Annotated in this window: 55 protein-coding genes and 4 tRNA genes (2 of these 59 only partly in view); 26 read left to right on the forward strand and 33 right to left on the reverse strand. The window is 61.5% G+C overall.

The features are described 5' to 3' along the window. The 8 genes from HOP59_RS16790 to HOP59_RS16825 form a co-directional block, all read right to left on the reverse strand. Positions 1-1561 carry the 5' portion of a flagellin N-terminal helical domain-containing protein gene (locus HOP59_RS16790; protein WP_234254736.1) on the reverse strand. 203 nt of this gene lie to the left of the window's left edge, so the window shows 1561 of its 1764 coding nt (coding positions 1-1561); its start codon is at positions 1559-1561; the stop codon falls past the left edge of the window. A gap of 217 nt (positions 1562-1778) precedes the next feature. After that, the gene (locus HOP59_RS16795) at positions 1779-2240 is read right to left on the reverse strand and encodes a hypothetical protein (RefSeq protein WP_234254737.1); all 462 of its coding nucleotides are present in this window, start codon (positions 2238-2240) and stop codon (positions 1779-1781) included. 73 nt (positions 2241-2313) lie between these two features. Beyond that, on the reverse strand, positions 2314-3009 hold the full coding sequence (locus HOP59_RS16800) for a hypothetical protein (RefSeq protein WP_234254738.1): 696 nt from the start codon (positions 3007-3009) through the stop codon (positions 2314-2316). 184 nt (positions 3010-3193) lie between these two features. Continuing rightward, on the reverse strand, positions 3194-4021 hold the full coding sequence (locus HOP59_RS16805) for a flagellin N-terminal helical domain-containing protein (protein WP_338073347.1): 828 nt from the start codon (positions 4019-4021) through the stop codon (positions 3194-3196). Positions 4022-4267: 246 nt separating this feature from the next. Then, a complete protein-coding gene (gene fliD / locus HOP59_RS16810) occupies positions 4268-5662 on the reverse strand; it encodes a flagellar filament capping protein FliD (RefSeq protein WP_234254739.1) in 1395 nt (464 codons plus the stop codon). 89 nt (positions 5663-5751) lie between these two features. Continuing rightward, complete coding sequence (locus HOP59_RS16815) at positions 5752-6801, reverse strand: OmpA family protein (RefSeq protein ID WP_234254740.1); 1050 nt, start codon at positions 6799-6801, stop codon at positions 5752-5754. Between the two features lie 101 nt (positions 6802-6902). Beyond that, positions 6903-9425: an EAL domain-containing protein gene (locus tag HOP59_RS16820; RefSeq protein WP_234254741.1), complete on the reverse strand. Its 2523-nt coding sequence runs from the start codon at positions 9423-9425 to the stop codon at positions 6903-6905. A 142-nt stretch (positions 9426-9567) separates the two neighbouring features. Beyond that, on the reverse strand, positions 9568-11250 hold the full coding sequence (locus HOP59_RS16825; RefSeq protein ID WP_234254742.1) for a methyl-accepting chemotaxis protein: 1683 nt from the start codon (positions 11248-11250) through the stop codon (positions 9568-9570). Positions 11251-11613: 363 nt separating this feature from the next. Between HOP59_RS16825 and HOP59_RS16830 the strand changes: the two genes are divergently transcribed. Beyond that, on the forward strand, positions 11614-11979 hold the full coding sequence (locus tag HOP59_RS16830) for a flagellar protein FlaG (RefSeq protein ID WP_010628965.1): 366 nt from the start codon (positions 11614-11616) through the stop codon (positions 11977-11979). Positions 11980-11991: 12 nt separating this feature from the next. Here the strand turns inward: HOP59_RS16830 and fliE are convergent, their stop codons facing one another. Further along, positions 11992-12321 (reverse strand): flagellar hook-basal body complex protein FliE, encoded by a 330-nt coding sequence (fliE, locus tag HOP59_RS16835; protein WP_234254743.1) that lies wholly within the window; start codon positions 12319-12321, stop codon positions 11992-11994. Positions 12322-12619: 298 nt separating this feature from the next. On the opposite strand from fliE, the gene fliF reads away from it, so the two are divergent. The 13 genes from fliF (at position 12620) to fliR (ending at position 23741) form a co-directional block, all read left to right on the forward strand. Further along, entirely contained in the window at positions 12620-14353 is a 1734-nt protein-coding gene (gene fliF, locus HOP59_RS16840) for a flagellar basal-body MS-ring/collar protein FliF (protein ID WP_234254744.1), read from the forward strand. Continuing rightward, complete coding sequence (gene fliG, locus HOP59_RS16845; protein ID WP_026038186.1) at positions 14346-15350, forward strand: flagellar motor switch protein FliG; 1005 nt, start codon at positions 14346-14348, stop codon at positions 15348-15350. The genes fliF and fliG overlap by 8 nt, the downstream gene beginning before the upstream one ends. After that, the gene (locus HOP59_RS16850) at positions 15343-16089 is read left to right on the forward strand and encodes a flagellar assembly protein FliH (protein ID WP_010628969.1); all 747 of its coding nucleotides are present in this window, start codon (positions 15343-15345) and stop codon (positions 16087-16089) included. The genes fliG and HOP59_RS16850 overlap by 8 nt, the downstream gene beginning before the upstream one ends. Before the next feature lie 10 nt (positions 16090-16099). After that, positions 16100-17494, forward strand: a complete 1395-nt coding sequence (gene fliI / locus HOP59_RS16855; protein ID WP_010628970.1) for a flagellar protein export ATPase FliI — start codon at positions 16100-16102, stop codon at positions 17492-17494. Further along, the gene (gene fliJ, locus HOP59_RS16860; RefSeq protein ID WP_010628971.1) at positions 17494-17949 is read left to right on the forward strand and encodes a flagellar export protein FliJ; all 456 of its coding nucleotides are present in this window, start codon (positions 17494-17496) and stop codon (positions 17947-17949) included. Before fliI ends, fliJ begins: the two co-directional genes overlap by 1 nt. An 18-nt stretch (positions 17950-17967) precedes the next feature. After that, on the forward strand, positions 17968-19218 hold the full coding sequence (locus tag HOP59_RS16865; protein ID WP_010628972.1) for a flagellar hook-length control protein FliK: 1251 nt from the start codon (positions 17968-17970) through the stop codon (positions 19216-19218). Between the two features lie 120 nt (positions 19219-19338). Continuing rightward, entirely contained in the window at positions 19339-19803 is a 465-nt protein-coding gene (fliL, locus tag HOP59_RS16870) for a flagellar basal body-associated protein FliL (protein ID WP_010628973.1), read from the forward strand. Between the two features lie 19 nt (positions 19804-19822). Next, on the forward strand, positions 19823-20869 hold the full coding sequence (fliM, locus tag HOP59_RS16875) for a flagellar motor switch protein FliM (RefSeq protein ID WP_010628974.1): 1047 nt from the start codon (positions 19823-19825) through the stop codon (positions 20867-20869). Beyond that, a complete protein-coding gene (gene fliN / locus HOP59_RS16880; RefSeq protein ID WP_010628975.1) occupies positions 20862-21434 on the forward strand; it encodes a flagellar motor switch protein FliN in 573 nt (190 codons plus the stop codon). Before fliM ends, fliN begins: the two co-directional genes overlap by 8 nt. Then, positions 21431-21868: a flagellar biosynthetic protein FliO gene (gene fliO, locus HOP59_RS16885; RefSeq protein ID WP_010628976.1), complete on the forward strand. Its 438-nt coding sequence runs from the start codon at positions 21431-21433 to the stop codon at positions 21866-21868. Before fliN ends, fliO begins: the two co-directional genes overlap by 4 nt. Beyond that, positions 21865-22608, forward strand: a complete 744-nt coding sequence (gene fliP / locus HOP59_RS16890) for a flagellar type III secretion system pore protein FliP (protein WP_010628977.1) — start codon at positions 21865-21867, stop codon at positions 22606-22608. Before fliO ends, fliP begins: the two co-directional genes overlap by 4 nt. A gap of 46 nt (positions 22609-22654) precedes the next feature. After that, positions 22655-22924, forward strand: coding sequence for a flagellar biosynthesis protein FliQ (fliQ, locus tag HOP59_RS16895; protein WP_010628978.1), 270 nt, complete (start codon positions 22655-22657; stop codon positions 22922-22924). Between the two features lie 25 nt (positions 22925-22949). Continuing rightward, positions 22950-23741, forward strand: coding sequence for a flagellar biosynthetic protein FliR (gene fliR / locus HOP59_RS16900; protein WP_010628979.1), 792 nt, complete (start codon positions 22950-22952; stop codon positions 23739-23741). A gap of 163 nt (positions 23742-23904) precedes the next feature. Here the strand turns inward: fliR and flgL are convergent, their stop codons facing one another. The 11 genes from flgL to flgB form a co-directional block, all read right to left on the reverse strand. Then, the gene (gene flgL, locus HOP59_RS16905; protein WP_010628980.1) at positions 23905-25200 is read right to left on the reverse strand and encodes a flagellar hook-associated protein FlgL; all 1296 of its coding nucleotides are present in this window, start codon (positions 25198-25200) and stop codon (positions 23905-23907) included. A gap of 20 nt (positions 25201-25220) precedes the next feature. After that, positions 25221-27167 carry a flagellar hook-associated protein FlgK gene (flgK, locus tag HOP59_RS16910; protein WP_234254745.1) on the reverse strand — a complete coding sequence of 649 codons (1947 nt, stop codon included), beginning with the start codon at positions 27165-27167 and terminating at the stop codon, positions 25221-25223. Between the two features lie 60 nt (positions 27168-27227). Next, complete coding sequence (gene flgJ, locus HOP59_RS16915) at positions 27228-28355, reverse strand: flagellar assembly peptidoglycan hydrolase FlgJ (protein WP_234254746.1); 1128 nt, start codon at positions 28353-28355, stop codon at positions 27228-27230. Further along, positions 28355-29479 carry a flagellar basal body P-ring protein FlgI gene (locus HOP59_RS16920; protein ID WP_234254825.1) on the reverse strand — a complete coding sequence of 375 codons (1125 nt, stop codon included), beginning with the start codon at positions 29477-29479 and terminating at the stop codon, positions 28355-28357. Before HOP59_RS16920 ends, flgJ begins: the two co-directional genes overlap by 1 nt. 30 nt (positions 29480-29509) lie before the next feature. After that, positions 29510-30202, reverse strand: coding sequence for a flagellar basal body L-ring protein FlgH (locus HOP59_RS16925; RefSeq protein ID WP_370542924.1), 693 nt, complete (start codon positions 30200-30202; stop codon positions 29510-29512). A gap of 64 nt (positions 30203-30266) precedes the next feature. Further along, the gene (flgG, locus tag HOP59_RS16930) at positions 30267-31049 is read right to left on the reverse strand and encodes a flagellar basal-body rod protein FlgG (protein WP_010628985.1); all 783 of its coding nucleotides are present in this window, start codon (positions 31047-31049) and stop codon (positions 30267-30269) included. Between the two features lie 45 nt (positions 31050-31094). Further along, the gene (locus HOP59_RS16935) at positions 31095-31850 is read right to left on the reverse strand and encodes a flagellar basal body rod protein FlgF (protein ID WP_234254747.1); all 756 of its coding nucleotides are present in this window, start codon (positions 31848-31850) and stop codon (positions 31095-31097) included. Between the two features lie 35 nt (positions 31851-31885). Then, on the reverse strand, positions 31886-33166 hold the full coding sequence (gene flgE / locus HOP59_RS16940; protein WP_234254748.1) for a flagellar hook protein FlgE: 1281 nt from the start codon (positions 33164-33166) through the stop codon (positions 31886-31888). 220 nt (positions 33167-33386) lie between these two features. Next, positions 33387-34079, reverse strand: a complete 693-nt coding sequence (gene flgD, locus HOP59_RS16945; protein WP_234254749.1) for a flagellar hook assembly protein FlgD — start codon at positions 34077-34079, stop codon at positions 33387-33389. 5 nt (positions 34080-34084) lie between these two features. Then, on the reverse strand, positions 34085-34489 hold the full coding sequence (flgC, locus tag HOP59_RS16950; protein WP_010628989.1) for a flagellar basal body rod protein FlgC: 405 nt from the start codon (positions 34487-34489) through the stop codon (positions 34085-34087). Between the two features lie 31 nt (positions 34490-34520). Continuing rightward, entirely contained in the window at positions 34521-34934 is a 414-nt protein-coding gene (gene flgB / locus HOP59_RS16955; protein WP_234254750.1) for a flagellar basal body rod protein FlgB, read from the reverse strand. A 183-nt stretch (positions 34935-35117) separates the two neighbouring features. Here flgB and flgA point away from each other — a divergent pair, with 183 nt between their 5' ends. The 3 genes from flgA to HOP59_RS16970 all read left to right on the forward strand — a co-directional run bounded on the left by flgA (position 35118) and on the right by HOP59_RS16970 (position 36672). Continuing rightward, entirely contained in the window at positions 35118-35807 is a 690-nt protein-coding gene (gene flgA / locus HOP59_RS16960; protein WP_234254751.1) for a flagellar basal body P-ring formation chaperone FlgA, read from the forward strand. Positions 35808-35944: 137 nt separating this feature from the next. Then, positions 35945-36226 (forward strand): flagellar biosynthesis anti-sigma factor FlgM, encoded by a 282-nt coding sequence (flgM, locus tag HOP59_RS16965; protein ID WP_010628992.1) that lies wholly within the window; start codon positions 35945-35947, stop codon positions 36224-36226. Then, entirely contained in the window at positions 36223-36672 is a 450-nt protein-coding gene (locus HOP59_RS16970) for a flagella synthesis protein FlgN (RefSeq protein ID WP_234254752.1), read from the forward strand. The genes flgM and HOP59_RS16970 overlap by 4 nt, the downstream gene beginning before the upstream one ends. Positions 36673-36810: 138 nt before the next feature. Here the strand turns inward: HOP59_RS16970 and HOP59_RS16975 are convergent, their stop codons facing one another. Further along, positions 36811-38742 carry a sensor domain-containing diguanylate cyclase gene (locus tag HOP59_RS16975; RefSeq protein ID WP_141638642.1) on the reverse strand — a complete coding sequence of 644 codons (1932 nt, stop codon included), beginning with the start codon at positions 38740-38742 and terminating at the stop codon, positions 36811-36813. A 346-nt stretch (positions 38743-39088) separates the two neighbouring features. Here HOP59_RS16975 and HOP59_RS16980 point away from each other — a divergent pair, with 346 nt between their 5' ends. Continuing rightward, positions 39089-40834, forward strand: coding sequence for a putative bifunctional diguanylate cyclase/phosphodiesterase (locus HOP59_RS16980; protein WP_234254753.1), 1746 nt, complete (start codon positions 39089-39091; stop codon positions 40832-40834). Between the two features lie 22 nt (positions 40835-40856). Here the strand turns inward: HOP59_RS16980 and HOP59_RS16985 are convergent, their stop codons facing one another. From HOP59_RS16985 to HOP59_RS16995, 3 genes are all read right to left on the reverse strand, one after another. Next, on the reverse strand, positions 40857-42263 hold the full coding sequence (locus tag HOP59_RS16985) for an amidase (RefSeq protein ID WP_234254754.1): 1407 nt from the start codon (positions 42261-42263) through the stop codon (positions 40857-40859). An 85-nt stretch (positions 42264-42348) separates the two neighbouring features. After that, positions 42349-43311, reverse strand: a complete 963-nt coding sequence (locus HOP59_RS16990; RefSeq protein WP_234254755.1) for an SDR family oxidoreductase — start codon at positions 43309-43311, stop codon at positions 42349-42351. Between the two features lie 305 nt (positions 43312-43616). After that, positions 43617-43692, reverse strand: a tRNA-Ala gene (locus tag HOP59_RS16995). A 251-nt stretch (positions 43693-43943) separates the two neighbouring features. On the opposite strand from HOP59_RS16995, the gene uvrY reads away from it, so the two are divergent. From uvrY to HOP59_RS17025, 6 genes are all read left to right on the forward strand, one after another. Beyond that, positions 43944-44597, forward strand: coding sequence for a UvrY/SirA/GacA family response regulator transcription factor (uvrY, locus tag HOP59_RS17000; RefSeq protein ID WP_010628998.1), 654 nt, complete (start codon positions 43944-43946; stop codon positions 44595-44597). 24 nt (positions 44598-44621) lie between these two features. Then, the gene (gene uvrC, locus HOP59_RS17005) at positions 44622-46436 is read left to right on the forward strand and encodes an excinuclease ABC subunit UvrC (protein WP_234254756.1); all 1815 of its coding nucleotides are present in this window, start codon (positions 44622-44624) and stop codon (positions 46434-46436) included. A gap of 67 nt (positions 46437-46503) precedes the next feature. Next, the gene (pgsA, locus tag HOP59_RS17010; RefSeq protein WP_234254757.1) at positions 46504-47052 is read left to right on the forward strand and encodes a CDP-diacylglycerol--glycerol-3-phosphate 3-phosphatidyltransferase; all 549 of its coding nucleotides are present in this window, start codon (positions 46504-46506) and stop codon (positions 47050-47052) included. Positions 47053-47123: 71 nt separating this feature from the next. Then, positions 47124-47198, forward strand: a tRNA-Gly gene (locus HOP59_RS17015). A 101-nt stretch (positions 47199-47299) separates the two neighbouring features. Next, positions 47300-47373, forward strand: a tRNA-Cys gene (locus tag HOP59_RS17020). Between the two features lie 39 nt (positions 47374-47412). Continuing rightward, positions 47413-47499: transfer RNA gene (locus HOP59_RS17025), tRNA-Leu, on the forward strand. A 39-nt stretch (positions 47500-47538) separates the two neighbouring features. Here the strand turns inward: HOP59_RS17025 and HOP59_RS17030 are convergent. The 6 genes from HOP59_RS17030 to HOP59_RS17055 form a co-directional block, all read right to left on the reverse strand. Next, the gene (locus HOP59_RS17030) at positions 47539-48246 is read right to left on the reverse strand and encodes a tyrosine-type recombinase/integrase (protein ID WP_234254826.1); all 708 of its coding nucleotides are present in this window, start codon (positions 48244-48246) and stop codon (positions 47539-47541) included. Further along, positions 48246-48722: a helix-turn-helix domain-containing protein gene (locus HOP59_RS17035; RefSeq protein ID WP_234254758.1), complete on the reverse strand. Its 477-nt coding sequence runs from the start codon at positions 48720-48722 to the stop codon at positions 48246-48248. Before HOP59_RS17035 ends, HOP59_RS17030 begins: the two co-directional genes overlap by 1 nt. A 139-nt stretch (positions 48723-48861) precedes the next feature. Beyond that, the gene (locus HOP59_RS17040; RefSeq protein WP_234254759.1) at positions 48862-49101 is read right to left on the reverse strand and encodes a hypothetical protein; all 240 of its coding nucleotides are present in this window, start codon (positions 49099-49101) and stop codon (positions 48862-48864) included. Between the two features lie 426 nt (positions 49102-49527). Then, complete coding sequence (locus HOP59_RS17045; protein ID WP_234254760.1) at positions 49528-49785, reverse strand: hypothetical protein; 258 nt, start codon at positions 49783-49785, stop codon at positions 49528-49530. Next, positions 49782-50126, reverse strand: coding sequence for a hypothetical protein (locus tag HOP59_RS17050; protein WP_234254761.1), 345 nt, complete (start codon positions 50124-50126; stop codon positions 49782-49784). Before HOP59_RS17050 ends, HOP59_RS17045 begins: the two co-directional genes overlap by 4 nt. A 60-nt stretch (positions 50127-50186) precedes the next feature. Beyond that, on the reverse strand, positions 50187-50378 hold the full coding sequence (locus HOP59_RS17055) for a hypothetical protein (protein WP_234254762.1): 192 nt from the start codon (positions 50376-50378) through the stop codon (positions 50187-50189). 119 nt (positions 50379-50497) lie between these two features. Between HOP59_RS17055 and HOP59_RS17060 the strand changes: the two genes are divergently transcribed. Beyond that, complete coding sequence (locus HOP59_RS17060) at positions 50498-50992, forward strand: hypothetical protein (protein WP_234254763.1); 495 nt, start codon at positions 50498-50500, stop codon at positions 50990-50992. 61 nt (positions 50993-51053) lie between these two features. Here HOP59_RS17060 and HOP59_RS17065 read toward each other — a convergent pair whose 3' ends face one another. Next, positions 51054-51902, reverse strand: coding sequence for a DUF4145 domain-containing protein (locus HOP59_RS17065; protein WP_234254764.1), 849 nt, complete (start codon positions 51900-51902; stop codon positions 51054-51056). Between the two features lie 1181 nt (positions 51903-53083). Further along, positions 53084-53386: a hypothetical protein gene (locus HOP59_RS17070; RefSeq protein WP_234254765.1), complete on the reverse strand. Its 303-nt coding sequence runs from the start codon at positions 53384-53386 to the stop codon at positions 53084-53086. A 324-nt stretch (positions 53387-53710) separates the two neighbouring features. On the opposite strand from HOP59_RS17070, the gene nadB reads away from it, so the two are divergent. After that, positions 53711-55309: an L-aspartate oxidase gene (gene nadB, locus HOP59_RS17075; RefSeq protein WP_234254766.1), complete on the forward strand. Its 1599-nt coding sequence runs from the start codon at positions 53711-53713 to the stop codon at positions 55307-55309. A gap of 301 nt (positions 55310-55610) precedes the next feature. Here the strand turns inward: nadB and HOP59_RS17080 are convergent, their stop codons facing one another. Beyond that, on the reverse strand, positions 55611-55705 hold the final stretch of the coding sequence (locus tag HOP59_RS17080; RefSeq protein WP_158409657.1) for a hypothetical protein. It continues 301 nt past the right edge of the window; the window shows 95 of its 396 coding nt (coding positions 302-396); its start codon lies off the right edge, out of view — the gene reads right to left on this strand; the stop codon is at positions 55611-55613.

Genomic DNA, 55705 nt, shown 5'->3' on the forward strand with positions numbered 1-55705 from the left:
CGGCACCCAGCTCGGAGCGCAGGCTGTCCACCTTGTTCAGCGCTGCGTCCAGTGCCGCCAGCGGGTTGCCGGTCTGGCCAAGGGCAACCTGCTGATCCATGTCGACCACGTAGGGGTCGGCATCGGTGCCGGCGCCAGTCACGGCATAGTTGACGTCTTCACCGGCTTCGTTCTGGATGGTGGCAAACTTGGTCTGACCATCGATACCGCCGAAGCGAATCTCAACGCTCTGCTGAGTGCCCTGAGCATCGGTGTAGGTTGCTTCCTGCACGGTGGCAGTACCACCGGCACTGATGGCGGCGAGGAACAGGCCTGCCTCGCCACGATCGTCAACGTAGGTACCGGTGCCAACACCGTCTTCGTCAAGCACTTCGCGCAGAGTGCCTTCGAGCGCTGAAGCATCGACACTCACTGTGGTCGCAGAGAAGTCGGCTGTCACCCCATCAAAGTCGAAGGTCACGGTGCCGCCAGCGGAGATCTGGCCAGCCGAGACGGCGTACAGCTGGGTGTCATCGCCATCGACCACCTGGATGTAGAGGTTGTCGCCGTCCTGAACGAATGAAGTGGTGCCGGCCGGAGCATTGGCGAAGTTCTCGGACAGAGTGACCGGCTGATCTGTGAAGGTGAAGGTCAGATCAGATGCTGAGGTTGCGTTCGTTTCGTTATTACTACCACCCGTTTGAGTCAGGAAAGTAGCACCCGAAAGGTCGACCGTGCCGCCCACGCTGACGTTAGAAGCAGAGATCGCGACATAGGCTGTTTCGGTTCTAGCCGTATTACCTGTACTTTCACCGGTAAGCTCAACAGTTGCGTACAGTCCACCAGCACTGTCAGTAACAAACCCCGTTACGTTAGCGCCTGAAACAGCGCCATCAATCGTGCCAAAGGTGGCCGGTAAAGGGGGAAGAGTCACGCCACCAGCTGCGATTTCCACATCGACATCAGCAGTGCCGAACGTAGTAGTCGGTGTTACCGAAGGCAGATCACCGGAAACGATGGACTGAACCTGATCGCCCGTGTTGACCTCGACAACCCGGCGCACGTCGAAATCAGCCAGGTTCAGCGTAGCGGAAGTGATTTCCTTGAGGTTGACGCTGATGGTTTCACCGTCGTTGGCACCGACCTGAATTTGCAGCTCACGGTCCTGAGCCAGCACATCGACGCCGTTGAAGTTGGTCTCGGAGGAGATACGGTCGATCTCAGCCAGACGCTGGGTGATTTCGTCCTGGATGGACTGCAGGTCATTGTCGGAGTTGGTGCCGTTCTGGGCTTGAACGGTCAGCTCACGAATGCGCTGCAGGTTGTCGTTGATCTGGTTCAGTGCGCCTTCGGCAGTCTGAGCGACGGAGATACCGTCGTTGGCGTTACGCTGTGCCTGGTTCAGACCGGTGATCTGAGCGGTCATGCGGTTGGCGATGGCCTGACCGGCGGCATCATCCTTGGCGCTGTTGATACGCAGGCCGGAGGAGAGACGCTCCATGGAAGTCTGCAGAGCGTTCTGGCTCTTCTGCAGATTGGACTGGCCAATCAGAGATGTGATGTTGGTATTGATGACTGACATGGGTCATTCCTTCTTTTCGTTGAGGGCTCCATTGGCGGGCCCACTGAACCTTGTTTTCCTGGCCCAGCATCTCGGGCCTACCTCAACGGCGCCGTTGGCCGTTACCCTGTTTAACGGCACTTGCCGGCAGGACTTTAGGGAGAAAGGAAAAAAATTTTCGTTTCGTGTTGACGAGGCTTGGCGCAGTGGACCGGCTTGCCTAGCGCCGCAGCGCCACTCATTGCGCGTACAGCGCCGCCATATCGGCTTCGAGCCTGGCTATGACCTGCGCACGAAGCCCAGGGTGCGCGGCCGGCAGGGCCAAAGCTTCGGCATACCAGAAGTCCATCTGCGGCGTGGGTTCGGGGCCGCGTTCGATGGCAGCATGGATAAGCGCCATACGCAGGGTCTGGCAATCGGCTGGGGCTTGAGCGAACTTTTCCAGCGAGGCGTGCCAATCTTTCTCATTGCCGGGTTCGCCTACGGCACGGCTGGCTTCTACCAAGCAAGCGATCTCTTCACCAAATGCTTTACGCAGCCGCTCGGCGTCGAGCGGCATTACTTCTTCCGCCAGCAGCAGCAGGGAAACGGCGATCCGCATCGTCGCGGGATAGCCCAGGGCATGCAGGGTCGTCTGAGCGGCATTGATAAGGGCATCGTTGTCCTCGCGCCGATCTCTCGGGGTGACCAGCTCGAACATGCCAAACTGCGCTTCCCGCTCTGCCTGGGTGTATACGGCATCGTGGTAGGCTGCTAGTCGAGTATGCACACAATCAGATCTCTTCATTCTTAAAGCGCCATACCATTTCGGTAATGTCGCGCGCACGATGCCCTCGGCCACACGGCTGTGCAACAAAGCGCAGAGCGTCACAAAGGCGAACGTCATTATCTTCGTAATCGATACCGATAATGTAGTCGTCGGCAAAGAGGCGAATCGATTCGGCCAGCTCGTTCGCTATGAGTTCACGGTCATAGAAAACGCTTTCCTCAACTGCGGACATCCGAGCAATCAGTGCACAGTCGATCAGAGTCGCATCGAGCCAGTTGGCAGCCGGGGTATAGCCGGCACACCAGCGCAGCCCCGACTCTTCGAGACACACCTCCATCGCTACGGTATGCTCGCCAACGAAACACGAGCCCAAGACCACCCCTGTTATACGGTGTTTTTTTGACTTCTCACCCACCTGCACCAACAAGTCTATAAGCGGGACTCCTGCAACCTTGTTCTTGAACCCGTGCGCCGCTATATAGACCGTACGGTTTTCAAAATCGCCCTTGCACAAGCAATCCAGCGCCTTATTAAAACTCTTTTTATCATAAAAATTGGCATAGTGAACTTCCGTATCACCAGTCAGTTTCGCTACACCTTCGATAAAGGGAAGCACACTGCTGCGGTTGGCATCATCCTCATCCAGTTCCCATGGCGCTTCCAATACGAGAATGGCACGGCTGGAACGATACTTGCTCATCGACTACCCTTATCAATTAATAGTCATTTTTATTGGCGGCATTAGGAACACTGCCAAAAACCAACTTCATTCGGCATAGACATGACTAGCCGTTATCCTATCTAACGGCACTTGTCGGCAGGACTTTAGGGAGAAAGGAAAAAAATTTTCGATTCGCTCGCACAAGTACTTGTACAACGTTACCTCAGCGCTGGCGCAGCAGCTCCAACACCAGCTCCGGCTGGCGATTGGCCTGGGCCAGGATGGCGAAGCCGGCCTGCTGCAGGATTTGCGCGCGCACCAGGTTGGAGACTTCCTGGGCGTAGTCGGCATCCATGATTCGCGAGCGGGCGGCGCTGAGATTGACCACGGTGCTCTGGATGTTGTCGATCACCGCTTCGAAGCGGTTGTACAGCGCGCCGAGCTGGCTGCGCTGGCGGTCGGTGCGCTTGAGCGCTTCGTCGAGGGCATCCAGCGGTGATTCGGTGGCCGTGCCGGTGTCGTCATCCACCACGCGAAAGCCATTCAGCCCCAGCGAATGCCGGTTGATGGCCTGAAGCTCGATGGCGATGGTTTCGCCGTCGTTGGCCCCTACCTGGATGTGCACGCGGCGGTTTTCGCCCACGACGGAAACGCCGTTGAAGCCGGTTTGCAGCCCAATGCGATCTATCTCATCCAGGCGCTGGTCGATCTCGTCCTGTATCGCGGCAAGATCGGTGGGACTCAGGGTGCCGTTACCGGCCTGCACGGTGAGCTCGCGAATGCGTTGCAGATTGGTATTGACCTGACCGATTGCCGCTTCGGCGGTTTGCACCAGCGAGATGCCGTCGTTGGCATTGCGTGCGGCCTGGTTGAGCCCGCGAATCTGCGCGGTCATGCGGTTGGCAATGGCCTGCCCCGCCGGGTCGTCCTTGGCGCTGTTGATGCGCAGGCCCGACGACAGCCGCTGCATGGCTGTCTGCATGGCTTGCTGGCTGCCACGCAGATTGTTCTGCACGATCATCGACAGAATGTTGGTGTTGATCACGGCCACGCAATGTCCTCCACCGGGCACTTCCTATGCACCTTTGCAGAGTATATCGGCCGTTGGAAAGGAATCTTTAGCACGGCAGCACTATCTCGTTGGCGACAGCTCAGTCAGTGCTCATATTAAGCTGCATTTCCACCTCATCCCGGGCCTTTGCAAAGGAGCTGCGAGTCAGCATCAGAAAAGCACTACCGCCCACTGTGGGGCGGTTGAGCGTTCGACCCGGGCTGGCAGTTACTTCCGGGCTGGCTGTCAGTTACGTCCGAGCTGAGCATTCATCATTTCGAACTGCTGGAAGAGATAGTCGCTGGTCTGGTTCATCTGGGCGATCAGGCCGTCGAGCTGACCGAACTGAGTGCGGTAGCGGGCAATAGTGGCCTCGATGCTCTGTTCCATGCTCAGGTAACGATCGTTGAGGTTCTCGATACGGCTCTCGGCTCCGCTGATGGCGCCGCCCAGAGCACCATTGCTGCCAACGAGCTGGGTTACGGTCTCGCTCAGCTGGCCGGCCAGGCCGCCCGTGCTGCTGTCGCCAGCGAAGAAGGCACTGAGGGCATCCTGGTCATTGACGATCACCTCGTCCAGGCGCTGCTCGTCGATCTCCAGCGTGCCGTCGAGCTTCAAGGTGATACCAATGTCGCTGAGCATGGAGAAGCCGCCTTCTCCTGCTTCTATTCCACCTGCCAGCACACTGCGCAGGCGACCCTCTATACTGCGCACGGCGCTGTCGCCCAGCAGGTCGCCAGCGGTTTCAGTGTCGCCAGTGAAGGCCGTGAGCTCACCAATGGTGCTCTTGAGCGCATTGTAGGCCTCGACGAAGCCGGTGACGGCCTCGCGTACCGCCCGGGTGTCCTGCTCGACCTTGAGGGTGCTGCTACCTTCTTCCGTCAAACTCAGCGTAACGCCCTGGATCGCCCCCTCCACCTGGTTGGAAGCGCTGACGATGGGAATGCCATTGACGCTGAGCATGGCATCTTGACCGACTTGGGTAATGGCACCCGCGCCCTCGGCCCCGCTGAAGCCAATGCCATCGGCGAAGAAGCCGTCACTGAAGGTCATGTCGGTAATCGAAGCCGATTCGCCGGTCTCGCTGCTCATCAGCGCCAGCCGATAGCCTTCGCCATCGTTGACGATGGAGGCAGTGACTCCGGATCCGTCATGGCCGTTGATGGCGTCGCGGATATCCTCGAGGCTGCTTCCCGCGGCGATATCGATATCGATCGACTGAGGAGACTCGCCGGTAGCGTTGCCGAAGTGCAGGGTAAGCGTCTGATCGGTGTCGGTCAGCGCCTGGTCGAGCTCCACTTCGAGCCGGCCAGAGGCCAGGCTTCCGGCAGTGGCCAGCCGTTCGACCTCAATGGCGTACTGGCCAATGGCGGCATCACGTCCTGCCGCTGCTTCCAGGGAGGTTCCCGCTACGGAGGTGGATAGACTTTGGAAGAGAGACGCGTCGTTGAGGGCGTCGGCGGCGGCCTGGAACCCGGAGAGCGCCCCCTTCAATTCGCCGTAGGCGGAGATCTTGACCTTCTGGGTCTCGATCTGGCGTTCGATGGGCTTGAGCTTGCCGCGCTCGGCTTCGTTGAGTTGGTCGAGCAGACCGTTGAGATCGAGCCCGGAACCGATACCGAGGGAAGAAATGCTGGCCATGGAAAACTGCCTTGTGTCGGTGAATTGACGTCCTGTTACTTCTACCTCGGCGGTGAGCGAAAAAACTTTAGCCTTAGGTGAAAAAAAACTCAGCGCGCGTGAATGATCACTTCCACCCGACGGTTCTGGGCACGACCTTCCACCGTCTCATTGCTGCCCAAGGGACGGGTGTCGGCCAGCCCTACCGCCCGCAGTCGCTGCGATTCGACACCGGAACGCTCAAGGGCGTGAACGATAGCGATGGCACGGGCACTGGAGAGCACCCAGTTGGAGGGAAACTCGTTGGTCTGGATTGGCCGGCTGTCGGTGTGCCCCTCCACGGCGACTTCGCCGTCGTGGCGCTGAATCACCTCGACCAGGCGCTGAATCAGCGCCTCGCCCTCTTCGGTTAGCTCGGCGGCAGCGGTGGGAAACAGCAGCCGGTCCTCCACGCGCAGCTTGATGCCTTCGGCAACCCGGGTCGCCTCGACGCCCTCCAGATCGGGCAGGTAGGGTGCATCATGCAGGCCTTCATCAAACGACTCTTGCAGCAGCTGCGATGCCGCAATGGCAGGCTCCTCGATCTGCTGCATACCGCTCGGGGGGCGGTCGGTCAGCACCAGGATGAAATCGCCGCGGGAGTTGGGCAGCACGTCGTTGCTGGCCAGCAGCGGTTGCAACGGTAGCCGCAACGGCGCGCCCATTGCCGGTGCCTGTTGCTCCAGCAGAGCCAGCGGCGTTGGCGGCTCCATGAATGCAGGCAAAGCGGCAGGAGTCGGTACCGGCAACTCGACCCGTCGCGGCAGGCCGGCCACGCCCAGCGCTGCGGCAATGGCCGATTCGCTCAGGCGCCCGGCAACGGGCCGGGGCGCCTCGGCAGCGGGAAAGACCCCTTCGACGGCTGGCTGGGCCTGAGCCAGCTCACTGGGAAGGGGAATCGCGAAAGGCACCCGTGCCGCTAGCGATTCGCTCTCGGCGTTGGAGCGACTGAAGCTGGATAGGGTGAAAATCAGCACCATCAGCGCTACCAGCAGGGTCATGATGTCCAGATAGCCGATCATCCAGGCACTGTCCTGGTCGTGATCGTGGTGACTGGGCATGAGCGATTCGTGGCGCATGGGGCCACGATGGTCGCCACTGGCGGCTTGCATGGAGCTCATCGAAACGGTTGTTCATCCAAGGAAACGGACAGGCTAGCGTAACGGCTGCAGGCACCGGGTGAAACGGCGAAAAGCGCGACTCGCAAGCGCTTCCTCGGGCTTCAACTGGTGCTTTCGGGCAATCCGCTGCGTGATGCCAGGTAGCGGCTGGCAAAGAGGTCGGCCGGCACCGCTCGCCCGAAGAGATAGCCCTGGATCAGCTCGACCCCGTGACGCCCGAGAATGTCGCGCTGCGCCTCGGTTTCGACCCCCACGGCGGCCAGGCGCAGCTCCATTTCACGGGCCAGCCCTGCCACGGCAGCGACGATAGCCGCACTGCCTTTCTGGCCGCTATCCAATCGCTGCACGAAGCGCCGGTCTATCTTGAGCATGGTGATGGGCAGATCGTGTAAATAACCGAGCGCGGCGTAGCCAGTGCCGAAGTCGTTGATGGCGATTTCTCCCGCCAGACGACGTAGGCGCTTGAGCACGACGGCGCCCTGCTGAGGTTTGTCGAGCAGGGTACGCTCGGCGATCTCGAAGCCCAGCAGGCCTGGCTGCAGGTTGTGCCGCTTGAGTTTGGTGGCGATGCGCACGGGCAGATCGGGCTGCCAGAACTGGCGTGAAGAGAGATTGATGCTGATGGGCACCGGGCCGGCACCAACGGCATTCCAGGCGGCTAGCTGCGCACAGACCTGCTCCAGCATGTACTCGTCCAGCTGTGGCAACAATCCTGCACGCTCGACCAGCGTCATGACGTCGTTAGGCGGCACACTGCCTAGCAGTGCATGGTGCCAGCGCAACAACGCCTCGGCTCCGTAGAGCCTGCCACTCTCTCGCTCGAAGATGGGCTGGTAGTGCAGCTGCAACCCCTCGCCGGTAACGAAGGCCTCTTGCAGGGCTTTCTCCAGTGCCCGCTGACGGTCGTCCTGCAGGTTCATCTCGTTGCGATAGAGGCGATAACCGTTGCGGCCCTCCTCCTTGGCCCGGTACATCGCCACGTCGGCATTGTGCACCAGGGCTTCCGCGGTGGTCGCATCGTCTGGGTAGAGGCTGATACCCAGGCTGCAGCCGATACGAAACTCCTGGCCCTCGATCACGCAAGGCTCGCCCACGGCCTCCACCAGGCGACGTGCGATACGGGTCACCTCATCGACCTCTTCGAGATCGGGTAACAGCACCAGGAATTCATCTCCTCCCAGGCGGGCTAGAGTATCGTCTTCACGCAGGCGCATCTGTAGCCGCTCGGACATCATCACCAGCAATTCATCGCCAAAGGCATGACCTAGTGCATCGTTGACCGCCTTGAAATGGTCCAGATCGACGAAGATCACTGCCAGCCGGGTCTGGTTGCGGTGTGCGTGCCGAATCGCCAGTTCCAGGCGATCTTCCAGCAGGCGACGGTTGGGCAGGCCCGTCAGCGCATCGTAGTAAGCCAGCCTGCGTATGCGCTCTTCGTTCTCGCGCATATGAGTGATATCGCTGAATAGTGCTGCGTAATGGGTCACCGCCCCGCTTTCGTCGGTAATCGCCGTGATGGTCAGCATTTCGAGATAGAGTTCGCCGCTCTTACGACGGTTCCATATCTCACCCCGCCAGTAGCCGCTTCGCTTTAGCGAATCCCACATTTGCCGGTAGAAGGCTGCATCGTGGCGCCCCGAAGAGAGAATTTCGGGTGTCTTACCAACCGCTTCTTCAGCGGTATAGCCCGTCATATAAGTAAAAGCGCGATTGACGAACTCTATGCGATTGTTGGGATCGGTGATGATGATCCCTTCAAGCGAAGATTCGATGACCCGCTCGGCAAGCTGCAGATTTTCGCGCGATTGAGCAAGCGCACGGTCACGCTGCTCAAGGGCAGCACGCAGCTCCTGCATGTAGAGGTGCTCAGCGCCGGCCAGCATGTCGCGAAAGCCCAACAGCCCCACCACTTCTTCACTCTCGTCGAGCACCGCGAGATGGCGCACTCGGTGGTCCATCAGCAGGTCGCGGGCGGCAATCAAGGTGTCGTCCTGATAAACCGTAAGCAGCGGTCGGCTGGCTAACCCGTCGATGGGCGTGTTGCCTGGGTGGCGCGCCACGAACCGCACCAGATCGCGCTCGGTGAGAATGCCCAGCTCACCATTCACGCACTTCACGACAACGGCATCACACTCGGATAACCTCATCGAGCGCGCTGCCTGGGCCAGCAGTTGCGTCCCTTCGAGCACCAGGGCGCGTTGACGCATCGCTGCCTGCACCTCGCGCAGTCGCAGGTAAGGCTCGAGCCCCTGGTTCAGGGCGACATCCGTTTGCGACAGGATGCCGACCGGCGTGCCGGCGTCATCAGTCACCAGGAAATGACGTCGCCGCTCGGCGTTGAAGCGCAGCGCCGCTTCGCTCATTGGCGTAGAGAGGTGCAGGCTCGCTACCGGCCGGCTCATGACTTGCGAGACCGGCTGGCGCACGGCATCGGGGTCGGCAAAATCGACAGCCAGCGCATCGTGCTCGGTCCAAATGCCCAGTGGCTGGCCCGCCTTGAGCACGATGATGGAGCTGCATTGACGCGCCGCCATGCGCTCGGCCGCCATCCACAGCGGCATCTCGGGATCACAGGTGAGAATCCCGGTCTGCATGATGCGCTCGATTGGTAGCTCTTGGCTCATGTCGCCTCACTGGCTATATATGTAGCCAATCTGTCACGATATTTTATCGATTTGTCAGAAATTTGCACTAGCCAATTGCCGATCCCGATTCACGCTTCAACAGGCCGCTCCAAGGGGAGCGAATCCTGGGTATTGCGCCCCCTCAGACAGAAACGATACGAACAGACTCGGCTCTTGAACGTTCATACGGGTCGGGCGGCTCGTTTTCCTCGTGCGAGCACCCGTCGAGGCGGGCGGTCCTACGAGCATCGCGAATCTGCAAGTGCTGCTCGCGGCTGACCCATTCCTTGCCTTCACCAGCCCGGCGTAGACCCGAAATGGCCACCGTGAGCCAACCTACCTGTTCGGTCAGCAGCTCGCCCAGGTCGGCGGAATTGGATACCCGTTCGGCACTCTCACGCGTGGCGTTGTCCATTTCCACTACCGCTTGATTTATCTGCTCGAGACCGATGGCCTGCTCCCGGGATGAGATGGCGATTTCTCGAATCAGCCGATCTATGCCACCCACCGTTTTGATCACATCCCGGTTATTTGCGACCAGCTGAGCAATGCGTTCCTCTCCCACCTTGACGTCATCCTGGGTACGGTCAATCAACTCACGCACGCGATCCGCCGATACTGTGGAGCTCTCCGCCAACCGACGGACTTCCTGTGCGACCACGGCAAACCCTCGGCCGTGTGACCCGGCCCGGGCGGCTTCAACAGAGGCATTTAGCGCCAATAGATTGGTCTGGAAAGCCAGTGACTCGATGGCCTCAATAGCCTCGGTCATCTTGTCGGCACTGACGGTGATGTGGCGCATGCTCTCGACTAACTGCTGAACCTCATCTTCGCTACGTCCCACGACTTCGTGCATTCGCCCCACTTCGGCTTCCGCCTGGTCAGTGTTCGCGGCATTCTGCCGAACCGTTGCCGTGAGCTCCTCCATACTGGCGGCGGTCTGCTGCAGCGAAGAGGACTGTTGCTGAGCACGTTCGGCCAAGCTGCGGTTGTCACGCTCCAACTCCAGCGTTTCTCGCTCGACCACGTCCAGCGTACTGTGAATGTTACCGGCGATGTTCACCAGGCTGCGTTGCATGATGCCCAGAGCCGCAATCACCTCGCCCATGCCGTCGCGGCGCAAGGGTGGTGAGGCCGCTGCCAAGTTGCCTGCGGCTACCTGCATGGCAAAATGTCGGACACGTCCAACGGCAGCATCGAAGCGCCGCTTACCCATAAAAGCCACTGTCAGAATCGCCACGGCCCCGGCCAGCCTTCCGGGCCAACCGATGAGATCGCTGGCAGCTATCACACCGCTGGCTACCAGAGACATGACTAACAATACTCCACCGTGTCCTGACGGCAATAGGTCCGCCATGCGTTCCAGAGAGCGAGTGGATACGAGCCGCCCGCGATCGAGGCGGACTCCCCTCATACGCCCTTCGCGCAGCCGGGCATAAATCGCCTCAGCTTTTGCACTGGCTCCGTGGGCCGGTTTGACGCGCACCGAGGTATAGCCCTGCAACTGGCCGTTTTCGACGATTGGCACCACATGGGCGTGCACCCAATAGAAATCTCCATTCTTACGCCGGTTCTTCACCAGCCCCGACCAGACCTCGCCAGCCTCGATTGTCTTCCACAGATTCTCGAATGCAGCCTCCGGCATGTCCGGGTGTCGTATCAGGTTGTGGGGAGATCCGATCAGCTCCTCGCGGGAGTAGCCACTGACCTCACAGAACGTTGACGATGCATAGGTAATGCGACCCTTGCTGTCGGTTCGTGAAATGAGATTCTGGTCGTCGCGTATCTCGTACTCTCGATCGGTCACTGGCTGGTTGATGCGCATAGTCTCTCTGCCATGGCATTGTCGTGCTGTCTTAACAGCGGTGCTGTTTACACACCCCTGCCCCCTAGCCCTCCATGGCTTCTCGAGGCTAAACAGACAAGACTAATGTTGCCATGACCTGGATCAGGGTTACACCAAAGGGATATTGACAAGCAGGAAATGAACAGCGTTTCACATCAATCGTTTCAACAGCTTGCCCAACAGCTGACAAGACACCACGAAAAAAGAACAAAAAATCATGCAAAAGACTAAAGTCGGTCCATTTTCGGCCGATATGCCACTTGGGATGGGCTGTCTTCAAGCAGCCTTGGGGAGATGCTGAAGCCCAGCATCAGCAGGGCATCAAATAAAAGGAAAAACACCATGTCTTCGCCATTGACCGACGCCACCAATGCTTTGAGCAGCTCAGCGCTGCACGACCTGACGCCACGTCAGCGCAAGGAGAACATTCTGGCTTCGTTGCCCAGTGCCGGCTCCATGCTGGCCCAGGCCGAGAGCCATGCAATGTCGCCCAGCCAGGCCGACCTGGTGGAGCCGATCCAACGCATCAACGAGGTGCTGCGTCAGTATGGCGTGGAATTCGAACTCAATGACACAACGCGCGTCATTACACGCATCGTGGACCGCGAGTCGGGAGACGTTCTACGCCAGATCCCGGCCGAAGAAGTCCTGGCCATCGCAGAGCGCCTCGATGAATTCAAGGGTAGCCTGATCAACCTGCAAGCCTAGGCATTGTACAGCTTAGACTTGCATGTTCATGACGTCACGGTAGGCGGTAACCAGACGATTACGAACCTGCAGGCCCATCTGGAAGGCCACGCTGGCCTTCTGCATGTCGACCATGACGTCGTTGAGCTCGACATTGGGATCGCCGGCCTGAAAGGCCATGGACTTTGCGGCGGAGGCCTGCTGCAGGCGATTGATACGCTGAATCGAAGCCTGCAGTTCGCCGGCGAAGCCGCCCTGCCCCACCTGCGTCGATACCAGCAGGCCCTTGGCCGCCGGCCCACTGGCCTGGGCCGCCAGAGTCTGCATCTGTGCCAATGCCGACTGGATGGCAGGTGAACTCATGTTCCGCACCCCTCGTCTCGTATTGATTGGCGGGCTCACGCGGGCCCACTGGAATGTAGAGCAAGCCTATCAGGTTGCGGCGCCTACCAAACGACCAAATGGAAGGTAAAAAAGGGGCTTTTCCTGCCTTTGGAGTGGATGGCGGCTCGCATAATAGCGTTCATCACAGTTGCGCCCCTTGCGGGCAGCCAGAACGCGGTGAACGGATGCAGTCGATGCCTTCTTCCAGCAACACACTTCACGCAGCCCAGTGCGCGCCTCATGCAGTCGCTGAATGGATACTCATGCGGGGGCAAGCATGAGTAACGGCGCCACGACGCAGGAGCGTCAGGACTCCTCAGCCAGCGGCTCCGCCGCGGTGGTCGAGCGCCTACAGCAACAGCTGCGCGGCAACCCCTTGATCGCCATCCTGATCGGTGGCGCTGCAATGATCGCCATCGTGGTCGCACTGCTGATGTGGGCGCGTGCGCCTGAGTATCGTGTCCTCTACAGCAACCTTACCGAGGCCGATGGCGGGCGCATCATCAGCGAGCTGGAAAGCCGCGGCGTCCCATATCGCTTCAGTGAAGGCGGCACTGCACTATTGGTGCCGGGAGATTCCGTACACAGCCTGCGCCTGCAGCTGGCCGAGCAGGGCCTGCCACGTGGTGGCAACGTCGGCTTCGAGCTGATGGACAACCAGGCCTTCGGCGTCAGCCAGTTTGCCGAGCAGGTCAATTTTCAGCGCGGCCTGGAGGGCGAGCTATCGCGCTCCATCGAATCCCTGGGGCCGGTAGCGCGCGCCCGCGTGCACCTGGCCATGGCGCGCTCTTCGGTGTTCGTGCGCGATCGTGAACCCGCCAAGGCATCTATCATCGTCACTCTGGAGCCGGGCCGGGTGATGGGCGACGGTCAGGTCAGCGCCATCGTTCACATGGTATCCAGCAGCGTTCCCGACCTGGCCGCGGAAAACGTCACCGTGGTCGACCACAGCGGCCGCCTGCTTTCCCAGACCAGTAGCCAGGGCCGCGGTCTCGATGCCACCCAGCTAGACTACATTGCCGAGGTGGAGCGCTCTTTCCAGCAACGTATCGAAAACATTCTGGCACCGATCCTCGGTCGCGAGAACATCAGTGCCCAGGTCGCCGCCCAGATCGATTTCTCCCGTCGCGAAGAGACCTCAGAACGCTTCGGCCCCAACCAGCCGCCCAACGAAGCCGCGATACGCAGCCGCCAGTCGAGTCTTTCCTACAACGGCGGCGACGGCTTAGCACTGGGCATCCCCGGCGCGCTGAGCAACACGCCGCCAGGGGTGGCCCCTTCGCCCATCGAGCTGCCCACCGACGAAGACGGTGAGCTCACCGAAGAGGCACAGCAGAGCCTGCAGGCACTCAACAACCTACGCCAGGACGACGTGGTCAACTTCGAGGTCGACCGCAACATCCAGCACATTCAGCATCGTCAGGGTGAGGTGACCCGTCTTACCGCCGCCGTGGTGGTGGACTATCGCGAAGAGCGCAACGAAGACGGCGAATGGCAGCGCGTGCCGTTGAGCGAGGCTCAGATCGCCCAGATCGAGCGTCTGGTGCGCCAGGCCATCGGCTTCTCCCCGGCACGTGGCGACGAAATCGAAGTGGTCAACAGCCCGTTCAGCCGCGACGTGACGGAAGCCGAAGAGTTCGAGTGGTGGCAATCGCCCGAGGTTCATTCGCTGGCTCTGACCATCGGACGCTATCTGCTGGTGGCGCTGGGTGTACTCCTCGGTTACCTGCTGGTCCTGCGTCCGCTGATCAAGCGCCATACCGAGCAGCCCCTGCTCGCCAGCGCTCCGGGCACCGGCCTGCAGGTACGCGTGGGTGACGATGGTGAGCCGACCGAGGGCGAACTGCAGGCGGCCGGAGAAGACGATGAGCTGCGGCCGTACCAGAAGCCCAAGCGCAAACGTCGCTCGTCGGCCTATGAAGACCATCTGGCCGAGCTGCGCGAGCTCGCCCAGGAAGATCCCCGCATGATCGCCATGATCGTTCGCAGCTGGATGAGTAAGCATGAGTAGTGCCAAAGCGATGAACGGCGTTCGCCGCAGCGCCATCCTGATGCTGGCCCTCGACGAGGACAGCGCGGCCGAGGTGTTCAAGTACCTCTCGCCCAAGGAAATCCAGCAGTTGAGCATGGAGATGGCCGACATGGGCCAGGTATCCCATGAAGACATGCAGCAGGTGATGCTGGAGTTCCACCGAGAGACCGAAGAGTTCATCGCCCTGAACCTCAACTCCAGCGAGCACATTCGCTCGGTGCTGACCAAGGCGCTGGGCAGCGAGCGCGCCACCAGCATCATCGAGGACATCCTGGAGTCTTCCGGCTCCAGCAGCGGTATCGATTCGCTGAATCTGATGGAAGCCTCGATGGTGGCCGAGCTGATCCGCGACGAGCATCCTCAGATCATCGCCACCATCCTGGTCCACCTGGAGCGTCATCAGGCGGCCGATATCCTCGAGCTGTTCGACGACAAGCTGCGCAACGACGTGGTACTGCGTATCGCTACCTTCAGCGGCGTGCAGCCGGCCGCCCTGCAAGAACTCACCGAGGTGCTCTCGGGCATGCTCGACGGGCAGAACCTCAAGCGCAGCAAGATGGGCGGCGTGAGAACGGCAGCCGAGATCCTCAACCTGATGAACTCCTCTCTCGAGGAAACCGCCATCGAGACGGTGCGCGCCCACAGCGAGGATCTGGCACAGAAGATCATCGACGAGATGTTCCTGTTCGAGAACCTCATGGATCTCGACGACCGCAGCATCCAGCTGGTGCTCAAGGAGATCGACACCAACTCGCTGGTGGTGGCTCTCAAAGGCGCTCCCGAAGGGCTCATGGAGAAGTTTCTGCGCAACATGTCACGCCGTGCCGCCGATCTCATGCGCGAGGACATGGAAGCCCGCGGGCCGATTCGCGTTTCGCAGGTGGAAGCCGAGCAGAAGGCCATTCTCCAGGTGGTACGCCGTCTGGCCGATTCCGGCGAGATCGTGCTGAGTGGCGGAGACGACACCTATGTCTGATCGGGCAACCGGCGCGGAACGCCACGCCCCCTGGCGGCGCTGGCAGATGGACGAACTGCATGCCGAGCGCCCCGACGATGGCAACCGGCAGGCTCTCGACCCAGCCGTGGAAGCCCGGCGCCGCGAGGCATTTCAGCGCCAAGCAGAGCTGAAGACGCTGCGCGAGAAAGTGATGCAGGAAGCCCGCGAGGAGGGCTATCGCGCCGGCTTCGAGGAAGGCCGACAGGCAGGCTATGCCCAGGGCTTGGATGAGGGGCGCTCGAAGGCGCAGAAAGAACTCCAGCGGCAGGTTCGTGACACCGTGGTACCGCTTCGACCGCTTGCAGAGCAGTTCTCCATCGCCCTCGAGGGGCTCGATGAAGAGATTGCCAACGACCTGGTGGAGTTGGCCCTTGCAACCGGCCATCAGCTCGCTGGCGAAGCGCTCAAGGCTCGTCCGCGCCAGGTACTGGAACTGATCAGAGCACTGTTACATACCGAGCCGCCGCTGGTGGGCCAGCAGCGCCTCTGGCTACATCCGCTCGACCACAAACTGGTCGAGGAGCACCTGGGCGCTGAGCTGGCCGCGGCCGGTTGGAAATTGCAACCCGACACACAGCTCACCCGCGGCGGCTGTCGCGTCACCAGTGCCAACGGCGAGTTGGATGCCACCTGGGAGACCCGCTGGCAGGCGGTGAAATCCCAGGTCAGACGTCGGCGTGCAGCACCCGCCGACGACAGCAGCGACAACGAAGAGTAGAGACAACGCAATGAGCGAAGCGGCAGCGACCACCAATGCGCATCAAGCACGCTGGCAGCAGACGCTGCGGCATGTGCGCGCGCGTGTGGAAACGGTGCCCGGCTATCGCACCAGCGGTCGGGTGCTGCGCGCCACCGGCATGGTGATCGAAGCCGTCGGACTGCGCGTGGCGCTGGGCAACGCCTGTCGCATCGAGCTGCTCTCCCCCGGTGGCAACGAGCCGCCCCGTTTCGCCGAAGCCGAGGTAGTCGGCTTCAACGGCGAGCGTCTGCTGTTGATGCCGCTCACGGAAATCGCCGGCCTGATGCCCGGCGCCCGGGTCTTCCCGCTGGGCGACGGTCCGGATCATGCGGCACGCCGCTTCCCACTGGGTGAATCCCTGCTCGGTCGCGTGGTGGATGGCAACGGCGAGCCGCTGGACGGCTTCGGCCCTCTGGACGAGGCCCCCCGTGCCCCGCTGTCCACCCCCCCACTCAACCCGCTGAAGCGCGCTCCCATCGACGAGCAGATCGATGTGGGTATCCGTGCCATCAATGCCCTGCTCAGCGTTGGGCGCGGCCAGCGCATGGGGCTGTTCGCCGGCAGCGGCGTGGGCAAGTCGGTGTTGCTCGGCATGATGGCCCGCTACACCGACGCCGAAATCATCGTGGTGGGCCTGATCGGCGAGCGTGGGCGCGAGGTTCAGGACTTCATCGACAACATTCTCGGCCCCGAGGGGCGTCGACGTGCCGTGGTGGTAGCGGCACCGGCCGATACCTCGCCGCTGCAGCGCCTGCAGGGCGCCGCCTATGCCACGCGGCTGGCAGAGGGTTTTCGCGATGCGGGCAAGAACGTATTGCTGATCATGGATTCACTGACCCGCTACGCCATGGCCCAGCGCGAAATTGCTCTGGCCATCGGCGAGCCGCCGGCCACCAAGGGCTATCCGCCTTCGGTGTTCGCCAAGCTACCCAGCCTGGTAGAGCGTGCCGGCAACGCCGAACGCGGCCGCGGCTCGATCACCGCCTTCTACACCGTTCTCACCGAAGGCGACGATCAGCAGGACCCGATTGCCGACTCGGCGCGCGCCATCCTCGACGGCCATATCGTGCTGTCCCGCACCCTGGCAGAAGCCGGCCACTACCCGGCCATCGACATCGAGGCCTCGATCAGCCGCGTGATGACCCACATCATCGACGACAAGCAGTTGCGCATGACCCAGGCGTTCAAGCGCCTGTTCTCGCGTTACCAGCGCAATCGCGATCTGATCAGCGTCGGCGCCTACAGCCCGGGGCACGACCCTCAACTGGACGAGGCCGTACAGCGTTACCCCCAGTTGGAGCACTTTCTCCAGCAGGGCATGAATGAGAACGCCTCGATCGAGGCTTCCAAACAGGTTCTGGCCGAAACACTAGGAGTCAGATAATGAGTGCATCGTCACAACTCGCCATGCTGAGCGACCTGGCCCGCGACGCCCGCGACCAGGCAGGACAGCTGCTGGCGGGCGAGCGTCAGAGTGAACGTCAGGTCAGCGCTCAGTTGGAGTCGCTCAATCGTTATCGGCTCGAGTATGCCGAGCGCTTGCAACAGGCCATGCGTGAAGGCATCGATCCGGCGAGTATGCACAACTATCAGCAGTTCCTGGCGTCACTGGATGCCGCCCTGCAGCGCGCCAGACAGGCGCTGGAGGCCCAGCAGCAGCGCGTTCAGCAGAGCCAGCAAAATTGGCAACAGGAACAGAAGCGGCTTTCCGCCTTCGATACCTTGGTATCGCGACGCGATGCCGAGCGACTGCGCCAGGAGGCGCGCCGCGACCAACGTACCAGTGACGAAATGGCAGCCGGACGGCTACTACGCCAGCGTACCGACCTCTCTTCCTGAGTCGGTAAGGAGAAGACCATGAATATCCAGATGATCCTGTCCGCTCTGCCGAATCAACTCCCCGGCAAGCAGGAAGCCGGTGTCGCCCCGGGACCGTTCGCTCTGGCCTTGAACCAGGCTAGCGGCAGCGCTCCCTTCAAAGACCGCACTGTGTCTCTTCCGCTAGCCGATTCCGGCCATGCCTTGCCGCAAACCATGGCCGCGCATCAGGCGCTGCTCCAGGCGATGTATGGCAACATCGATCAGCAGCCCGACGGTGAAAGCGGACACACCGATGCCAACGCCCAGCTCGACGAGATCATGGCACGTCTTGCCCTGATCGACGGCAGCTTTGTTCAGGAGCAGGGTACCGGCAGCGCGCCGGCTCCGATGCTACAGACCGATCCCGACTTGGTAGTCGCCGGTGACGCCACAGCTGCCGATCATGCCGAACGTCAAGCCTCCGCCTTTGCTGCTGCGGCCTTGGCATCCCCGAGCAGCACCGGCGAAATGCGCATGGCTAACGGTGACAGCGCTGCGCTGACCACTGCCGGGCTGGCAACTGGCCAAGGCCAGACCGCTGCATTGCCCCAGGCCGCCATGACCGTCGATCGTGTCCTCGCTGCCCAAGCGGACGAAGCCCCACTACGCGTAGTCAATACGACAACCGAATTCACCACGACCTTCGCTAGAACGGCCCAGGCCGGTGGCGAGCTTCATCCGATGACGCCTGACTCCCCACGCGCCGGCTTCGTGCCGGAAGCCACCACCATGACACAGCCCGGCAGCGCCCCGACAGGGCAGGCTCAGGCTGCTGCGCAACCCGCACTACCCACCCAGGCCACTCTCACCGCCCCGCTGCAGAGCCCCAACTGGCCCGCCCAGTTGGGTCAGCAGCTATTGCAATTTGCCCGCATCGGCGGCGAGCAGCAGGTCGAGATGCGGCTGAACCCGGCCGAACTCGGCCCTCTCTCAGTGACACTCAAGATGACCGAGCAGGGTGCCCAGGCGCAGTTCCTGGCCTCACATGCACAGGTTCGTCAGGTGCTGGAGCAGGCTATTCCGCAACTGCGTGAAGCGCTGGCCGAACAAGGCATTACCCTGGGTGAGACCTCGGTGGGCGAGCAGCGCCGCCAGGATGCCCAGGCTTTCGCCAATCAGGATGGCCGCCAGAGTCAGGGTGGCTCGGCTTCCGGCGAGGAAGAGGCCGCTCTGGCCGCTGCCGACGAAGCCGCATCGACTTCGACCGCCACCCTGTCGCTGGATGGCCGGGTGAACCTCTACGCCTGAGACAAAAAGCCAAGATAAGCCCTTTCGCGCGGCCTGTTCCTGTCATCGCAGGTCGCGCAGCTTGGCATAATCATCCCAACAGCTGGACAACATACGAAAGGCAAGGCAATGGCAAAATCGATGGGTGGCTCCACAAAGCTCCTGTGGCTGATGGTGCTGCTGGTACTGCTCTCCATGGCAGCAGCGGGAGCGGCCATCTACATGGTCATGAGCGAGCGTGACGCCAGCGAAGGTGGCAACGCTCAGACGCAGCAACTGCAGCGACAGACACCGATCTTCGTCAAGATCGACCCCTTTACGGTCAATCTCGCCGACGACAATTTCGGCTCGCGACTGCTCTACACCGGTATCTCGCTCAAGGTCGGCAACAACGAGACTCGCGAGATTCTCACTGAGCACATGCCGCAGGTTCGCAGCCGTCTGCTGATGTTGTTCTCCGGCAAGCAAGCCAGCGAGCTGACCACCCCGGAAGGCAAGCGCCGCCTCGGCGATGAAGTGATTGCCGTGCTATCCGACCCGCTGTCCCAGCCTCAGCCGTCCCTGGATATTCGAGACGTGCTGTTCACCGAGTTCATCGTGCAATAAACCGGGTGCCCCTGCCACCATGTCCCAAGACGATCTGCTGTCACAGGATGAGATAGACGCCCTGCTCAAAGGCGTCAGCGGCGACGACGAGCCCGTTGCACGAAACGACGGCGAGACGCGCGTACGCCCATACGACCCGGCGACCCAGCACCGCGTGATTCGCGAGCGCCTGCAAGCGCTGGATATCATCAATGAGCGCTTCGCGCGGCACTTCCGCATGGGGCTTTTCAACCTGCTGCGGCGCAGCGCCGATATTACCGTCGATTCAGTGCGCTACCTGAGCTACAGCGAGTTTTCGCGCAACGTACCGGTGCCGACCAACATCAACATCATCGGCATGAAGCCGCTGCGCGGTTCGGCATTGATCGTGTTCCCGCCCAACCTGGTGTTCATGGTGGTCGACAACCTGTTCGGCGGCGACGGGCGCTTCTTGACCAAGTCGGAAGGTCGCGAGTTCACCAATACCGAGCAGCGCATCATCCAGCGCCTGCTGAATCTGGCCATCGACGCCTATGAGGAGTCGTGGAAGTCGGTCTATCCGCTGCAGATCAGCTACCTGCGCTCGGAAATGCAATCGAAGTTCGCCAACATCACCAACTCCCCCAACGAGATCGTGGTGAACACGAACTTCAACATCGAGGTAGGCAATCTCGCCAGCAGCTTTCAGATCTGCATCCCCTACTCGATGGTCGAGCCATTACGCGACCTGCTGGCCAACCCGCTCAGCGATGGCCATCACAACCAGGACAGCTCCTGGACCAAGCGCATGGCCGGCGAGATTCGCCGCTCGGAGGTGGAGTTGATTGCCAACTTTGCCGACATTCCTACCCGTATCGCCCATGTCATGGCGCTGAAGGTGGGCGACGTGCTTCCGCTGGAACTCCCCGAGACCGTGACCGCCAGCGTCGACGGGGTGCCTGTGATGGAGTGCGACTACGGCAGCCAGCACGAACAGCGCGCGCTGCGTGTCATCCGCATCATCGACCATGGTGCACAGAACCCGGTGTCGAAGGACGCCTTCATCAAGGGCGCAGCGCCTCAAGCCAAGGAATCCAAGCATGACTGATCCCAAGAAACCCGATCAGAACGTTTCCGACGACGACTGGGCCGCCGCCATGTCCGAACAAGAGGATAAGGAGCCGGCGACCGACGACGATCCCTGGGCCGAAGCCATGGCAGAGCAAGCCGCGGCCGAGCAAAGCGCAGGTAGCACTGACGACGACCCGTGGGCGGAAGCTCTGGCCGAACAGGAGGCATTCGAGTCGTCCGCCGACGAGGCACCTGCTGCTGCCGCTCCGCCGGCTGCCCCTCAGTCCGCTGGAGAGCGGGTTTTCCGCCCGCTCGATAGGGGCAAGGAAGTCGGCGCTCCACGCGACCTCGAGATGATTATGGACATCCCGGTCAAACTGACCGTGGAACTGGGCCGTACCAAGCTGACCATCAAGCAGTTGCTCGAGCTGACCCAAGGCTCCGTCGTCGAGCTCGACGGTCTGGCCGGCGAGCCGATGGACATTCTGATCAACGGCTACCTCATCGCCCAAGGCGAAGTGGTAGTGGTCGACGACAAATACGGCATCCGCATCACCGAGATCATCACCCCTTCCGAGCGGGTGCAAAAACTCAACCGATGAGCAACACTCCCTCGACCGAAACCCCGGCCGGCATCGACGCGCTGGCCGTGGGTGGAGATGCTCTGGTAGGCATGGCCACCCTCGGCAAGACGGCTGCTGCCCTGGCGCTGGTCATCGCTATCATCCTGATCTGCACCGCCTTGCTGAAGCGCTGGAACCCCCAACAGCGAGCGGCAGGCGGACATCTACGGGTGGTGGGCAGTGCTGCCGTCGGTGCTCGCGAGCGTGTGGTCATCGTCGAGATCGAAGACACCTGGCTGGTGCTCGGTGTCGGCGGCGGGCAGGTCAACAAGCTACACGAGCGGCAGGCACCTGCACGCCCCGCCGAGGTGACGACTGGCACGCAGACCGCAGACGAGCGCTTCGCCGTCCGCTTTGCCCGCGCCTTGAAACAGAACGCCGGCCTGGGTGGCTCCAGGCGGGGAGAATCATGATTCGCTCGCTGGTCCTGCTTGCCGTCCTTTTGCTTGCTCTTCTACCACTGGGCACCCATGCCCAGCAGATTCCCGGCATCATCAGCCAGCCCCTGGACAACGGCGGCCAGCAGTGGTCGATTCAACTGCAAACGCTGCTGCTGCTCACCTCGCTGGCCTTCCTGCCGGCGGCGCTGCTGATGATGACCAGCTTCACCCGTATCATCATCGTGCTCAGTCTGCTGCGCACCGCCATGGGTACCCAGGCTACGCCACCCAATCAGGTACTGCTGGGTCTGGCCCTGTTCCTGACCTTCTTCGTCATGTCACCCGTGATCGGACTAGTGTACGAGACCGCCTGGGTGCCACTTAGCGCTGACGAAATCGATTTCGAGCAGTTCCTACTGCTGGCCCAGGAGCCGTTCCGCGAATTCATGCTGGCCCAGACCCGCGAGCCCGACCTAGCGCTCTTTGCGCGCCTGGCAGAGGTCGGTCCCATGCAGGGGCCCGAGGATGTACCACTGCGCATTCTGGTACCGGCCTTCGTCACCAGCGAGCTCAAGACGGCGTTTCAGATCGGCTTCACCATCTTCATCCCGTTCCTGATCATCGACCTGGTGGTTGCCAGCACCCTGATGTCACTGGGCATGATGATGGTGCCGCCGGCCACTATCTCGCTGCCGTTCAAGCTGATGCTGTTCGTACTGGTGGACGGCTGGCAGCTGATTGTCGGATCGCTGGCGGAGAGTTTCTTCATATGAACGCCGCCAAGACAAGCCGGTCGCGCCGCGCCGGCAAGGAGTCACAATGACACCGGAAATGGTCATGGGCATCGCCTATCAGGGCATGCGCGTCACGCTGTTCCTGGCCGGCCCCCTGCTGATCACCGCTCTGCTCACGGGTCTTACCGTGAGTCTGTTCCAGGCTGCCACCCAGATCAACGAGATGACGCTCTCGTTCATCCCCAAGATTCTCGGCGTGTTCACCGTGCTGGTGCTGGCCGGCCCCTGGCTGCTGAAGCTGATCGTGGACTTCACCCGCAACCTCTTCACCAGCATCCCCAGCATGTTGATGTGAGTCGCACTCTTGAGGTGAGCTACGCATGGTCGAGGTGACCTTCGATCAACTCCACGGCTGGCTGGTGCTTCTGCTGTGGCCCTTCGTGCGCATCCTGGCATTCTTTCAGGCAGCTCCGCTGTGGGGACACTCCAGCGTGCCGAACCAGGCCAAGATCGGGCTGGCATTTCTCATCACGCTGGTGATCGCCCCGGTATTGCCGCCCATGCCCGACGTGCCTCTCGTCTCCTGGGCGGGCTTCGGCATCATGGTGGAACAGATGCTGATCGGCATTGCCATCGGCCTGGTCATGCACGTTGTCTTCGCCGTGGTTCAGGCAGCTGGTGAGTTCATCGGCCTACAAATGGGCCTGGCCTTCGCATCCTTTTTCGATGCCGGCAGCGGCACCAACACCATGATCCTTTCGCGGATCTTCTTCATGATCACCCTGCTGATGTTCCTCGCCCTGGGCGGCCACTTGATGGTGCTGGAAGCACTGGTATCGAGCTTTTACGGTCTGCCTATCGGCATCGGCGCATTCAATCCCGCGGCTTTTGAGATGGTGGTGCGCTACGGCGGCACCATCTTCGTCGCCGGCATGTCGCTGGCGTTGCCACTGGTGGGTTCGCTGCTGATCATCAACCTGGCCATGGGCATCTTGAACCGTTCAGCTCCTCAGCTGACGGTGTTCAACATCGGCTTCCCCACCTCGCTGACCGTCGGCCTGGTGCTGCTGATGGTACTGATGACCGATATGTCACGTTTCCTGCAGCGGCTGTTCAGCAACGGCATCCAGTTCATCTACGCGCTGATCGAGGCGCTGGCGCCGCTGGCCTGACATCACCCTTGCCTCATCATTAGTTAAGCCCATCTGCAAACGCAAAAAAGCCGCCCGGCAAGCCGGAGCGGCGAAACGAGATCTCGTCAATTGCACGAGATCTGCAGGGAAGTTGAGCCGGCTTACCTGGCGGCTCGATGGATTGCCGTCCCAGACAGAATCCTCACAGGAAGTTGAACAGTGACATGCTCTTGACGTCGACGAAGGCCTTCTGAGCCGCCTGCAAGCCGACCTGGCGCAGACTGTAATCGGCAATTGCCTTGGCGTAGTCGAGATCGACCAGATCGGAAAGCGTTTTATCGTAGTTCATCATTCGGTTGCCGGCGACGGCATCGACCACGTCCAGTTCGTTGAGGCGCGCACCCATGGAGGCACGCACGGTCAGTACGTTGTCGAGGCTGTTGTCGAGTTCACGCATCACCGTGTTGATGGTGTTGCGGAAGTGGGCACGGTTTTCTGGCGTGCCCTCCTGATCGAGCTCCAACAGGTCGATGGCATCCTTGAGTGACTTGAACAGGTCCTGGTTGGCATTGGCGTCGTTGGCCGGGCGCAGCTGGATCTGGTCGCCGTCAGCGGGCGCGCCCTCCAAAGTGATGCTGACGCCACCAAAAACGACGGCCTTGCCCGATTCATAAGACTCGTCAGCGACAATGGGGGTTCGGGTACCGTCGGCCTCAACGACACTGACGGAAAATAACGGGTTGCCATCCGTGTCGGTAGAAAATTCCAATTCGAACGGCTTGCCGAAGTGCTCAGCATTCGGGTCGACGCGGTTCGGCCCGCTGGTGAATGCAACCGAACCTTCATTGCGTACGAAGCCTTGCTGAGTACCAATACTCGTTTCGCCAGGCGACTCTCGCTCCGCTCTCGCCACATAGCCGGCTCCCGAAGGCACGCTCTGGAAGATGGTCTTTCCGTTGTCGGCCACCGGCATCAGGCGCGAGGCATCGATCCGCTGCTCGCGGGTGTTCTCGTCTCCGACATAGTTGACACCAGAGATGCCATCCCCACTGGTGCGGGCGAAGGGCGGTGAGTTGTCCTGGTAGCCACCAAACAGATAGCGACCGTTGCCGTCGGTGGCATTGGCCTGGCCGATCAGGGTCTCGTAGATGCCGCGCAGTTCGGAGGCCACCGACTGGCGGTCGACGTCGCTCAGGGTGTCGCTTGCTGCCTGGACCAGCAATGTCTTGGCGCTGGTAATGGCATCGGCCGTGCTGTTGAGCACGCTCTCGGCCTGAGCCAGCGAGTTACGCGCCGACACACGAGCATCGGCAAACTGCTGGGTCACGGCCTTGGCCTGGGACACCCCGACTGCCCGAGACGCCGCTTGGGGGTCGTCGGAGGGGTTGACGACCCGCCGGCCACTGGCGATCTGCTGGCCGACCTTGAGAAAGTCGCTCTGCTGACGATTCATGGATGCCACGCTCTGATCGAACATGGTCACAGTGCTGATACGCATCTTTGTGGACTCCCCGAAGATCAGTTACGCAAGCCGAGAATGGTATCGAACAGCGTGGAAGCGGTATCGATGACCCGGGCATTGGCCATGTAGAACTGCTGGTAGCGAATCAGGTTGGCCGCTTCTTCGTCCAGGTTGACCCCCGACTCGGACTGTTGCACTGCCTTGAGCTGGTCGGTCAAGCCCTGACGTGCATCGAGATTTACCTTGACGATGTTAGTTCGGTTACCCACATCGCTAACCATGCCGGCGTATGCCTGGCTTAGGGACGCACGACCACCTACCAGGGCCTGGCTCTGCAGGTTCTGCATCGCCAGGGCGTTACGGTTGTCGCCGGTGCCGGAAGCGGCGATGCCCAGATCAAGCGTAAACTCCCCCTGATCAGCACTGGGCAACTTCACCTTGAAGCTCACCCCATCCACCGTGAGTGTCGCACCGGCGGTCAAGGGGTCGCCATCAATCGTGCCGTCTGGGTTAACGGTTCGCGCTTCGCCGTCAACCAGAACGGTAGCAGGCATTTCCTGACCTACCGCCGAGCCGAAGGTCAACACTCCAGCGCTATCCAGTGTGATGGCATAGCTTCCCCCATCAGCCAGGCCGCTGAGCGCTCCTGCATCGGCACGGACTTGGCCGGAAATCATGTCGCTGGTGGCGGAAACGAAACTGCCGGCGGCGATCTTGTCCAGGTCGGCGATCTGGGAGTCGAGATTCGCCGCAGCGCGACGCACCGGTTGCACTTCGTAACGGTTACCGTCGTTCGGGGTTCCGCTGAACTCCAGGGTGATGCCGCCAAAGCTGAGCGTCGAAGTATCGGCATCCCAGTTGATTTCATCTGCCGGTACCGCTTGGCCGTTATCCTTACGGGTAATCTGCGGCTCTCCGTCCTGAAAGCGAATGGTGTAATCCGTGGCGCGCAGCTTGTCGATGTTCGCCGCATCGAAGCTGGCCGCCGTCACTTCCACGCCACCGGTATTGCGCGGAAAGGAGTATACGCGGGGCTGGCCGATGCTGAAGAAATCACCGCCCTGGTTACCATCGAGATCCTGACCCAGGCGATGCTGCTCGTTGAAACCTACCGCCAGCGATACGGCAAGCTGACCGATCTGATTCTGGGTCTTGTCCAGGGTCTCGGCACGGAAGGTCATCAGTCCGCCCAGTGTCCCCCCCTTGATGGTGTTCTCTCCCAGCGCCACCAGGTTGCCGCCGGAATCGCGATAGCCAAGCACGGTACGCTGCGGATCGTTGGGGGCATCCATCGCTTCCAGGCGATAGTGGTTGGTGCCGGACACCAGCGGCTGCCCGTTGGGCAGGCTGATGTTGTAGCTCTTGCCGTCCTGGATCTCCAGACGGATATCCATGCGCTCGCTGAGTTCGGCAACCAGCTGGTCGCGCTGATTGAGCAGGCTGTTGGGGGCCTCGCCGCTGCGCGCACGAGCCAGCGCGATCTCGCGATTGAGCGTTGCCAGCTGCTCGGTCATGTTATTGATCTGGGTGACTTCGTCCTTGATCTGACCGTTGATACCTTCCTGCATGTCCTGCAGATAGCCGTCGAAGGCGCGGAACTGGGCAGTCAGGGTATTGGCAGTACCCAGCAGGCCCTGGCGGGCCGCCGGGTCGGAGGGGGCACCGGCGAGATCCTCGAGGGAGGAAAAGAAACTCTGCATCAACGGCGCCAAGCCCGCCTCGCGATCGGCCAGAAGATTGTCGATCTGGCTGATTTGATTTTCGTAGGTCTTCAATGCACTCGATGCACTGGTCGCTGCGTTGAGCTGGTTGGCCACGTACTGATTGAACTGGCGCTGGATGGCATTGACCTGCACGCCGGCATCGGCACGGCTCTGGCCGAGAATCGTCAGTTCACGATTGTAGCCGGGCGTGTAGACGTTACTGATGTTGTTGCTGGTGGTGTTCAGCGCGTTCTGGGCGGCATTCAGACCGCTCAGGCCGATGGAAAAAATGGTGCTCATGGTGTCGTTTCCTTTCGCCAATGCCCTTTATATCGGCCTGAATCGTCGTGACTTTAGGGATCAATAGCTGAAAAAGACCAGCGAATCCCGCTGCCGCATCGGCCCCATGCTGTTCATCACCGCGATCAGCTTGTCGGCGTAGGCCGGGTCGGTGGCATAGCCGCCCGCCTGCAGTGCACGGGCGGCCTGTTCGGCACTGCCCGCCGTGGTTACCGCTGCATAGCGCGGGTTGTTGCCGATCAGACGTGCGTAATCGGTGAAGGCTTCCTCGAACGAGTTGTAGACGCGGAAGCTATCGACGACCCGGGTACGCTGACCGTTGATGTATTCATGGGTCACGATGTCGGTAGTACGCCCTTTCCAACTGCTGCCCGCCTTAATACCGAAAAGGTTGTAGCTGTTACGACCATCGGCCGTGGCAATCTCGTGGCGCCCCCAGCCGGTTTCCAGTGCCGCCTGAGCCAGAATCAGCTCAGCCGGCACACCGGTCTTGCGGCTGGCGGCTTGCGCAGGAGCCGAGAGCCGCTCCATGAAACGTTGCACATGCTCCTGCCCCTGGCTTGCCGAACCAGAGCGGGTACTTGCTCTCGCCGCAGACTGGCTACCTGTCGGCGGCACGGGCGCCTGAGCGGAAGCCGGCAGCCTGGCATCCAGCGCCGCCATGAAGCCCACGCGCACGGTCTCCAGTTCCTCGAGGAAGTTGGCCGGCATCGTGACCTGATCCGCTTCACGCACCGAATTGTTGGCTGCCCGTTCGGGCAGACGCTCTTCACCCTCTGCCGCGGGCTGCAGAGCATCCTGGAGGACGCGGGGCGTGCCACGCGGAATACCGGCGATGAGTTCACTCAGTTCACGATCCGCCACGCCGGAGCGGGGGGAGGAAATTCCCAGTTGGCTTTCCAGCTGTGCCACGAGGTGATCGGCCAGGCCTATGCCGCGGCCGGCCATGGTCTGAGCCCACTGCTGATCCATCATCGATTGGTAGAACTCGGTCTGCTGACTGTCGAGCAGCCCACCCGACGGGATGGTGTCGCGCATGCTCTTGAGCATCATCTGCAGGAACAGCGCCTCGAACTGCTGCGCGGCACCGCGCAATCCCGCCGCTTCGTCATTCCTCGCGGTGTGCTTGAGCCGCTCGAGCCCCTGCACGTCGAGGGCGAACTGGCCACCCATGTCCTGGATACTCATCAGATGATCTCCAGATCGGCGCGCAATGAGCCTGACGCCTTGAGCGCTTCGAGAATCGCCATGAGGTCGCTGGGCGTGGCGCCGAGGGCGTTGAGAGCATTGACCACATCGACCAGATCGGCCCCTTCCACCACACGCAGATAGGCGTCCTGCTCCTGCAACTCGATCTCGGTATCGGGCACGACCACGGTCTCACCTTGACCGAACGGCGCCGGCTGGCTGACCAGGAAGCGGGTGTCGATGACGATCGACAGATTGCCGTGGGCCACGGCGGCACGGCGCAAGGTCACGGCGCTATTCATCACTACCGAGCCGGTACGGGCATTGAAGATCACCTTGGCCGGCGCCTCCATCGGCGTAACCCGAATATTCTCCACCTGAGCCATGAAGTTGACTCGGGAGTTGGGGTTGGTGGGTCCGTCCAAGGCGATGACGCGACCATCACGCGCTGCGGCCACCGGGCGACCGAACTCGTTGTTGATGGCATTGACCACCCGCTGTGCGGTGCCGAAATCCGCCTGCTTGAGCTCGAGCTCTAGGAGTCCGGCATTGGCGCCCAGATCCAATGGCACTTCGCGCTCGACCATTGCCCCACCGGGAATTCGCCCACCAGCCAGCTGATTGACCTGGACCTGAGCACCACCCGCCTGGGCTCCGGCGCCACCCACCAGCAGGTTGCCTTGAGCGATCGCGTAAGTATCGCCGTCGGCACCCTTGAGAGGCGTCATCAGCAGCGTCCCGCCACGCAGGCTGCGGGCGTTGCCGATGGAAGACACGTTGATGTCGAGCCGCTGCCCTGGGCGTGAGAACGGCGGCAAGTCGGCGGTTACCATTACCGCGGCCACGTTACGCAACTGCATGTTGGTGCCCGGCGGTACGGTGATGCCGAGCTGCGACAGCATGTTGGTGAGGCTCTGCCCGGTGAAGGGCGCCTGCATGGTCTGATCGCCGGTGCCATCGAGCCCGACCACCAGGCCATAGCCGACCAGCACGTTGTCGCGCACGCCGGCGAAGTTGGCGATTTCACGGATACGTTCGGCCTGAGCCGGCAGCGCCAGCAGACAAAGCCATGTCAGTAGCAGAAGCTTTTTTGCCACCGAAGCGAAACGGTTTGGCTTGGTCATCATGAAGTCGGTCATGGTCGCCTCGCCCGATCAGAAAGGCGAAATATTGAGGAAGAAGCGCTGCAGCCAACCCATATGCTGCGCTTCACTGATATAGCCGTTGCCTACGTACTCGATTCGCGCATCGGCCACGGACGTGGAAGGTACGGTATTCTGGCCGGTGATGGTGCGCGGATTGACCACGCCGGAGAAACGGATGAACTCCACGCCCTGATTGATGGCGATCTGCTTCTCGCCGCGCACTCGCAGATTGCCGTTGTGCATCACCTCGAGCACCGACACGGTGATGGTGCCGGTCATGCTGTTGCTGGCCTGGGAGCCGCCACCACCGTTGAAGGCGCTGGTGCCTGACATGCTGCCGGAAAGATCGATACCCTGCGCGGCCAGCCGTTCCAGCACATCGGGTAGGGCTGAAATGTCTAGCTCCGCCGAACCGTTGCGACTCATGTTGGACTGCGAGTTCTTGCTGGCGCTGACCTGCTCGTCCAATACGATAGTGAGAATATCGCCCACCATGCGCGGACGGCGATCCTCGAACAGCGGCTGCGAGCCACGCTGAGCCTGGTAGATGGAGCCGTTGGCCGCCCGAGGCGGTGGCTCGGTGATAAATATCTGCTCCTGCTCGCCGACCACCGAGGCGCGAGGCACCTGAGCACAACCACCCAGTGCCAACACCGCCATGGCTACCGCCGCGATGGCCACACGTGCGGCCGATCTTCCCATCACTTTCATTGTCTCTCGCTTCCGGCAGTGCGTTTCGCGCCAGGGTCTTTCATTGATGACAGGATCAGAGCTGGCTCAGGCGCGCCAACATCTCGTCGCTGGTCTGCACCGCTCGGCTGTTGATTTCATAGGCACGCTGGGTCTGGATCATGCTGACCATTTCCTCCACCACGTTGACGTTGGAGGTTTCCACGTAGCCCTGGAACAGCCTGCCGGCACCGTTCATTCCCGGCATGGTTTCGTTCCGCGGACCGGACGAAGTGGTTTCCAGGTAGAGATTGCCCCCGATGCTCTCGAGACCGGTCGCATTGACGAAAGTGGAAACGGTGATCTGGCCCACTTCGAGCGCCTGGTTCACGCCCGGCTGAGTTACGGAGACGATGCCGTCCTCGCCGATGGAGATCGACAGAGCGTTTTCGGGAATGATGATGGCCGGCTCCAGCGGATAGCCGTTGGCCGTTACCATCTGGCCGTTCTCGTTGAGCTGAAAGCTGCCATCGCGGGTATAGGCGGTGGAACCATCCGGCATCAGGACCTGGAAGAAACCGTTGCCGCTGATCGCCAGGTCCCGCGAATTGTCGGTCTGTTCGAGACCGCCCTGGGTATGCAGACGCTCGGTCGCAACCGGGCGCACCCCGGTACCCACCTGCATGCCCGAGGGCAAGCGATTCTGCACGTCATTCTGAGCACCGGGCTGACGCAGGTTCTGATAGAGCAGATCCTCGAATACCGCCCGCGAGCGCTTGAAGCCGTTGGTGCTGACGTTGGCCAGGTTGTTGGAGATGACATCCAGCTTGACCTGCTGGGATTCCAGGCCGGTCTTGGCCGTCCACAGTGACTTGATCATGTTTCTTTTTCCTCGACCCTACGGACCTCGGCTCGCTCGGAGCCGTCAGCCTTGGATGGAAAGCAAATTGTTGGCCCGCTGGGCGTTTTCGTCGGCGGTGCTGATAACCTTCATCTGCATCTCGTAGCGCCGGGCCACGTCGATCATGGCAACCATGGCCTCCACCGCACTGACGTTGCTGCCTTCCAGCGCACCGCTGGCAAGACGCGCATCGTCGTCGGCCTCCAGCACCACTACCTCACCCTCAGCGTTGGGCGGCATACGAAACAGGCCGTCGTCACCACGCAGCAGTGCTTGCTCCGGCGTGACCAGCTTGAGCCTGCCTACGTCGACCAGGGCCTCGGGGCCCTCGCCTTCACCAATGGCGCTCAGGGTGCCATCGGCGCCGACGGTGACACTCGACCCCAGCGGTACGATGATGGGGCCACCCTCACCGATCACCGGGCGCCCCACCACTGTCACCAGGCCATCGCCGTCCACTTGGAGATCGCCGCGGCGGGTATAGGCCTCACTGCCGTCGTCTGCCTGCACGGCAAGCCAGGAGTCGGCCTCAAGGGCCACGTCCAGTTCGCGCCCTGTGCGGGTGATGGGGCCCGGGCTGAAGTCGCTGCCCGGGGTGGTGGCAGCTACCGACACGCGGGTCGGCAGTGCTGCTTCGCCCTGCACCGGCACTGCACGCATGGCATGCAGCTGGGCGCGAAAGCCGCTGGTCGAGACGTTGGCCAGGTTGTGGCTGACCACCGCCTGCTGATCCATGGTCTGCTTGGCCCCGCTCATGGCGGTATAAAGGATGCGGTCCATGACTCAGGCTCCCTTGGCGCTTGGCATCAAAGCGTTTAGCGCAGGTTGATGGCGGTTTGCAGGAGCTCGTCCTGGGTCTTGATGGTCTGCGAGTTGGCTTGATAGGCCCGCTGCGCCACGATCATGTTGACCAGCTCACGGGCCATGTCGACGTTGGAAGTCTCCACCGCACCGGAAACGATGCTGCCCAGAAGGCCGCTTCCAGGAGCGCCAACCAGCTCCTGGCCGGATTCGTTGGAAGCGCGCCATACGTTGTCACCAGCCGGCACCAGACCCTCGGGGTTACGGAAGCTGACCAAGGCAATCTGGCCGGCGGGGCGCGACTGCTCGTTTGAGTAGTTGCGCATGACGGTACCGTCCTCCTGGATGGTGATACCGACGAAGCTGCCCGAGGTATAGCCGTCCTGAACCAGCTGACTGCTAGTCGAGGTGTTACCGAACTGAGTGGTACCTGCCAAGTTGAACTGGAAATCAAGGGGGACCGGAGCGCCACCGAGAGGGGTCGTGTCGTCGCTTGCGAACTCCAGCCTCAGGGCATTGGTGGCAATTGCATCGCCGTTGTTGTCAAATATCTGGCTAATGGTGCCATTCGCGTTGAAGTTAATGCTGAAGTCATTGGCTTCGTCGTAATAGCCATCCATCGCTACTTTGGCATTCCACGAGTTGGCTCCCACCTTCTCGTAGTAGACAGTGATGTTACGCGGATTACCGAGCGAGTCGTAAATGGTGAAGTTGTTAGAGTAGTGATAGTTGAGCTCTTGGCGATTAGCAGGATTGTCCGGATCACTCATGTCAGTGATCACTTCCACCTGACTCGCATCCTCTCCAGCCACCTTTCGGGCATCGAGATTGAGAATTGATGACACGCTGCTGGTCGCTCTTGCCGCCATTTCATCGGCTGCCACGTTCAAGGGCACCGGTTGGCCACCTACCTGCACTTGTCCTTGGGCATTCAGGCCATAACCCATGATTTGGTAACCCTGGGCATTGATCAGATCACCATTGGACCTCATGGTGAGCTGGCCGTTACGCGAGTAGACAACCTCGCCGCTGGCATCCATATAGCGGAAGAATCCTTCGCCAGCTATTGCCAGATCAAGGCCACGGTTGGTGGACTCGATGTTGCCTTCGCCAAAGTTCTGCAACACCGACGACACCCTGGTGCCCAAACCCACTTTGGAGTTGGCAAAGACATCGGAGAATTGGACGCTAGAGCCCTTGAAGCCCACGGTCTGAGAGTTGGCAATGTTGTTGCCGATAGTACCCAACCTTTGGGACTGGGCGTTCAAACCACTCAGTGCTTGTGAAAAACTCATGTTTCGTTCCTCTGCTTACCGGCTGAATGTGCCGCTATGCGCGGTTCTATTAGTAAGCACTGCACGAATGCCTGCGCGAGCGAATCGCTGCGTTGCGCGGTGCTCGGAATCCTCACATATACCCCATATGCTCCGGTTCCTGTGCTCCGTGCGCCTTGCGCTACATCCCGCTCGGCTATTCGTTCAGCACTTCCTTTATGCTGTGTTATTGAATAATGATTCAAAGAATCTGCTTGATCTGATCGAGCCCGACCTGGCCATAGATGGCGCCCAGGTCGAGCTTCACACCACCGTTCTTGTCCGGCGGCGTCACACCGCCGACCACGGCGTAGTTAAGGGTGCTGGCGTTGACCGCCTTGCCGTCGCTGGTGGCTTCGACGCGCACTCTGTAAGAACCCGAGGCGGCTGCCTCGCCCTCACTGGTACGGCCGTCCCAGGTGAACGACTCGACCCCCGCCTTGACCGGCCCGATATCGTAGCGGTTGGTCACTTGGCCACTGGCACTGGTGATCACCACACTCACGTTGTCAGCCGACTGGGGCAGCTCGATGCCGAACGGGGTGGTGTGCAGCTCACCCTCCTCGCCATGCTCTAGCAACAGACGATCGCCCGGCACCAGCACGCCCTGGCCGATCAGCGCAGTAGCCTGCAGCATCTGGCCGGCGTTCATCTGCTCGGTGATGCCCTTCAAGGTCTTGTTGAGATCCTCGATGCCGCTGACCGTGTTGATCTGGGCCAGCTGTGTGGTCATCTCATGGTTGTCCATGGGATTGAGCGGATCCTGGTGCTGCATCTGGGCGATCAGCAGGGTCATGAAGTTGTTGCGCAGCTCGGCCGACTGGCTGGCGTCGCGAGAGGAGGGCCCACCCTGATTCAAGCGCGAGACGACGTTGGCATCGATAGTGTTGGACATGTCGATCAGCCCTCACCCAGAGTCAGTGTCTTGAGCATCATCTGCTTGCTCGTGTTCATCACTTCCACATTGGCCTGGTAGGAGCGCGAGGCCGAAATCATGTTGACCATTTCATGGACCGGCTCGACGTTGGGCATCGTCACGTAGCCCTCTTCGTTGGCCAGCGGATGCTCGGGACGATACTCCATACGCATGGGCGAAGGGTCCTCGACCACCTCACGCACGCCCACACCGCCGATGCCGTGCCCCCCCAGGCGCGACTCGAACAGCACCTGCTTGGCACGATAGGCCTGACCGTCGGGGCCGGCCACGCTGTCGGCATTGGCCAGGTTACTGGCGGTGACGTTCATGCGCTGGGACTGGGCGCTCATGGCCGAGCCGGCGATATCGAACACGGAAAACATCGACATGGTAAGATCTCTCTTCCTTTGATCCGGCCTGTTATTCCGGCTGCATGGCGTTCTTCAGCCCCTGGATCCGGCTGTTCATGATGGTCAGTGCTGCCTGGTAGCGCACCGCGTTGTCGGCGAACTGGGTACGTTCGCGATCCATGTCCACGGTGTTGCCGTCCAGACTGGGCTGGTCGGGTATGCGGTAGAGCAGCTCCTGCCTGGACGCCGACATGCCCTGCCCCGCCAGATGGCGCTCGGAGGTACGCGCCAGCGAGAGTCCACCGCTGGACGTACGCCCCTGCTCGACCGCCTTCTTGAGTTCGCTGGCGAAGTCGAAGTCGCGGGCCTTGTAGTTGGGTGTATCGGCGTTGGCGATGTTGCTCGCCAGCACCTGGTGGCGCTGCTGGCGTAGCCCCAGCGCCTGCTGGTGGTAATTAAAGGCGGCCTCGAGCTGATCGATCATGCCGGCGCTCCCCGTGCGAAATCCTGATTGAAGACATACGGAACTTCTTGAGGTTGAAGAGTAACGACGCGCTTGTCACATCAATGGCAGAAACAGGCCCCTTTTCCTCGCTCATTTCCGCTGTTTCAGCCCATCGGGGCCAGCTAGAATCCTGCCATTACCCATGCTGGATGGCCCCGCCTCATGCGCCTTACCCGCTTAGTCCTGCTGCTACCGACACTGCTGGCCGGCCTGCTGTCGCTGCCGGCCGCTTCGGCCGACGACGGCGAACTGCTGCAAGCCGTGCACGGCTTTCTCCATGAGCAGGCCAGCGCGCTGGGCGATGAACTCATCATCGAGCTACGCCCTCCTTCCGCACGGCTACCCACCTGCGAATCGCCCGCCCCCTTCCTGACACGCCCCGGCGAAGTGCCGCTGGGCCGCATTTCCGTCGGCGTACGCTGCGGCGACGATGGCCGCCAGGTGCGCTACCTGCAGGCCGAAGTCGGCGTGATCGGCGAATACCCCGTGCTCGACACCCCCCTCGCTGCCGGAGAGACGGTGCGGCGTGAGCATCTGGTCATGCAGTCGGGGAATCTGGCCGAACTACCGAACCGCACCCTGCTCGAGATCGACCGGATCGTCGGGCAAGTGGCAACGCGGGCGCTCAGCCCAAGGCAGCCGCTGCTGGAGCATCAGTTCCGCAGCCTGCCGCTGGTGGAGAGAAATCAGCGGGTGGTGGTCGAGGCCCGGGGAAGCGGGTTTCGCATCGCCCGCGAGGGGCAAGCACTGGAGCCTGGCGCGCTTGGCGATCGTATTCGGGTTCGTTTCGACAGCCGCGAGATCATGACTGCCGAGGTGGTCGGAGAAGGCACCCTTGTCGTAGACTTCTGACATGGGCCGTCGCACCTCGAGCTCCCGAACGGGTATGGGCAGCTTCGCCCGGGAAACGCGTGCCGAAAAATTAGGCCTAAAGTTATCCCTCGCCCTGCCGATAGCAGGTAAAAGCATTCGGTCATGAGGCCATTAACGTGAAGATCAACAACCAGAACCCCCTGACTCGCCCGACCCAGACACAACCGCGCGAGGAAGCTCAACCGGTCAAGGGCGCCACCCCCTCGGGGCAGCAGGACCCCGGTCCTTCGGCTGCCACGCATCTGAGTCAGAAGGCTACCGATGCCTCCCGCGATATCGACAAGGCGCGTGTCGAGGAAATTCGCGAAGCCATCCGCGAGGGTCGTCTGGAGATCCGTGCCGAGCGCATAGCCGATTCGCTGATCGAATCCTTGTCTGCCGAGAGTCGCAAGGCATGAGTCTGGCCAAGCTTCTGATGGAACAGCAGCAGCGTCTGAGCGAGTTCACCGAACTGCTCATGCGCGAACGAGCACTGCTGGCCAGCGCCAGTATCGAAAGCGAGACCCTCGCCGAAGTTGCCCAGCGCAAGCAAGCGCTGCTGGCCCGCCTGGAAGCGAGCGAAAAGCTACGCCAAGGCGTTCAGCACCGTCTGGGCTATGCCGATGGTGCCGCGGGCGCCCATCAGGCAGCGCTGGATGCAGGCTGCGAAGAGGCCTGGATGCAGACGCTGGAAATGACCCGCGAAGCTCAGCGCCTCAATACGCTGAACGGCGAGCTCGTTGCCTTGCGCATGGAGCAGAACACACGCCTGCTCGACTTCATTCATCAGGCCGCAGAGAAGACCGTGTACCGCGCCAGCGGTCGTGTCGCGGCACAGGCAGGGCGCATCAACGCCTCGGTCTGATACGCCAGTAGCGGCGACCTTTTCGTCTTCGCAATTTACTTGCCCTTAGCTCCCGTCCGCCCGTGAAACCGTCCATATGTTGCATACGGGCGTCATGCCTGCACATCACCACTAGCCTCCCCATCACTACAGGCCACTTCACCACAGGCTATCGATCAGATCGTCGTCCGAGGCGGTGACTACCACGGAGTTGCGACCGTCGGCCTTGGCCTGGTAGCTGGCCTGATCGGCTCGCGCGAATACGGACTCGATAGAGTCATCGCCCTCCCGAAGTGACGTGACCCCCATACTCAACGTGATGCTGTAGGTCTTGCCGGCGTTGCTAACGGTGACCTCGGAAACGGCGCGCCGCAGCGACTCGGCGATTTCTCCCGCCTGCTTGAGCGTGCAGCTGGGTAACAGCACGGCAAACTCATCCCCACCCTGGCGGGCGACATGGTCGCTGCGCCGCACCTCCCACGCCACCACTTGAGCGACGCGCCGCAGCATCTCGTCACCCAGGGCGTGACCGCCTTCGTCATTGATCGGCTTGAAGTGGTCGAGATCGAACAGGATCAGCACGGAGGGGGTGCCAGTCTTGGAGTACTCGGCCAGCGCCTCTTCCAGACGCCGTTCGAACCCGCGCCGATTGAGCAGCCCCGTCAGCGGATCGTGCTCAGCCTCCCAGCGTTGCAGCGCCTCCTGCTGCCGCCGTTCGGTAATGTCCTTGGCCATGCCCACGAAGCCCAGCGGCTGATCATTGCCCAGCACCTGGCTGGCGTGAACCTCGACCCACAGCGTCACGCCGTCGGGGTGCAGGAAGCGCAGCTGGCGTACGAAGTCGCTGCCGGTGGTCAAGGTGTAGCGCCACATGTCCTCGGTGCCACGACGGTCATCGGGGTGGATTCGCTCCCACCAGTCGCGAGCTTCATGCGTCTCTTCGAGGCCAAGCAGCTCGAGCAGCGCCGGGTTCAGATAATTGAGACGCCCTTCCAGGTCCGCCACGAACATGCCGATGGGCGTCGAGCCGAGTACGGCATCGAGAAAAGCCTGACGATCGCGCAGATGCTCCAGGGCTGCAAGCCGCTCATGCTCCAGACGGTTGAAGCTGCCGGCCACTTGGCGCAGCTCGTGCATGCTGGTCGAGAGCTCGAGATAGCGCCGCTCTCCCGCGCCGACCTGCGCAATCTGCCGCTCCAGACGATGCAGGGGCCTTAGCAGCCGCCTAACCAACCAGCGCATGGTAATCAGCATCAAGATGGCCAGAACCAGCCAGGCCCACCACAAGCGTGCCAGAAAGTCGCCCAGCGGCTCTTGAACCTGGGCTTGAGGAATGGCTACCTTGACGATCCAGTTTGCCGGCCAAATCTGGCGATAGGCCATCAGCATCGCAATGCCCTCCCCGCTCGACCCAATGGCTTCCCCCTGCCAGCCATCCAGCGCCTTCTGCAAAGTGTCGGTGTCGCTCGCCAATGACCGACCAGACGCCGATGCCCGGACGCGACGGGGATGAAAAAGCGCTTCACCGGCGGCAGTGAAGACCGATACATAGCCGGCATCGCCCAGCCGAATCTCCTCGAGGCGGCGAAAAAGACCACCATGGGTGAGGTTGATCATCCCCCCTACCACGCCATTGAAGGCGCCTTGTTCGTCGAAGCGAGGTACCAGCATCAACACCAGAGAGTCACCGCTGGCCCGGCCGGTGAACGGCTGACTCACATAGGGCCAGGGCGAATGGCGCAGCATGCGGAAATACTCCGTCGTTGCGGTTTCCAGCCCTGAGCGACCCGGCACGATGGGCCAATCGGCCACGACACGCCCATCGGCATCGGCGACCATCAGCCCCTCGAACCATTCCAGCAATACCTGGGCGTTCTCCAGCCGTGCCGGCACCTCGTTTGCCGCTACATTACGCAACCCCTGCTCGAGCCGCTCCAAGGCACGCAGCCTGCGCTCGACCTCCTCGGAGAGATCGTTGGCAATCAGCTGCGATTCGTAACGCAGATGCGCCAGATTGGCATCGTCGACGAGCCCCTTGCCGAACTGCCAGGCCAGCAGCAGAACCAGACCAACGATGACCAACCAGGTCATGGCCAGGCCCGCCAGCAGACGCCCCTGTAGCGAGCAGATCGAGCGAGCCAGAACCCCGATACGCGCCGGTACGTGCAAGTATATGTCCTCAGTCAAGGTGGATGGCGCCTGCCGTGCCGATCAGACAGGTTGTGCCGCCTTCCCCTGGCAGCCCCGCGTATTGGGAAGCAGATTTCTATTTCTCTCTTATCGGCACATCCAAAGCGAACTTGAGCCTTGAGGGAAGATCGAACAATGTTACCCAATGACGTATTTTCCCTCTCAACGGAAGGCCTCACGCCCTCAAGTTCAGTCCCATGAGGACGATATAACTCCAAAGCAGGAACACATTGGTGACAACACATAAATGAACCATCACGGTAACCGCCCACCGGGCAAACAGGCCAAGCCCTTAGCCCAGCACCCCGCCCGGCTGGTGAAGGATGCCTTCGAGCAGAGCCAGACCGGCATGGTCATCACCGATGCCGACGGGCGCATCACGATGGTCAACGACGCCTTCTGCCGTATCGCCGGCAGCGACAGAGCAGAGACGACCGGCTGGCCGATCGAGCATTTTTTCGTTTCCCTGCGCCCATTTTCGCGCCTCCCCACCTCGGGAGACAGCGCCCAGGCCACGGCACTCTCCTGGCAACAGGAAGTACTGTGCCGTCAGAGCGACGGCGAGTCGGTACCGGTTCTGATGCTGGTCGACACTCTGCTCGACGAACGAAGCAACCCGCGCGGCCGCCTCTACTCTTTCGTGCGCTTCACCACCCCGAGTGGCGAGCTGCTGGACGACCACCACTGGATACACATCGACCCGATGACCGGTCTGCCCAACTGGCTGCTGCTACGGGATCGCCTCGACCACGCCCTGGCCCAGGCAGAGCGTGTCGACACTACGCTCGCCCTGCTGTTCATCGATATCGACCGCTTCAAGGCGATCAATGATGCGGTGGGGCATATCGAAGGGGACCGCATACTGGGCGAGATCGCCCGACGGCTGCAGCAAGAGGTACGCAGCAAGGACACCCTAGCCCGACTCGGCAGCGACCAATTCGTGGTGCTACTGGAGAAGGACGGTACCGCCGAGGCAGCCCAGGTCGTGGCGGAGCGTCTGCAGGAGGCCCTGGAGCCACCTTTCACCAGCGAGGATCGATACCTGCTGCTGACCTCTTCGATCGGTGTAGCGCTGTACCCTGGCGATGCAGAGGATGTCGAGACACTGATCCAGGCTGCGCGCAGCGCCATGTTCATGGCTCGCAAGAAGGGACCTGGGCGACTGGCCTTCGTCGACCACCGCCTGACCTCACGCCTGAAAGAGAAGTACCGGCTCGAGAGTCAGTTGAGCGAAGCCATCCACCTGCCGGGCCGGCATTTCGCGCTGCACTACCAGCCGGAGTTCGATCGCAACTCGCTGCGTTGTACCGGCCTGGAAGCCATGCTGCACTGGAAGCATCCCGAACGCTGGCAACAATCACCAAACCATTACCTCGACGTGATTGCACGGCTGGGGCTCGGCGTTCGCCTCAACCGCTGGATGATCCAGGCGGTCATCGCCGACCATCGCCAGTGGAGCGACGGTGCCTCGCCCCTGGCCCAACTGCCGATCTCTCTGCACCTGTGCGAGGCACACCTGGCGCAAGACACCTTCGATAGTCGTCCCCTGGACCATTTCCTGAGGCATCTGGGCACGACGTCATTCGATTGGTTGACCCTCAAGGTGCCCGCCCAGGGACTGGGCAACGACCTGGACATGGCCGCCCACATGCTCAAGCGGCTCGAACAGCTCGGCATTCGCCTTGCCGTCGAGGAGCTCGGTAGCACCCCGGTGGATATTGCCTGGCTGTCGCGGTTGCCCTTTCACAAAGCGACCGTCGACGCACGGCTGGCACGCGCGCATCGCGATGGAAGACGCTTGGTCGAGGCATCATGCCGCATGCTCAACTCCCTCGGCATCGAGCCTGTGATCGTCGGCGTCGATGACGAAACGGTAGCGACCGACATGGAAGCCACCTCCGCTCGCCTGGTCCAGGGCGACCTGTACTGCCCCGCCATGAGCGCCAAAGCGTTGTCAGCATGGCTCACCGAACACCAGCCTCCCGAGGAGTGACACGTCACTCCTCGGATCGCTCTCACACCTGCTTCGGCCGCTCGGGAAAGGTGGGTGGGTAGGCCGCCAGGTAAGCCTGGCTGACGCGCAGCACGCGTGCGTCGTCATGCTTGCCACCGGCCAACTGGAAACCGACCGGCAGACCATCCGGCGTGAAGCCGCAGGGAATGGAAGCGGCCGGCTGCTGGCTGAGATTGAAGGGATAGGAAAACGGCGCCCACTCCGCCCAGTCGCGCATGCCACTGCCCGGCGGCACATCGTGATGAAGGGGGAAGGGGCGCACTGCCACCGAAGGTGTCATCACCAGGTGATAGCGCTGGTTGAAGTGCTCGAGCCCCTCCGTCAGCCGCGCCCGGTCCCTGAGCGCATAGAACATGTCAAGTGCACTGAGCCGCTCCGCCCGCTTCGCATCCGACACCAGGCCACTGTCCAGCAGCCGTCGCTGGCGTTCATTGTGCTCGCGATAGACGGCAAGCGAAGCGGTGAACCAAAGAGTATTGAAGATGCGGATAGGCAATTCGAAGCCGGGATCGACCTCCTCCACCACAGCCCCCAGCGCTTCCAGACGATGGGCGGCCTGACGCACGCACTCGGCCACCTCCGGCTCCACCCGGGCATAGCCCAGGGTAGGCGAAAAGGCGATGCGCATGCCCTCGATATCCTGACCCAGCTCCTCCCCCCAATCGACAGGCTGACCGCGCAGGGCGTAGGGATCACGATAATCGTAGCGCCCCATCACGTTCAGCATGCGCACCGCATCGGCCACGGTTCGCGTCAGCGGCCCAAGGTGGGAGAGCGTCGGCTCTTTGGACCGAGGCCACTCCGGCACCCAGCCGAAGGTGGGTTTGAAGCCGAACACGCCGGTAAACGAGGCGGGTATGCGGATCGAGCCACCCGAATCGCCGCCCTGGTGCAGCACACCCATGTTGAGCGCCGCAGCGACAGCGGCCCCCCCGGAAGAGCCACCCGGCGTCAGTCGCGTATCCCACGGATTGGCGGTGGCGCCGAAGACACGGTTGTCGGTAATGGCCTTCCAACCGAACTCCGGGGTATTAGTCTTGCCCAGAATCACCGCGCCGGCCTCGCGGAGCATGCGAGCCGGTGGAGAGTCCTGCTCGCAGGGAGCGTCCGACACCGTCAACGACCCTTTGCGCGCCGGCAAACCGATCGACTCGGTCAAATCCTTCAACGACACGGGAATACCGTCTAACCCGCTCAGCGGCCGCCCTGCCTGCCAGCGCTTGCTCGACGCCTCGGCAGCGGCTTCGGCGCCTTCCCTGTCGACCAGTACATAGGCATTGACAGCTTCGTTGAAGCGCTCGATGCGCTCCAGCGCCGCGCGTGTCGCTTCCAACGGCGACGCCTTGCCACTCTCGAACAGCTCTCTCAGCTGGCCAGCATCCATGGCACCCAGATCGGTATCGCTCACAAGAACCTCCTTTTTTCCAGTGAGACACTACTGATTGTGGAAAACAGGTGGCCACCAGCGCAACCACACGGCAACAGCAACGCCTTCAGCGCTTCCCTGCCAACCAGCGCCCCACCATCAGGGCGGCAGTGGCCGAAGCCGCTACCAGAACACCCTGGCGCAGCCTCGATGAGCGATAGCCGCCGTCGATCCGACGCTCCCCCCCGGGTGGCTGGAACAGATTGCCCGAAGAGCGGGGAATTGGTCTGGCACGACGCACCGAGCCATCGACCAGCGCGGCATTGAGAATGCTGTAGCCTGGCACGAAGCGCGCAAGCAGCGAGAGTATCGCGGGCAAGCCGACGTAGGCGCTGTGACGCGGACGCCTGGCCAGCCCCACGATGGCCTTCGCCGTGCGCCGGGGATCGTAGACCGGGGGCACCGGTTTGATCGCACGGCCGGTAAAGTTGCCACCGTCACGGAACCCCGGCGTGTCCATGACGGAAGGATAGACGTTGCAGACGTGCAGCTCGGGCCACTGCCGGAGTTCGCCACGCAGGCTGTCAGCAAAGGCCCGCAGGCCGAACTTGGCGGCACTGTAGGAAGCGGCATAGGGCTGCGGCGCCCAGCCACCCAGCGAGATATTGTTGATCAGGATGCCGCGGCCCTGGCGCTTGAAGTGTGGTAGCACCGCATGAGCACCGCGCAACCCGCCCAGCAAGTCGGTCTGCACCACCTGCTCGTGGACGTCGAGCGGCACCTCCTCGAACGGTCCCAGCGCTCCGACCCCAGCGTTGTTGACCCAAATATCGATGCGACCGGCCAGGTCGATGGCACTCTCCGCCAGACGGGACATCTCGTCGCTGTTGCTGACGTCGGCCACGACGATACGCGCCTGACCGCCCAGGCGATGACACGTCTCGGCGACATCGTGAAGGGCGTGACGATCACGCCCGGCCAGGAACAGCGCCGCCCCACAGCGGGCAAACTCGTAGGCCGTCGCCCGACCTATACCGCTGGAAGCCCCTGTCAGCACGACTACTGAATTGCGCAAGTCTCGCAGCTGCATTCCATTTCCTCCCTGAAGACGAATAACCTGTGAGCCACAACGTCCGGACATGCCGGGACGCAGGCCCACCCTGCCCTCAACGTAGTCAATACCGAAAGAAACCGACGAATCGCCAAGGGCCGCAGCGGCGAACACGACGAAGCCCGCTGGACGAAGACCTGGCGCATGCAGAGCGGAAAGAAGCAACGCACCCTCTCGACTTGGTCGAGGGCATAGGGAATTTTACGGGTATTTTTCGGGGTTTATGGGCACAAGAAAAAGCCGCCTGGCGCGATGCGCCAAGCGGCTGATTCGTCGAAGCTTGTTGGTGGAGCCTAGCGGGATCGAACCGCTGACCTCAACACTGCCAGTGTTGCGCTCTCCCAGCTGAGCTAAGGCCCCACGTGCACTCGCCTTGCGAGAACGAGGCGAATCTTACTCGCCACACGCAGCTCCGTCAATACCTGAACATTGATGATGGCCTTCGTTGAGAAATACCATGGAAAGCGGATACTCATTCAATTTCCCTTGTCGGGCGAGTATGGCAAGCTTGCCCAGGACTACGTGGGTTCACTCGATAGCATCGCGGAATCCGATCACGAGCCTGCGGCCCCTGCCTGACGGCAGCCGCCGTAATGACGAGGAATGTCAGCTTGATCAAGGTGCTCATTGTCGATGACCATCACCTGGTTCGTACCAGCCTCGCTCGCCTGCTGGAGAACGAAGAAGACATAGAAGTGCTGGGCGAAGCCGCCAGCGGCGAAGAAGCCGTCACGCTGTGCCGCACGCTCGAGCCGGACGTGGTACTGATGGACTTGCGCATGCCGGGCATCGGCGGGCTCGAGGCTACACGCAAGATCATGCGCAACAGCGCCGACGTACGCATTCTGGCCCTGACCGGCTTCATGGAGGACAACTTCGCCCAGCGCATGCTCGAAGCCGGTGCCGGGGGGTTCATCAGCAAGGACACCCAGGTGGAGGACATGGTCGAAGCCATTCGCAGCGTCTTTGCCGGCCACCGCTACATCAGCCCGGACATCGCCCAGCGTCTGGTGCTGTCGCGCTTCGACTCCGAGGAAAATCCGTTCGACAAGCTTTCCCAGCGCGAGCTACAGGTCGCCATGATGATCGTCAACTGTCAGCGGGTCTCGGAGATCTCCGACCGGCTGTTCCTCAGCCCCAAGACCGTCAACACCTATCGCTACCGAATCTTCGAGAAACTCGGTGTCGAAACCGACGTGGAGCTGACGCACCTGGGACTGAAGCACGGCCTGGTAGAGGGGTTCGACACCACTCCCACGAGCTGAGCGAGCGTCTGGTATCCTAGCACCATGAGCTTCGATTCACGCCAGTTCCTCGCCAACCTCACCCAGTCGCCGGGCATCTACCGCATGCTGGACGAGCACGGTGAAACACTCTACGTCGGCAAGGCCAAGCGTCTGAAGGCGCGCTTGGCCAGCTACTTCCGCGGCGCGCTCAATACCAAGACCCAGGCCATGGTGTCGCGCATCGCCGATGTGCAAGTGACGGTCACGCGCAGCGAAATCGAGGCGCTGCTGCTCGAGCAGACCCTGATCAAGGAGCTGCGTCCGCCGTACAACATCCTGCTGCGCGACGACAAGTCCTATCCCTTCGTCTTCGTCACCGACCGCCATCCGTTCCCGGCGCTCGAGTACAAGCGAGCCCGTCGGCGCCATGAGGGCGGCCGCTACCTCGGCCCCTATCCCAGCAGCAACGCCGTACGTGAAAGCCTGTCGCTGATGCAGAAGATCTTTCGCATACGCAACTGCGAGGACAGCGTCTTTGCCCATCGCACGCGCCCCTGCCTGCAGTACCAGATCCGACGCTGCAGCGCACCCTGCGTGGGCTATATCGGTGAAGCCGATTACCGTCGCGACCTTGAGCACGCGGTAATGTGCCTCGAAGGCCGCAGCGAACAGGTCACCCAGGAGCTGACCGAGGCCATGGAGACAGCCAGCCGCAATCTGGCCTTCGAGGATGCAGCCCGCCTGCGCGACCAGATCCAGCACCTGCGCCAGCTGCAGCACCGCCAGTTCGTCGACACGGAAGGCGGCGACGCCGACGTCTTTGCCCTGGCCGAACGCGAAGGAGCACTGTGCATCTCCGTACTGGCGGTTCGTCAGGGGCGGCTACTGGGCGCTCGCCATCAGGCGCCGGACAATGGCCTGGGGCTCGATCCCGCCGAGCTGCTGGGCGAGTTCGTCAGTCAGTACTACCTGGGCCAGGGGCGCGAGATACCGCGCGAGGTGATCGGCAGCCTGCCACTGCCCGACAGCGACATCCTGGAAAGCGCACTGAGCAGTCGCGCCGAGCGGCGCGTCCGGGTCACCCACAGGGTGCGTGGCCACCGCAGCCAGTGGCTGGAACTGGCCAGAACCAATGCCGAACAGCAGCTCGGCAGCCGACTGGCCAGCCAGGGCGAACTCGAGCGGCGATTCAGCAGCTTGCAAACCGCCCTGGAACTCCCCGACCCGCCCGAGCGGCTCGAATGCTTCGATATCAGCCACAGCCACGGCGAGGCCACCGTGGCCTCCTGCGTAGTATTCGACCGCAATGGTCCACGCAAGTCCGATTACCGTCGCTTCAACATCGAGGGTGAAACCGCAGGCGACGACTACGCCGCCATGCGCCAGGCACTCACCAGACGCTTTCGGCGTCTAGCCGAGGGGGAAGGCATCGCTCCCGACATCCTGCTGCTGGATGGCGGCAAGGGGCAGCTCAACCTGGCCCGCGAGGTCCTTGCCGAGCTGGGAGTCGGCAACATCCTGCTGCTCGGCGTGGCCAAGGGCACCACTCGCAAGGCCGGCCTCGAGACCCTGTTCATCGAAACCATCGATCGCACCCTCGACCTGCCAGCATCTTCACCCGGGCTACACCTGATCCAGCACGTGCGTGACGAAGCGCACCGCTTCGCCATCACCGGACATCGCAACCGCCGTGACAAGGCCCGACGCAGCTCCGCACTGGAAGGCATTGCCGGCATCGGACCCAAACGTCGGCGCGAGCTGCTGCGCTTCTTCGGCGGGTTGCAGGGGGTCAAACAGGCCAGCCGTGAAGAATTGGCCCGGGTTCCCGGCATCAGCGACGCGCTGGCCGAAGCGATTCATCGCTCCTTGCATGGATGATGGCGCCCGGTACAGATAGAATGGGGCCTCTTCGGCTTTCCTGACCTTAGGCAAGGACCCCTCGTCAATGAACATCCCCAACATCCTGACGCTGGCAAGAATCGCCTTCATCCCGCTGCTGGTGGTGTTCTTCTACCTTCCCTATTCCTGGAGCATGCCGGTGGCGGCCGGCCTGTTCGCCCTGGCCTCCGTGACCGACTGGCTCGACGGCTACCTGGCCCGTCGCTGGAATCAGTCCACCCCGTTCGGCGCCTTTCTCGATCCGGTAGCGGACAAGTTGATGGTTGCCGTAGCCCTGGCGCTGCTGATCGAGCGCTTCGACAGCATCTGGCTGACCCTGCCGGCGCTGGTGATCATCGGCCGTGAGATCGTGATTTCGGCGCTGCGCGAATGGATGGCCGAAATGGGCAAGCGCGGCAAAGTGGCCGTTTCCTGGCTGGGCAAGGCCAAGACCACCATGCAGATGATTGCGCTACTGCTGCTACTGGCTTTCGCGCCCGGCACTCAGCTCTCGCTGCTGGGCGTTTTGACCCTGCATGCGGCCGCCATCATGACGCTCTGGTCGATGGTGATGTACCTGCGCGCCGCCTGGCCCCACCTGTCCCGCGCCATGTAGGCTGACAGCAGCGAACGCCAACAAGTGATTGACACTAAGCGGCTTATCCGTATAATTCGCTCTCGAGTCGAGCGGGAATAGCTCAGTGGTAGAGCATCGCCTTGCCAAGGCGAGGGTCGGGAGTTCGAATCTCCTTTCCCGCTCCAAATCTCTTGCGGGCCAAGCTCCAGGAGAGGCGGTATCGAGAGGGTCGTGAGCCGGAACGCCGGTCCGATCGATCTCCTTCTCGCCCAATACGACTCTCAGAGGCTGGATGGCAGAGTGGTTATGCAGCGGACTGCAACTCCGTGTACGCCGGTTCGATTCCGACTCCAGCCTCCATTTCTTGTTCCCTTTCAGCTGCCTGCTCGAAACCGTGCCGCCCGGATGGCGAAATTGGTAGACGCAAGAGACTTAAAATCTCTCGGTGGCAACACCGTGCCGGTTCGAGCCCGGCTCCGGGCACCAATCCTTTCAATCTCTTACGTCATCCAATCTCTTGCTGACCTAGTGCGTGGTCGCATTTTGGTCGCAGAACCTCGGTAGCTTCCCTGCGACCTGGTCCAGTCTCGAATCGAACATGTGAGCGTATCGGCTCGTCACCACCAGACTGCTGTGGCCCAACAGCGCCTGCACCGTCGTCATCACCTCGCCGGCTTCCGCCAGTAGCGAGGCATACGTGTGACGCAGATCGTGGAACCGCAGATCCGGCCGCCCTACTGCCGCCCTCGCCTTCTCGAACGCCGACCGTAGCCGTTGCTCGCTGGTGTCGAACGGCAGTTGCTCTACCAAGGCATGGCCATCTTCCGGCAAAGGGATCACCCTCGCCTTCCCGCTCTTGGTTTGCCCTGGTCGCAACACGATGCGACCGGCCTGCAGGTTCGATCGCTCGAGACTGAGCAGCTCGCCCTTCCGCAGCCCGGTGAGGCAGGCCAGCAGAATCACCTTCCGCTCGATCTCCTTGCCTTTCGGTACCGCGGTGACCAGCTCCCGGATCTCGTCCGCCGTGAGGTAGACGTGCCGCTCGTTCTTCGGCGCCGGCTTCGAGAGCTTCGCGCCCAGCGGCTGATCGATCCAGTCCCACTCCTTGAAGGCCAAGCCCAGCACCCGCTTCACCACCTGCACGCGATTATTGATCGTGCTCTGGCTGAGTCGTGCGCCTCTCATTTCCTTGATCATGCGCCGAGCCGCATTCAGCGTCTCCTGCCCGAGCATCACGTCGGGCGCTTCCCGATCAAACCACTTCGCCACCCAGCGAATGCTTGGCCCTGGCTCTCCGTGTCGTACTCCTCGACCCAGCGCAACAACCCTTCCATGAACGTCTTGCGCCGGGCCCGCCCCATAACGCCATTGAACCGCGCCTCGTTCAGCTCAGCGCGTCGCTTCGTGGCATATTCTTCTGCATCCTCTTCTGTTGTAAACGAGCATTGATATCTGCCGCGCTCACCCGTTTCGATGACAACCCACCGATCCCGGGCGGCACGGTACCGGACCGTGACTCCCATTGTGTCCCCCCCCCTATCCCTGGGGCTGCGCTTGCAACGCTCAATGTATGCTTGCACGGCGTCGCGCTCAAATCTCACGTTGCCGCCGAGCTCGACATAGCCGATCTCGTCCTTGAGGGCATAGGCCTTGCGCTGGCTGACCTGCAGCAGCTCGGCGACCTCGCCGGGCGTCATGAGTGGTTGCATGGCTTTCTCCCCAGGCAAAAAGAAACCGCCTCGAGGGCGGCTAGTAAAGGTTTTCGCTGTAGTTCCGGGCCATCGAAGCCCGGCCCTGTTCGGTGTATCTGGTCGGCTGCCTCGGCTATCTGCCACGCCTCGGTCCGAGTCAGGAAGCTGCCCCACTGGTCGATGACCCACCTTCCATCATGTCAATCACAATTTTCAGCCTAGCGAGCTGGCCCTCAAGCGCCGCCACGACCTGTTCTCGCTCGTTTGCCAGCCTCAGTTCCTCTAACGATTCCTCGAGGCGTGCGGACAGGAGTTCGAGATCTCGCTCAGCTGCTTCCGCGCGTCTCCGCCATGCCTCAACCTCTATCTCCATCGCAGCTTGGGTCAGATCAGTCATTGTTCACCTCCTAGGCTTTTCTTAGTCGCCTGAGATTCGCTCAACCTCTGCCACACTGCGCACCACCCGCAAGGCTTGCCGGCGAGCTGATCGTTGTCGCTATTCCAAACCCCGGGAACCTTGTGGGCGTGACCGGGCGCATTGCCACCAGCTCCACGCGGAAAGATGTCAATAATGACGGCCGTGACTTGCAGAGACCGGTCGCTCTCATCCATCGGGCACCCCCAGAATGAAAGTTGCTAGGCTGAAATGGGCTCAGTGTTCGTAATGTGACGTACATTTCTATGCCGTCCATTGCACGGCATGGCGGGTCGCGCTCCTCCTCTTATCTCCCCGGCAGAGGGCCGGAGAGCGCAGGATTATATTCGCGGTTACTCATGCTTCATTGTCATATTTCTGTAATATTACGTAGATTTGTGTTTCCTCTCAGTCGGCTTGGCGGCGGGGTTCAGCTGCCTCTCGACGAATGAACGCTTCCAGGGCCTCGGGGTGAACCATGGCGCTCCGCTGATATTTCGCTAGCAGGCCGCCCAACGCCTCAGCTTGCTTCTCCGCGATCAGGCGGGCGAGGCTGGTTGTGGTGGGCTTGTCGGCCAAGGCTTCTTCCACCTCAGCGGCGTGTTCATCATCTGCGCCACTATCGGCCTCGGGGTAGGCGTCCCGATACCATTCTAGGCCGGTCATGGAGCGCTCCAGCAGCTCGGACAGCCGCTCCACATGCGCCGCCAGGGCGCTGTACTGTACTGCTCCTCTTTTTGGATTGCGCGCCTCACCAGGCCCTCACGGTGGCGAAGCCGGGTTTCCAAGGCGTCACGCTCCTGACCTATCGATGGCCTTCCCCCGGCCATGCGCTGCACGTTCTCCCAGGTCTCCTCATAGATCGGCCAGCCGGACTCGACGCAAACACACTCCATCGGTGGATGCCCGATCTGCTCCAACCAGAGGCGCAGTTCCTCGTCCAGTTCCGGCGTCAGGTGCTTACGCTTGACCACCCAGTAGCGATGCTCACGTTGAAATTCAGCCATTCTCCACCTCCTCGCTCTCTTCCCGCCACGGCTCCCGCGCCTTGATCGGGCTGCCGCACATCACGCAGCGGTGGTGGTGCCGGTCAGCCGACCGAAGTCGGCGATTGCGGCCGGGTCCAAGTCAACGCCGCCGATGCAGCGAAAACGGGCTTCCATGCTGCCGACGCGGGCATGGCCGCGGTTGAAACCCTTGGCGCCGGCACCCAGGCCCCAAAAGAGGTGGAAGTGTTTGACCTCGCGTTGCTCGAGCATGCTGTTCTCCTAGAAACTAAAAAGCCCAGCGCGAACTGGATAAACGTGAAAAGCGCGGCACCAGGGACCGCAGCGAAAGGGTTAAGCTGAAGGGGTACCCACAGACGCAGGGCATCATCATGAAAAAGCGCTACGTGCTCCCACTGGCTCTTTCACTGAGCTTCTCGACCGCCACCCTTGGGCAGGAAAGCAGCAGCCTTCCAGCAGCCATGAATGTGATCATGGTGGTGACAGACGATGGCGAGGTTCAGCTCTACGAGGCACAGCAGGAAGCGCCGATGCTCATGCTTGAGGATCCGGACAGACCCGGCTCTTACGTCACCCTGTCCAGTCTCGAAGGCGGCGATCCGCAAGCGGTGTTCTTCCCGCCTGGGTACCACTTTGAACCTGGCTCGCAGGGCAGCATGGTCTTGGGCCAGCGCGTGCCTGAAGAGCGGCAACGAAGCGTGGTTGGCTCCCTGGTGGATTACGCATCCAACCACGCCATTGCCGCCGCTGAAGCCTTCTGCGGTAGCCAGAACATGCGTCCAGAGTCGATCAGTGTGGCGGCCGGCGCCGGGCTGCAGGTCTCCGTGACATGGAATGTGGAACGGGCCTGTCAGGCCGGGGAGTAGGTTGAACCCTTATTAATTCCTCAGAAAGGCCACTCTTTAGGCGGCCATATGGGGGTATAGATTACCGTCGAGATGGAATTGTTTTCTTTAGGCTTCTAGTCGTTCTCTCGACTATGAACGCCCGATATAGAAAAGCATCAAGAATCTCGGCCAATCCTTTTAATTCTATGAACGAGGGCTTCCATCCTCTATGTGCTGCTGCGCTTCCTGCATCAGTCAGTGCTAGTAAAGCATCGTGTTCCTCCAAGCTAATCTTTCTCCTACCAAGAAGAGTCTGAATCTTTTTTCGAAAAGAAAGATTTGCATCAACCCCAATTAGCTCTGCTGCATAATCAAAAGCAGTTCGAATCCCGGTCCCAGCCAAAATATTTAGATTATTATCTATTGCCACTCTCACCTCAGTAACAATCTCATCTAATCTAGCATCAATTCGTATTAGCTGTTTATGCCACTCAGGACGCGGCAGTTTTTCTGTAATGGGCCAAGTGGTTTCGATGTCACCATCATCTCCTTCAACCTCTCCCGTTCTTTCGTCGTACCATGTATTACTATACTCAGAACAATATTCAGTACTCTGAAAGAAGGCAGTCTCGCATCCGCGGCACTCCACAATGCGGAACACGTTACCTCCCCAGATTGATCCGCCTTCGTCAGACCACTCTTTTGAATGTACGGCGACAACATCGCACTTCCTATACCCTAAGCACTTTGGGCAGCTCGACGTGACCACCTTATCTCTGATATCAACCACATTTTTTCTCACATAAGCTATATCAACAGCATGCAGCTTACTCGATTGAAATATCTTTTTGCTAGCAATGTCCCAGCTTCTCCTCCTAGGCGCAGCCTTGGCACAGCCAGAGCGGTTGAATTCGTGGGGGCGTGACGTGCCCCGGTCGGCATTGCCCACACCTACCGCTTGGCGGTGCCGCTCATCCCGTTACAGCCGACCCCATGGCGGTGGTGGCGAGGTAGAGCGAAGGAGGTCGGCGCGTCGCCGCAGCTCGTGGATATTCGGTGCTGGTAACCCACCGGCCGTGCCCGTCCGTGCGAGCAGCGCGGTGACGGCCGGATGTGCGTGTCAGGCGGCCTTTCGCCGTTGCCGGGCGGCATCGACGCGGCCAATGGTCATAACCGGCCAGGACTGCCAGATCTCTTTGGGCAGGAACCGGCGCAATGTGTGGAGGTGACGCCGATGGCGCCGGCGAGATCGGAGCGGGAGAGGCGGCGGCCGCGGTATTCCTTGGCGATAGCCACCAGGGGCTTGCCGTGGGCGGCCTCGGAGTTTTGGATTGCCTGGGCGCTACAGTGCCGCGCGTGCTTCAGGCCTCGCTCCGCTGCTCGGCGCCTCACAACTGCCGGGGTGTGGCCGACGATTTGGCCGATTTTGTCAATAGGGGTGCCGATGCTGTAGTGGTGATCCTGCAGCTCCAGTTTCCGACCATTCCATTCACGCCAGCGGATACTTATCTTTACTAGGTACCTGCCACGTAGGCCTCGCTAGTGCCGGCGACGAACAGTGCTGTGCTGTAGTGAAAGTCATAGCGAATGGAAAGCTCATGAAGCATGGCCCGCTCGCCGATAGTCGGGTCGGTGACAAATCGTAGTATTCTGGCCTTCGGAATGAGAAAGAGCCCCGCAGGGCCCAGTGTCGTCAGGGAGCGAAGGTGCCTAGCAGGCACTCGCTGTATGCAAGCGTCGGTGATGTCGCCAGCGAATTCCTTGGCAATCTCTTTCTCCGTGGCTTCCAGCACCATGCCCGCAAGCGGAAGCTCGATTCGCCCTTGGCGATCGTAGCCACCCTCAAAACGGCAACGACCTCATCACCTGCCTGTCGGCGCTGCCTGGTCACGCGCGACCCGGCATACACTCTCCTACACCTTCTGCCCCCGCTCGAGTAGATAGTTCCAGTAGCCACTGGCCTAGTACAGATCCATGAGTCTGACCCGGCCGCTTACCAAGTGGCCTTGCTACACAACGTGATATTCAATGACACGATCCCACAAAGACGATGCGCGGCGCAGGCTGAGCCAGCCGCGGCGTTCCAGGAGCTTGCACTATTGCACGCTGCGGTAGCCCTCATCCATGTGGTCAGCGGCGCTTGCCGGAAAAAGCGCATCCTGATGCACGATGCCAAGGGGCAAGCATGTCATCCTTGGCTCCACACTTTTTGCGCCGCTTGGGTTTTGCCTTAGTCTTCTCTTTCTGGCGGAACTTAAGTTTTTTATCAGCAGCGATCCTTCTGAGCTGCTCTTTTCTAAAGCGCTCCTCGGGTGTCAGTTCGATTTCTGTCTTTTCCTCTGGGAAGCGACCGCGCTCTAAAAGCTGCTCAGCAGCAATCTTCTTTCGCGCACGATACCCATCGATCCGCTCCCGTGATGTCTTCTTGGCCACCCCCACTCCCTCACCCAATGCTACTTGCTATGCCCATCATAGCGGGTTGCACTGCTTGGTCGCAGACTGGTCGCAGTCTGCATGCTACAATCGCGCATCTTTCTAACATGCCAGCCAGCTAAGTGATTGAAGTAACAGGAAAGAGCGATGCAGGCGCATCCTCGACTAGCCTGGAAACGAACCTAGAATCTCTCGGTGGCAACACCGTGCCGGTTCAAGCCCGGCTCCGGGCACCAGGCTCTTCGCTATCCCACTCTCATCCCTGTAACCTCAGGCACCTTTGAGCCAAGCTGGCTGATGCAACAGGCTTCAGCGAGAACCCGCATGGCCCCAAGCATACTGGCTCGTAGCGAACATGACGTACTGGTCATCGGTGGCGGTGTCGCCGGCCTGACCCTCGCCCTGCATGCCGCCGAGACGCGTCGCGTCACACTGGTGCGCCCCGCCAACGACGACCAGGGTGCCAGCCGCTGGGCCCAGGGCGGCATTGCCGCGGTGCTCTCCCCCCAGGACGACTTCGATGCCCACGTAGCGGATACACTGGTGGCCGGCGATGGGCTGTGTGACGAGCGGGCCGTGCGCTTTACCGTCGAACAGGGGCCCGGGGCCATCGAATGGCTGCTCTCGCTCGGCGTGCCCTTCACCCGCGACGACAGTCCCACCGCCAGCTACCCCTACCACCTGACTCGCGAAGGCGGACACGGTACGCGCCGCATCATCCACGCCGAGGATGCCACCGGACGTGCCGTGCTGGATACGCTGAAGCGCCATGCCGAGGGGCATGCCGCCATCACAATCCGCGACGACCTGGTGGCCATCGAGCTACTGTCGGACAGCGAGAACCGCTGTCGCGGCGCACGCTGCCTGGATGAGCAAGGCCAGCTGCAAGAACTGGTGGCCAACGACACCGTGCTGGCCACCGGCGGCGCCAGCGGCATCTATCGCCATGCCACCAGCCCACACCCTGCCAGCGGCGAAGGTATGATGATGGCGGCCGAACTGGGCGCCGAGCTGATGAACCTCGAGTTCCAGCAGTTTCACCCCACCTGTCTCTTCGATCCGGAAGGCCCACCCTTCCTCATCAGCGAAGCAGTGCGCGGCGAAGGCGGACGCCTCTACAGCACCGACGGACGCCGCTTCATGCCGGAACTCGACCCCCGCGCCGAACTGGCACCGCGCGACATCGTCGCCCGCGCCATCGACGCCGAGATGCAGCGCACCGGCTCGCCCCATGTCTGGCTGGACGTGACACACCTGGGCGAAACGGCCATCCGTCATCACTTCCCTACCATCCATGCCCACTGCCTTGGCCGCGGCCTGGACATCACCCGGCAGCCGATCCCCGTGGTGCCCGCCGCCCACTACAGCTGCGGCGGGATTGCCACCGACCCGGACGGCCGCTCCAGCGTGCCGCATCTGTATGCCATCGGGGAAGTGGCCTGCACGGGCCTGCATGGAGCCAACCGCATGGCCAGTAACTCGCTGCTGGAGTGCCTGGTCTTTGCCCGTAGCTGCGCTGCCAGACTGGCGCACGCCGAAGCAACCGCCCCGGCGTCGCTGACGCCTTCACATTCAGGGAGTGGGTCGGTCGACGCCGAACGTATTCAGCAATGGCGTCTTCGTATGCGCAGCGTCATGAGCCAGCATGTGGCAATCGTGCGCCGCGACGCAGGGCTTGAGGCCGCTGCCGACGAACTGGACGCGCTGATACATGAGGTGCGAAGCGCCATCGCCAATGCCGCACCCAGCACGGCGCTGGCAAGTCTGTGGCATGCGCTCAGGCTGGCCCGCCTGACCGTCAAGGCGGCGCGCATGCGCCGCGAATCCCGCGGGCTGCACTACAACCCCGATTGCCCGGAGCACGTGAAGACCGGCCTGACACCACTACCGTCGCGCCTGCATCTGCACGACCTGAGCCTGTAACGGCGCCATCCGGCCTGCGCTCAGCCGATACGCCGCGCGTCATCGCACTAGGCTGTGTCTGGAAAGTCGGCGAGCGAAGGTCAGGGCTAGGCCCGTTCCCTACGGGCCAACGCACTTCCCACATCCATGTGGGTCGCAAGGCAAAAATCAGCGACAAATCGGCAGGGAAGCCGATTTGGGCAGCTCCGCTGCTCGAAGAGCGAGCGACAGGGATGTCGCGAGTCAAAAGACGGAGTTTACGTGGTGTAAATGAGTACTTTGAGCTGATTTTTAACGCCGTATGGCCAAGCGCAGCCAGTTTTCAGACGTAGCCTAAGGCGCGGCGCAGCTGGCGTAACGCATCGCCGGGCGCGCTGTCGGGCCATAGCCATGTCCTGCGTCCGTCGAGTTTCAGCG

The sequence above is a fragment of the Billgrantia aerodenitrificans genome (assembly GCF_021404405.1).
In the GTDB taxonomy this organism is placed as follows: Bacteria; Pseudomonadota; Gammaproteobacteria; order Pseudomonadales; family Halomonadaceae; genus Halomonas; species Halomonas aerodenitrificans.

What these genes read in the sequence shown, in the direction of transcription:
- HOP59_RS16795 (WP_234254737.1), bottom strand. Translation starts at nt 2,240, where the DNA reads ATGTTCGAGCTGGTCACCCCGAGAGATCGGCGCGAGGACAACGATGCC.
- HOP59_RS16800 (WP_234254738.1), bottom strand. Translation starts at nt 3,009, where the DNA reads ATGAGCAAGTATCGTTCCAGCCGTGCCATTCTCGTATTGGAAGCGCCA.
- fliD (WP_234254739.1), bottom strand. Translation starts at nt 5,662, where the DNA reads ATGGCCAGCATTTCTTCCCTCGGTATCGGTTCCGGGCTCGATCTCAAC.
- HOP59_RS16815 (WP_234254740.1), bottom strand. Translation starts at nt 6,801, where the DNA reads ATGAGCTCCATGCAAGCCGCCAGTGGCGACCATCGTGGCCCCATGCGC.
- HOP59_RS16820 (WP_234254741.1), bottom strand. Translation starts at nt 9,425, where the DNA reads ATGAGCCAAGAGCTACCAATCGAGCGCATCATGCAGACCGGGATTCTC.
- HOP59_RS16825 (WP_234254742.1), bottom strand. Translation starts at nt 11,250, where the DNA reads ATGCGCATCAACCAGCCAGTGACCGATCGAGAGTACGAGATACGCGAC.
- HOP59_RS16830 (WP_010628965.1), top strand. Translation starts at nt 11,614, where the DNA reads ATGTCTTCGCCATTGACCGACGCCACCAATGCTTTGAGCAGCTCAGCG.
- fliE (WP_234254743.1), bottom strand. Translation starts at nt 12,321, where the DNA reads ATGAGTTCACCTGCCATCCAGTCGGCATTGGCACAGATGCAGACTCTG.
- fliF (WP_234254744.1), top strand. Translation starts at nt 12,620, where the DNA reads ATGAGTAACGGCGCCACGACGCAGGAGCGTCAGGACTCCTCAGCCAGC.
- fliG (WP_026038186.1), top strand. Translation starts at nt 14,346, where the DNA reads ATGAGTAGTGCCAAAGCGATGAACGGCGTTCGCCGCAGCGCCATCCTG.
- HOP59_RS16850 (WP_010628969.1), top strand. Translation starts at nt 15,343, where the DNA reads ATGTCTGATCGGGCAACCGGCGCGGAACGCCACGCCCCCTGGCGGCGC.
- fliI (WP_010628970.1), top strand. Translation starts at nt 16,100, where the DNA reads ATGAGCGAAGCGGCAGCGACCACCAATGCGCATCAAGCACGCTGGCAG.
- fliJ (WP_010628971.1), top strand. Translation starts at nt 17,494, where the DNA reads ATGAGTGCATCGTCACAACTCGCCATGCTGAGCGACCTGGCCCGCGAC.
- HOP59_RS16865 (WP_010628972.1), top strand. Translation starts at nt 17,968, where the DNA reads ATGAATATCCAGATGATCCTGTCCGCTCTGCCGAATCAACTCCCCGGC.
- fliL (WP_010628973.1), top strand. Translation starts at nt 19,339, where the DNA reads ATGGGTGGCTCCACAAAGCTCCTGTGGCTGATGGTGCTGCTGGTACTG.
- fliM (WP_010628974.1), top strand. Translation starts at nt 19,823, where the DNA reads ATGTCCCAAGACGATCTGCTGTCACAGGATGAGATAGACGCCCTGCTC.
- fliN (WP_010628975.1), top strand. Translation starts at nt 20,862, where the DNA reads ATGACTGATCCCAAGAAACCCGATCAGAACGTTTCCGACGACGACTGG.
- fliO (WP_010628976.1), top strand. Translation starts at nt 21,431, where the DNA reads ATGAGCAACACTCCCTCGACCGAAACCCCGGCCGGCATCGACGCGCTG.
- fliP (WP_010628977.1), top strand. Translation starts at nt 21,865, where the DNA reads ATGATTCGCTCGCTGGTCCTGCTTGCCGTCCTTTTGCTTGCTCTTCTA.
- fliQ (WP_010628978.1), top strand. Translation starts at nt 22,655, where the DNA reads ATGACACCGGAAATGGTCATGGGCATCGCCTATCAGGGCATGCGCGTC.
- fliR (WP_010628979.1), top strand. Translation starts at nt 22,950, where the DNA reads ATGGTCGAGGTGACCTTCGATCAACTCCACGGCTGGCTGGTGCTTCTG.
- flgL (WP_010628980.1), bottom strand. Translation starts at nt 25,200, where the DNA reads ATGCGTATCAGCACTGTGACCATGTTCGATCAGAGCGTGGCATCCATG.
- flgK (WP_234254745.1), bottom strand. Translation starts at nt 27,167, where the DNA reads ATGAGCACCATTTTTTCCATCGGCCTGAGCGGTCTGAATGCCGCCCAG.
- flgJ (WP_234254746.1), bottom strand. Translation starts at nt 28,355, where the DNA reads ATGAGTATCCAGGACATGGGTGGCCAGTTCGCCCTCGACGTGCAGGGG.
- HOP59_RS16920 (WP_234254825.1), bottom strand. Translation starts at nt 29,479, where the DNA reads ATGACCAAGCCAAACCGTTTCGCTTCGGTGGCAAAAAAGCTTCTGCTA.
- HOP59_RS16925 (WP_370542924.1), bottom strand. Translation starts at nt 30,202, where the DNA reads ATGGGAAGATCGGCCGCACGTGTGGCCATCGCGGCGGTAGCCATGGCG.
- flgG (WP_010628985.1), bottom strand. Translation starts at nt 31,049, where the DNA reads ATGATCAAGTCACTGTGGACGGCCAAGACCGGCCTGGAATCCCAGCAG.
- HOP59_RS16935 (WP_234254747.1), bottom strand. Translation starts at nt 31,850, where the DNA reads ATGGACCGCATCCTTTATACCGCCATGAGCGGGGCCAAGCAGACCATG.
- flgE (WP_234254748.1), bottom strand. Translation starts at nt 33,166, where the DNA reads ATGAGTTTTTCACAAGCACTGAGTGGTTTGAACGCCCAGTCCCAAAGG.
- flgD (WP_234254749.1), bottom strand. Translation starts at nt 34,079, where the DNA reads ATGTCCAACACTATCGATGCCAACGTCGTCTCGCGCTTGAATCAGGGT.
- flgC (WP_010628989.1), bottom strand. Translation starts at nt 34,489, where the DNA reads ATGTCGATGTTTTCCGTGTTCGATATCGCCGGCTCGGCCATGAGCGCC.
- flgB (WP_234254750.1), bottom strand. Translation starts at nt 34,934, where the DNA reads ATGATCGATCAGCTCGAGGCCGCCTTTAATTACCACCAGCAGGCGCTG.
- flgA (WP_234254751.1), top strand. Translation starts at nt 35,118, where the DNA reads ATGCGCCTTACCCGCTTAGTCCTGCTGCTACCGACACTGCTGGCCGGC.
- HOP59_RS16970 (WP_234254752.1), top strand. Translation starts at nt 36,223, where the DNA reads ATGAGTCTGGCCAAGCTTCTGATGGAACAGCAGCAGCGTCTGAGCGAG.
- HOP59_RS16975 (WP_141638642.1), bottom strand. Translation starts at nt 38,742, where the DNA reads ATGACCTGGTTGGTCATCGTTGGTCTGGTTCTGCTGCTGGCCTGGCAG.
- HOP59_RS16980 (WP_234254753.1), top strand. Translation starts at nt 39,089, where the DNA reads ATGAACCATCACGGTAACCGCCCACCGGGCAAACAGGCCAAGCCCTTA.
- HOP59_RS16990 (WP_234254755.1), bottom strand. Translation starts at nt 43,311, where the DNA reads ATGCAGCTGCGAGACTTGCGCAATTCAGTAGTCGTGCTGACAGGGGCT.
- uvrC (WP_234254756.1), top strand. Translation starts at nt 44,622, where the DNA reads ATGAGCTTCGATTCACGCCAGTTCCTCGCCAACCTCACCCAGTCGCCG.
- pgsA (WP_234254757.1), top strand. Translation starts at nt 46,504, where the DNA reads ATGAACATCCCCAACATCCTGACGCTGGCAAGAATCGCCTTCATCCCG.
- HOP59_RS17030 (WP_234254826.1), bottom strand. Translation starts at nt 48,246, where the DNA reads ATGCTCGGGCAGGAGACGCTGAATGCGGCTCGGCGCATGATCAAGGAA.
- HOP59_RS17035 (WP_234254758.1), bottom strand. Translation starts at nt 48,722, where the DNA reads ATGCAACCACTCATGACGCCCGGCGAGGTCGCCGAGCTGCTGCAGGTC.
- HOP59_RS17040 (WP_234254759.1), bottom strand. Translation starts at nt 49,101, where the DNA reads ATGACTGATCTGACCCAAGCTGCGATGGAGATAGAGGTTGAGGCATGG.
- HOP59_RS17045 (WP_234254760.1), bottom strand. Translation starts at nt 49,785, where the DNA reads ATGACCGGCCTAGAATGGTATCGGGACGCCTACCCCGAGGCCGATAGT.
- HOP59_RS17050 (WP_234254761.1), bottom strand. Translation starts at nt 50,126, where the DNA reads ATGGCTGAATTTCAACGTGAGCATCGCTACTGGGTGGTCAAGCGTAAG.
- HOP59_RS17055 (WP_234254762.1), bottom strand. Translation starts at nt 50,378, where the DNA reads ATGCTCGAGCAACGCGAGGTCAAACACTTCCACCTCTTTTGGGGCCTG.
- HOP59_RS17060 (WP_234254763.1), top strand. Translation starts at nt 50,498, where the DNA reads ATGAAAAAGCGCTACGTGCTCCCACTGGCTCTTTCACTGAGCTTCTCG.
- nadB (WP_234254766.1), top strand. Translation starts at nt 53,711, where the DNA reads ATGGCCCCAAGCATACTGGCTCGTAGCGAACATGACGTACTGGTCATC.